This is a genomic window from Streptomyces sp. NPDC045022, assembly GCF_056432605.1.
Map to the genome: position 1 here is coordinate 1 of NZ_JBWKIR010000041.1, position 43969 is coordinate 43969.

Annotated in this window: 42 protein-coding genes and 1 pseudogene; 16 read left to right on the forward strand and 27 right to left on the reverse strand. The window is 71.1% G+C overall.

Annotated elements, in window-relative coordinates:
- Window positions 1–146: 146 nt before the first annotated feature.
- Window positions 147–707: a GNAT family N-acetyltransferase gene (locus tag AC07C1_RS37685; RefSeq protein ID WP_478946651.1), complete on the forward strand. Its 561-nt coding sequence runs from the start codon at window positions 147–149 to the stop codon at window positions 705–707.
- 44 nt (window positions 708–751) lie between these two features.
- Here AC07C1_RS37685 and AC07C1_RS37690 read toward each other — a convergent pair whose 3' ends face one another.
- The 7 genes from AC07C1_RS37690 to AC07C1_RS37720 form a co-directional block, all read right to left on the reverse strand.
- A complete protein-coding gene (locus AC07C1_RS37690) occupies window positions 752–2323 on the reverse strand; it encodes a P-loop NTPase family protein (protein WP_478946652.1) in 1572 nt (523 codons plus the stop codon).
- A 9-nt stretch (window positions 2324–2332) separates the two neighbouring features.
- A complete protein-coding gene (locus AC07C1_RS37695) occupies window positions 2333–3745 on the reverse strand; it encodes an ATP-binding protein (RefSeq protein ID WP_478946653.1) in 1413 nt (470 codons plus the stop codon).
- A 14-nt stretch (window positions 3746–3759) separates the two neighbouring features.
- Complete coding sequence (locus AC07C1_RS37700; RefSeq protein WP_478946654.1) at window positions 3760–5316, reverse strand: SCO6880 family protein; 1557 nt, start codon at window positions 5314–5316, stop codon at window positions 3760–3762.
- Window positions 5313–6638, reverse strand: coding sequence for a hypothetical protein (locus AC07C1_RS37705; RefSeq protein WP_478946655.1), 1326 nt, complete (start codon window positions 6636–6638; stop codon window positions 5313–5315). The genes AC07C1_RS37700 and AC07C1_RS37705 overlap by 4 nt, the downstream gene beginning before the upstream one ends.
- On the reverse strand, window positions 6628–7458 hold the full coding sequence (locus AC07C1_RS37710; RefSeq protein ID WP_478946656.1) for a DUF8175 domain-containg protein: 831 nt from the start codon (window positions 7456–7458) through the stop codon (window positions 6628–6630). Before AC07C1_RS37710 ends, AC07C1_RS37705 begins: the two co-directional genes overlap by 11 nt.
- Window positions 7459–7636: 178 nt before the next feature.
- A complete protein-coding gene (locus AC07C1_RS37715) occupies window positions 7637–7945 on the reverse strand; it encodes a hypothetical protein (RefSeq protein ID WP_018548503.1) in 309 nt (102 codons plus the stop codon).
- A 328-nt stretch (window positions 7946–8273) separates the two neighbouring features.
- Window positions 8274–8876: a TetR/AcrR family transcriptional regulator gene (locus tag AC07C1_RS37720; RefSeq protein ID WP_478946657.1), complete on the reverse strand. Its 603-nt coding sequence runs from the start codon at window positions 8874–8876 to the stop codon at window positions 8274–8276.
- A 90-nt stretch (window positions 8877–8966) separates the two neighbouring features.
- On the opposite strand from AC07C1_RS37720, the gene AC07C1_RS37725 reads away from it, so the two are divergent.
- The 5 genes from AC07C1_RS37725 to AC07C1_RS37745 all read left to right on the forward strand — a co-directional run bounded on the left by AC07C1_RS37725 (window position 8967) and on the right by AC07C1_RS37745 (window position 13663).
- A complete protein-coding gene (locus tag AC07C1_RS37725; protein WP_478946658.1) occupies window positions 8967–9890 on the forward strand; it encodes an oxidoreductase in 924 nt (307 codons plus the stop codon).
- Between the two features lie 201 nt (window positions 9891–10091).
- Complete coding sequence (locus AC07C1_RS37730) at window positions 10092–10880, forward strand: trypsin-like serine peptidase (protein ID WP_478946659.1); 789 nt, start codon at window positions 10092–10094, stop codon at window positions 10878–10880.
- A gap of 137 nt (window positions 10881–11017) precedes the next feature.
- Entirely contained in the window at window positions 11018–11974 is a 957-nt protein-coding gene (locus tag AC07C1_RS37735) for a C40 family peptidase (protein WP_478946690.1), read from the forward strand.
- Between the two features lie 230 nt (window positions 11975–12204).
- Entirely contained in the window at window positions 12205–12906 is a 702-nt protein-coding gene (locus AC07C1_RS37740; protein WP_478946660.1) for a phosphatase PAP2 family protein, read from the forward strand.
- Window positions 12907–12922: 16 nt separating this feature from the next.
- A complete protein-coding gene (locus AC07C1_RS37745) occupies window positions 12923–13663 on the forward strand; it encodes a hypothetical protein (RefSeq protein ID WP_478946661.1) in 741 nt (246 codons plus the stop codon).
- 28 nt (window positions 13664–13691) lie between these two features.
- Here the strand turns inward: AC07C1_RS37745 and AC07C1_RS37750 are convergent, their stop codons facing one another.
- On the reverse strand, window positions 13692–15263 hold the full coding sequence (locus tag AC07C1_RS37750; protein ID WP_478946662.1) for an FAD-binding oxidoreductase: 1572 nt from the start codon (window positions 15261–15263) through the stop codon (window positions 13692–13694).
- A 320-nt stretch (window positions 15264–15583) separates the two neighbouring features.
- Here AC07C1_RS37750 and pstS point away from each other — a divergent pair, with 320 nt between their 5' ends.
- From pstS to pstB, 4 genes are all read left to right on the forward strand, one after another.
- On the forward strand, window positions 15584–16711 hold the full coding sequence (pstS, locus tag AC07C1_RS37755; RefSeq protein WP_478946663.1) for a phosphate ABC transporter substrate-binding protein PstS: 1128 nt from the start codon (window positions 15584–15586) through the stop codon (window positions 16709–16711).
- A gap of 116 nt (window positions 16712–16827) precedes the next feature.
- Window positions 16828–17835, forward strand: coding sequence for a phosphate ABC transporter permease subunit PstC (gene pstC, locus AC07C1_RS37760; RefSeq protein ID WP_478946664.1), 1008 nt, complete (start codon window positions 16828–16830; stop codon window positions 17833–17835).
- Window positions 17832–18893, forward strand: coding sequence for a phosphate ABC transporter permease PstA (pstA, locus tag AC07C1_RS37765; RefSeq protein ID WP_478946665.1), 1062 nt, complete (start codon window positions 17832–17834; stop codon window positions 18891–18893). The genes pstC and pstA overlap by 4 nt, the downstream gene beginning before the upstream one ends.
- A gap of 48 nt (window positions 18894–18941) precedes the next feature.
- Entirely contained in the window at window positions 18942–19718 is a 777-nt protein-coding gene (gene pstB / locus AC07C1_RS37770; RefSeq protein ID WP_478946666.1) for a phosphate ABC transporter ATP-binding protein PstB, read from the forward strand.
- Window positions 19719–19923: 205 nt separating this feature from the next.
- On the opposite strand, the gene AC07C1_RS37775 is transcribed toward pstB, so the two are convergent.
- Both AC07C1_RS37775 and AC07C1_RS37780 read right to left on the reverse strand, forming a co-directional pair.
- Entirely contained in the window at window positions 19924–20922 is a 999-nt protein-coding gene (locus AC07C1_RS37775) for an inorganic phosphate transporter (protein WP_478946667.1), read from the reverse strand.
- 7 nt (window positions 20923–20929) lie between these two features.
- Window positions 20930–21550: a DUF47 domain-containing protein gene (locus AC07C1_RS37780; protein ID WP_478946668.1), complete on the reverse strand. Its 621-nt coding sequence runs from the start codon at window positions 21548–21550 to the stop codon at window positions 20930–20932.
- Between the two features lie 207 nt (window positions 21551–21757).
- Here AC07C1_RS37780 and AC07C1_RS37785 point away from each other — a divergent pair, with 207 nt between their 5' ends.
- Window positions 21758–22063, forward strand: coding sequence for a metal-sensitive transcriptional regulator (locus tag AC07C1_RS37785; RefSeq protein ID WP_478946669.1), 306 nt, complete (start codon window positions 21758–21760; stop codon window positions 22061–22063).
- Window positions 22064–22121: 58 nt separating this feature from the next.
- Here the strand turns inward: AC07C1_RS37785 and AC07C1_RS37790 are convergent, their stop codons facing one another.
- The 7 genes from AC07C1_RS37790 to mshD all read right to left on the reverse strand — a co-directional run bounded on the left by AC07C1_RS37790 (window position 22122) and on the right by mshD (window position 29438).
- A complete protein-coding gene (locus AC07C1_RS37790; protein WP_478946691.1) occupies window positions 22122–22289 on the reverse strand; it encodes a hypothetical protein in 168 nt (55 codons plus the stop codon).
- A 101-nt stretch (window positions 22290–22390) separates the two neighbouring features.
- Window positions 22391–23245 carry an SCO4651 family lipoprotein gene (locus AC07C1_RS37795; RefSeq protein WP_478946670.1) on the reverse strand — a complete coding sequence of 285 codons (855 nt, stop codon included), beginning with the start codon at window positions 23243–23245 and terminating at the stop codon, window positions 22391–22393.
- A 356-nt stretch (window positions 23246–23601) separates the two neighbouring features.
- Window positions 23602–24027, reverse strand: a complete 426-nt coding sequence (locus AC07C1_RS37800; RefSeq protein WP_478946671.1) for an NUDIX hydrolase — start codon at window positions 24025–24027, stop codon at window positions 23602–23604.
- Window positions 24028–24045: 18 nt separating this feature from the next.
- Window positions 24046–25248 (reverse strand): CHAD domain-containing protein, encoded by a 1203-nt coding sequence (locus AC07C1_RS37805; protein WP_478946672.1) that lies wholly within the window; start codon window positions 25246–25248, stop codon window positions 24046–24048.
- Window positions 25229–27583, reverse strand: coding sequence for an RNA degradosome polyphosphate kinase (locus AC07C1_RS37810; RefSeq protein ID WP_478946673.1), 2355 nt, complete (start codon window positions 27581–27583; stop codon window positions 25229–25231). The genes AC07C1_RS37805 and AC07C1_RS37810 overlap by 20 nt, the downstream gene beginning before the upstream one ends.
- Window positions 27584–27842: 259 nt before the next feature.
- Window positions 27843–28004, reverse strand: a complete 162-nt coding sequence (locus tag AC07C1_RS37815) for a hypothetical protein (RefSeq protein ID WP_478946674.1) — start codon at window positions 28002–28004, stop codon at window positions 27843–27845.
- 507 nt (window positions 28005–28511) lie between these two features.
- Window positions 28512–29438: a mycothiol synthase gene (gene mshD, locus AC07C1_RS37820; RefSeq protein WP_478946675.1), complete on the reverse strand. Its 927-nt coding sequence runs from the start codon at window positions 29436–29438 to the stop codon at window positions 28512–28514.
- Between the two features lie 167 nt (window positions 29439–29605).
- Here mshD and AC07C1_RS37825 point away from each other — a divergent pair, with 167 nt between their 5' ends.
- On the forward strand, window positions 29606–31405 hold the full coding sequence (locus AC07C1_RS37825; protein WP_478946676.1) for a bifunctional metallophosphatase/5'-nucleotidase: 1800 nt from the start codon (window positions 29606–29608) through the stop codon (window positions 31403–31405).
- A gap of 51 nt (window positions 31406–31456) precedes the next feature.
- On the opposite strand, the gene AC07C1_RS37830 is transcribed toward AC07C1_RS37825, so the two are convergent.
- From AC07C1_RS37830 to AC07C1_RS37845, 4 genes and pseudogenes are all read right to left on the reverse strand, one after another.
- Window positions 31457–32581: a tetratricopeptide repeat protein gene (locus AC07C1_RS37830; protein ID WP_478946677.1), complete on the reverse strand. Its 1125-nt coding sequence runs from the start codon at window positions 32579–32581 to the stop codon at window positions 31457–31459.
- On the reverse strand, window positions 32578–33882 hold the full coding sequence (locus AC07C1_RS37835; protein WP_478946678.1) for an ATP-binding protein: 1305 nt from the start codon (window positions 33880–33882) through the stop codon (window positions 32578–32580). Before AC07C1_RS37835 ends, AC07C1_RS37830 begins: the two co-directional genes overlap by 4 nt.
- A 28-nt stretch (window positions 33883–33910) precedes the next feature.
- Window positions 33911–34096: pseudogene (locus AC07C1_RS37840) on the reverse strand (pectinesterase family protein); the annotation flags it as partial.
- A gap of 47 nt (window positions 34097–34143) precedes the next feature.
- The gene (locus AC07C1_RS37845; RefSeq protein ID WP_478946679.1) at window positions 34144–35010 is read right to left on the reverse strand and encodes an NmrA/HSCARG family protein; all 867 of its coding nucleotides are present in this window, start codon (window positions 35008–35010) and stop codon (window positions 34144–34146) included.
- Window positions 35011–35112: 102 nt separating this feature from the next.
- Here AC07C1_RS37845 and AC07C1_RS37850 point away from each other — a divergent pair, with 102 nt between their 5' ends.
- The gene (locus tag AC07C1_RS37850; RefSeq protein ID WP_478946680.1) at window positions 35113–35592 is read left to right on the forward strand and encodes a MarR family winged helix-turn-helix transcriptional regulator; all 480 of its coding nucleotides are present in this window, start codon (window positions 35113–35115) and stop codon (window positions 35590–35592) included.
- A 104-nt stretch (window positions 35593–35696) separates the two neighbouring features.
- Here the strand turns inward: AC07C1_RS37850 and AC07C1_RS37855 are convergent, their stop codons facing one another.
- The 6 genes from AC07C1_RS37855 to AC07C1_RS37880 form a co-directional block, all read right to left on the reverse strand.
- A complete protein-coding gene (locus AC07C1_RS37855; protein WP_478946681.1) occupies window positions 35697–37178 on the reverse strand; it encodes a sensor histidine kinase in 1482 nt (493 codons plus the stop codon).
- Window positions 37175–37909 (reverse strand): response regulator transcription factor, encoded by a 735-nt coding sequence (locus tag AC07C1_RS37860; protein WP_478946682.1) that lies wholly within the window; start codon window positions 37907–37909, stop codon window positions 37175–37177. The genes AC07C1_RS37855 and AC07C1_RS37860 overlap by 4 nt, the downstream gene beginning before the upstream one ends.
- A 91-nt stretch (window positions 37910–38000) precedes the next feature.
- A complete protein-coding gene (locus AC07C1_RS37865; protein ID WP_478946683.1) occupies window positions 38001–38237 on the reverse strand; it encodes a hypothetical protein in 237 nt (78 codons plus the stop codon).
- 42 nt (window positions 38238–38279) lie between these two features.
- Complete coding sequence (locus AC07C1_RS37870) at window positions 38280–39266, reverse strand: S1C family serine protease (RefSeq protein ID WP_478946684.1); 987 nt, start codon at window positions 39264–39266, stop codon at window positions 38280–38282.
- Between the two features lie 128 nt (window positions 39267–39394).
- The gene (locus AC07C1_RS37875) at window positions 39395–40420 is read right to left on the reverse strand and encodes a LacI family DNA-binding transcriptional regulator (RefSeq protein WP_478946685.1); all 1026 of its coding nucleotides are present in this window, start codon (window positions 40418–40420) and stop codon (window positions 39395–39397) included.
- Window positions 40421–40526: 106 nt separating this feature from the next.
- The gene (locus tag AC07C1_RS37880; RefSeq protein ID WP_478946686.1) at window positions 40527–41306 is read right to left on the reverse strand and encodes a winged helix-turn-helix transcriptional regulator; all 780 of its coding nucleotides are present in this window, start codon (window positions 41304–41306) and stop codon (window positions 40527–40529) included.
- Between the two features lie 181 nt (window positions 41307–41487).
- Between AC07C1_RS37880 and AC07C1_RS37885 the strand changes: the two genes are divergently transcribed.
- Genes AC07C1_RS37885 through AC07C1_RS37895 form a run of 3 tightly spaced genes read left to right on the forward strand, consistent with a single transcriptional unit; the run spans window position 41488 to window position 43871 of the window.
- The gene (locus tag AC07C1_RS37885; protein WP_478946687.1) at window positions 41488–42339 is read left to right on the forward strand and encodes an alpha/beta hydrolase family protein; all 852 of its coding nucleotides are present in this window, start codon (window positions 41488–41490) and stop codon (window positions 42337–42339) included.
- A 50-nt stretch (window positions 42340–42389) separates the two neighbouring features.
- The gene (locus AC07C1_RS37890; protein WP_478946688.1) at window positions 42390–42644 is read left to right on the forward strand and encodes a MoaD/ThiS family protein; all 255 of its coding nucleotides are present in this window, start codon (window positions 42390–42392) and stop codon (window positions 42642–42644) included.
- A 3-nt stretch (window positions 42645–42647) separates the two neighbouring features.
- Window positions 42648–43871 (forward strand): hypothetical protein, encoded by a 1224-nt coding sequence (locus AC07C1_RS37895; RefSeq protein ID WP_478946689.1) that lies wholly within the window; start codon window positions 42648–42650, stop codon window positions 43869–43871.
- The last annotated feature ends 98 nt before the right edge of the window (window positions 43872–43969 follow it).

Consider the following 43969-nt stretch of genomic DNA (forward strand, 5'->3'; position numbering starts at 1 on the left):
GGTACTGCAGGGGGGACCCTGTGGGAGAGTAGGACACCGCCGAACAAATTTTAGGGAAACCCCCGCATCGAAAGATGCGGGGGTTTTCTGCGTTCAGCCTCGAATATTCGGGTGAGCGGGCCCGGGGTGCGGGCTACGGTGGCCGCATGAGCACCTCGAACAGCGATGACTACCTTGTCCGCGCGATACGTCCCGACGAGTGGACCGCCGTGAAGCGGCTGCGCCTGGACGCCCTACGGGACCCGGTCGCGCATCTCGCCTTCCTTGAGACGTACGAGGAGGCCTCGGCCAAGTCGGACGCGTTCTGGCAGGAGCGGGCGATCGGTTCCGGAGAGAGGTCGGAGTCGGCACGGCAGGTCATCGCCGAGGCACCGGACGGGACCTGGGCCGGTACGGTCACCGTGCTCGTCGAAGAGGCCGGCACGACGGACTGGGCCGGGCACCCGGTCGAGCGCCGGCAGGGGCATGTGGTCGGCGTGTTCGTACGGCCCGAGCACCGCGGAAACGGGCTGATCAAGACACTCGTCGACGCCGGTGTGGCGTGGGCGTGGGAGCGCGGTGCCGAGCGGGTGCGGCTGTTCGTGCACGCGGACAACGCGCGGGCGCAGGGGGCGTACCGCAAGGTGGGGTTCGTGCCCAGCGGGCTGGTCGTGGCGTTCTCGAAGGACGAGGGCGAGAACGAGATGGAGTTCGTTCTGGAGCGGTAGTTCCGGGGCTCGTGTTCCGGGGCCGGGGTTTCGGGAAACCGGTCTTATACCGGTAGTTCCTGGTGCGGCCAGCGGGAGCGGGCCTGTTCGCGGGAGCGGAGGAGAGCGAGGGTCCGAAGGCCCTGGTCGGTTCCGGTGGCGACGAGGCCCGGCAGGTCCGGGAAGGGGGCGACGGCCGCGATGTCGTCCAGGACCAGGGTGAGTGGTGGGTCGAGCCGACCGGAGGATGACCGTTCGGCCATGCGCCGGCCGTGCTCGACCACGCTTGAGACGAGGGCCGTCAGGAGCGGCATCGCGCCGGGGTTGCTCCGGGGGTCCTCGATGGATTCACCGACCACATAAAGCGTGCCCCCTTCGTGGACGAAGGAATCCAAGGCGAGCGCATCAGTTCGGTTTGGAGTGCAGGCCTCGCGGATGTTGACCGTGGAAAGGGCGGACAGGGCTCGGCTCGTCAACTCGTGGGCCATGTCACGGCGTTCGGGGTGCGCGGTGAGGGCGGCCTCGAGCTCGCCCGCGGCGCCGGGGGCGGCCTTGGGGTGGGTACGGAGGGTTCGTACGGCGTCCTGGATCTGGTTGCCCTGGGACCAGCGGTGGACGTGGCGGATGGTGCGGGTTTCCAGGGCGGCGGCGTGGAGGTAGCTCCTCAGGAGCGTTATCGCCGTATCGGCCACCGCCTGGTCGATCTTCGCTGTGGGCTGGACCGGGCTCAGGAGGGCGGTGGCTCTCCGCAGGGCGGTCTGTCTGTCTTCGCAACCTGTGGTGGGGGACCAGTGGAGGCGGGCGGGGGTGTCGCAGAGGTGGGTGGGGTCGTAGAGCAGGGTGGGGCCCAGCTTGGCCCGGGCGTCCTTGCTGTCCTGCCAGAGGGCGGGGTTCGAGGTGACCACCAGGGTGGGGCCCTGTGCGTCCTGGATGGCCTGGGCCGCGGATGAGTGGCGGACCGCGGGTGGTCCGTAGCGCACCGTGCCTTCGGTGCGGTGCGCTTCCCACCCGACCGTCCGCTCACCGTCGCCCGGGGCGGCGCCCAAGGGGGCCGGCGACGCAGCCGCCTCCTGAACCGGCTCCGCAGGCCGCGCTGCCAGGGCCTGCTCCGCCGGTTGCGCTGCCAGGGCCGGCTCGGTCGGCCGGGGCTCCGGCTCCGTGCGGGGGACGGGAACCTCGTATCGTTGCCGGTGTTGCCCGGGTTGGCTCGGCGCCCGTGTTTCCGGTTCCCGGTCCGGCGCCGCGGCCTGCTCCGCTCGCCGTCCGGCCTTACCCGCTCGCCGGCGTGCCACCGCTCCCATCACGAACATGGCGAGGACGAACAGGGTCATCAGCTGGCCGATGAACAGGCCCCAGAACAGGCCCCAGCCGGACAGCTGGGCCGCGGGGGTGTCCGGCCAGGCGCCGGCGAGGTCGTGCGGTCGGCCGATGAGGTGGCGCATGGCCAGGGGGGTGCGGGTGAACGTGACGCCGTCGGGCCAGGCGCCCTGGGCGACGAGGGCGGCCAGGCCCGTGGCCGTCCACACCAGCACGGTCATGCCGAGGAGGAACGCGAGTAGGCCGATCAGGAGGCCGTCGGGGATGCCGCCCTGGCCCTCCCGCCGGTCGTCACTGCGGTCGCGAGCGTCCGGTCTCACGCCGTCCCCCTACGCCACCGTCGTTTCGGAGTCGCCCAGGTGCTGCTCCACGAAGGCCGCCGCCCGCTGCTCGGCCTCCAGTTCGGCGGCGCGCAGGGCGTCGTCGGCCATGAGGTCGGCGGAGGACTCGGTCATCGCGCGGTCGGTGAAGACCAGTGGGCGTTCCGTCTCCGTGATCAGGTGCTTGACCACCTGGACATTGCCGTTGACATCCCAGACGGCGATGCCGGGCGTCAAGGTCGGGATGATCTCCACCGCCCATCTGGGCAGACCCAGCACCCGGCCCGTGGCCCGCGCCTCGTCCGCCTTCTGGGCGTAGATCGTCCTGGTCGACGCCATCTTCAGGATGGCCGCCGCCTCCTTCGCCGCGGCCCCGTCGACCACGTCGGACAGGTGGTGGACGACCGCCACGAAGGACAGGCCGAGCCGTCGCCCGAACTTCAGCAGCCGCTGGAACAGCTGGGCCACGAAGGGGCTGTTGATGATGTGCCAGGCCTCCTCGACCAGGAAAATGCGCTTCTTGCGGTCGGGGCGGATCCAGGTGTGCTCCAGCCACACGCCGACGATCGCCATGAGGATGGGCATGGCGATGGAGTTACGGTCGATGTGGGACAGGTCGAACACGATCAGCGGGGCGTCCAGGTCGATGCCGACCGTGGTCGGGCCGTCGAACATGCCGCGCAGGTCACCGTCGACCAGCCGGTCCAGCACCAGGGCGACATCGAGTCCCCAGGCCCGTACGTCGTCTATGGCGACGTTCATCGCCTCGGCGGACTCCGGTTCGGGGTGCCGTAGCTGTTCGACGATGTCGGTCAGGACGGGCTGGCGGTCGACGATGGTCTCGTTGACGTAGGAGTGGGCGACCTTGAGGGCGAAGCCGGAGCGTTCGTCCAGGCCATGGCCCATCGCCACCTCGATGATCGTCCGGAGCAGCGCGAGCTGGCCGGTGGTGGTGATCGCCGGGTCCAGTGGATTGAGCCGGATGCCCATGTCCAGGGCGGCCGTCGGGTCCAGCCGGATGGGGGTTATCCCCAGCTCCTGCGCGATCAGGTTCCACTCGCCGACGCCGTCCTCGCCCTGGGCGTCCAGGACGACGACCTGGCGGTCCTTGAACCGCAGCTGGCGCAGGACGTACGTCTTCTCCAGCGCCGACTTGCCGTTGCCGGACTCGCCGAGGACGAGCCAGTGGGGGGCCGGGAGCTGTTGGCCGTAGAGCTGGAAGGGGTCGTAGATGTAGCCCTTTCCGGAGTACACCTCGCGGCCGATGATGACGCCGGAGTCGCCGAGGCCGGGCGCGGCGGTGGGCAGATACACCGCCTGGGCCTGGCCCGTGGAGGTGCGCACCGGCAGCCGGGTCGTCTCCACCTTCCCGAAGAGGAAGGCGGTGAAGGCGTCGGTGAGGACGGACAGCGGATCCCGCATCGGCGAATCAGCCCCTACCTTCGGATGCCGGTGGCGAAGGGAAGTGTGTTCACGAAGGCGCGGTGGTGCTCACGGTCGCACCACTCCAGCTTGAGGTACGACTTGCCGGCGGAGGCCCTTATCGTGCGCTTGTCGCGGGCGAGGGCCTCCGGGGTGCGGGAGGAGACGGTGATGTAGCCGACGAGGTTGACGCCTGCCGCGCCGCTGGCGAGGTCTTCGCCCCGCTGGTCGAGGCGGTTGTGCGCGGCGATGTCGCGGGGGTCCACCGTGCGGTTCATCTTGGCGGCGCGGGAGGCCTCGGCCTCGTCGTTGGTCTTCTCGGTCAGCATGCGTTCGATGGCTACCTCGGTGGGCTCGAGATCCATCGTCACGGCGACCGTTCGGATGACGTCCGGGGTGTGGACGAGGAGGGGGGCGAGGAAGTTGACACCGACGGGGGTCATGGGCCACTCCTTCACCCACGCCGTCGCGTGGCACCAGGGGGCGCGGGTGCTGGACTCCCGGGTCTTGGCCTGGAGGTAGGTGGGCTCCATGGCGTCCAGCTCGGCCGGCCAGGCGTTGCGCTTGGTCATCGCCTGGATGTGGTCGATGGGATGGTCCGGGTCGTACATGGAGTGGATCAGCGAGGCCAGCCGCCCCTGACCGAGCGGCTGCCGTACGCGGATGTCGGCCTCCTGGAGCCGCGAGCAGATGTCGGTCAGCTCGCGGGCCATGACGACGGCGAGCCCGGCGTCCCGGTCGACCTTGCCGCCGTGGGCGCGGACGGCCCGTGCCATGGCGTGGGCCTCGGCGGCCAGTTCGCGGTTGTAGTGCATGCAGGCGACGAGGTAGGCGCGGTGCTGCTCGCTGCTGGTGGACACCATGGACGCCAGTTGGTCGTACGACCGCTGCAGCCAGTCGGGGGAGCGGTTGTCGCCGCGCAGGGCGACGTCCTTGGCGTGCGCGTCCGGGTCGGCGGGGAGCGTGCGGGCGAGCATCTGCAGCCGGGTGACGAAGCCGTCTCCGTTGGCGACGTGCTTGAGGAGCGTGCCGAAGCGGTCGACCAGGGCTTCCTGGTCCTCGGAGTCGCGTAGGCCGACGCCGGGGCCTTCGATTTCGATGGCGGCTGTGACCGTCTTCCGGTCGGCGTGCAGCAGTACCGCGATCTCGTCGGGCCCGAAGGGAGCGGCGAGCCAGGAGATGCGCCCGATGCCCGGGGGCGGGCCGATCTCCACCTCCCGTCCGTCGAGGCGTGTCCCGGCCTCCATGACGTTCGACCGGTAGGCGGTTCCGCGCTTGACGGTGCGCTTGTAGCTGCGGTTGATCTCGAACCACTTGTAGAAGGTGCGGCGTTTGTACGGCACGTAGACCGCGGCGAGGGCGAGCAGCGGGAAGCCCATCAGCAGGACGATGCGCAGGGACAGGACCGGGACGAGGAGTCCGCACATCATGCCGAGGAACGCGCCGGCGATGATCAGTGCGATCTCGCCGGATTCGCGGTTCCGGCCGACGATCGCGTTCGGCCGGGCGCGGCCGATGAGATACGTACGGCGGGGCGTGACCGGATGGGACAGGTGGGACTCGGTCGTCAACGCCCTTCACCTCCCGAGCGGTTGTTGCGGGTGTTGCTGGCGTGCGGGGTGTTGACCGGGCTGGGCGCGCGGGGCGCGGGCGTGGCGGAGGGGACGGCTCCGCCGCCCCCGGTGGGGGTACGGCTGCTGTGGGCGGCGACACCGCCGGCGGCTGGGTTGGCCGGGCGGGGGCTGCTGGACTGTCCTTGTGCTCCGCCGCTGTCGGCGCGGGTGCTGTGGGTCTTGATGCCCTGGGCGACGAGGGTGGCGGGGGAGCTGATGACGGCGGCGGCCTTGCCCTCGGCGCCCTGCATGATGCGGTTGCTGCGGGAGCCGGCGATCTCGTCGCCGAAGCCGGGGACGAAGCGGTAGATCATCGCGCTGGCGAAGATGGCGAGCAGGATGATGGCGAGGCCGGAGACGACGGCGGAGAAGGCGTCGGGGCCGCTGTCGCCGGACAGCGCCCCGGCGAGGCCGAGCACGATCACGATGACCGGTTTGACGAGGATGACGGCGATCATGACGCCGGCCCAGCGGCGGACGTGTCCCCACAGGTTCTTGTCGACGAGTCCCGCGTAGACGACGGTGCCGAGGAGGGCGCCGACGTAGAGCAGGGCGGCGCGGATGACGAGCTCCAGCCAGAGGATGCCGGCGGCGAGGATGCTGACCAGGGAGACGACGATCAGCATGATCGGTCCGCCGCCGATGTCGGTGCCCTTGCCGAGGGCGCCGGAGAAGGTGCCGAAGAAGGTGTCGGTCTGGTCGCCGGTGGCCTTCGCGAGGACGTCCGTGACGCCGTCCGTCGCCGATACGACGGTGTAGAGGATCAGCGGGGTGAAGGCGGAGGCGAGCACGGTGAGCCACAGGAAGCCGACGGCTTCGGAGATGGCGGTGGTGAGGGGCACGCCGCGCACGGCTCGCTTGGCCACGGCCAGCAGCCACAGCACGAGGGTCAGGATCGTCGACGCGGCGAACACGACGGCGTACTGCTGCAGGAACTTGGCGTTGGTGAAATCTACGGTGGCGGTTTCGGTCACGGCCTTGCTGAGCTTCCCGATGGTCCAGGAGGCAGCGTCAGCACACCCCTTCGCCAGGGAGGAGAGGGGGTCGAGGGTGTCGGTGAGGGGATTGCTGGGGGTGCCGGTGAGGCCTTTGTTGGAGGCGCCGCTGCCGTTCTCGCAGTACTTCTTGGCAGGCCCTGCGATCAGCGAGCACGGGTCGTCGCTCTTGGAGGGAGTCGGCTTGGGGGCTGCGACCGCACTCGTGGCCAAGAGCACGACGGTTGTCTGGACGGCGGCCACCAGGCCGGTGAGCTTGAGCGCGCGGTGCTGGCTACCGGGCATATGTGAAGCCTCCGAACTGCTGGACCGCCTTGCTGATCTCGTCGGCCCCGGACACAGGGGTGTCACCGGTGACGGGAGTGGGACCGGTCCTCTGGCTGGATTCCCGGACCTTCCAATCACCGCTGTTCCAGCTCAGCTTCGTGGTCACGGTGAACCAACTGCTGGTCACCGGGTTGGTCGAACTGTCGCCGGCGAGCCCGAAGAGGCCGTTGCACCAGACCGAGACCGTGGCCGCACTGTCGCTGAATGACGTGACCTTGGTGCCGATCGGCATCGTGCGGTTCACGAAAGTGCTGCCCTTGGGCGCGCTGCCGTCGGCGTTGAGACCGATCTTCTGCAGAAACGCGGCCGAGTAGTCGGCGTCGAATCCTGACTGCATGCTGCTCGCGGTGCTGGGGTCAGCGATGGTCTGCACGATCTGGTGGCGTAGAGCAGTGTTGAACATGCCGTCAGATCCCAGAGCCGAGGCGTAGTTCGCCGCGGCGCTCTGCGCCCCCTGCTCCGTGTGGGCGAAGCCCGAGGGGATGTTGCCGGTCTTCGTCTCCACCGGTTTGGTTCCGCTGGCTGCCGTCGATGCGGCTCTCGGCTGGTCGTCCTTCGCCGTCGCGCCGTCGGCAGTTGAATCGTCCCCCCGGTTCGCGAAGGCGATTGCTGCGATGAGGAGGACTACCACGCCGACGACGGTCACCAGGCTGCGGGAGGAGGAGCGGCGGGCGCCCCGGCGTGGGGCGCCGCCGTAGGGGTCGCCCTCGGGCAGGCGGGTGCGGGTGTGGCCCGTGTCGCCGTAGTCGGTGTAACCCTGCTCGTCTCCCGGACTCATGCCGCGTGCGCCCCCTCCACCTCGTGGACATACGACGGTAGCCGTGCTGGTTCCCGCGCGGGCGCGGTGTGGTGACTCGACATCAGGGAGACGCAACCTCAGCCGGTGGGCACGACGGGTGGGTGGGGTGGAGGGGGCACCCGGGCGTGCCCGGGAGGGAAGGCGAGCGGAAAGGGCGTCAGACCGCCATGCCGTACACGATGGTGAACAGTGTGCCTAGGGAGCCGATGATGAAGACGCCGGTGAGGCCGGCGATGATGAGCCCCTTGCCCTGTTCCGCGCTGAACGTGTCGCGCAGGGCCGTCGCGCCGATCCGCTGCTTGGCCGCGCCCCATACCGCGATGCCGAGGCAGAGGAGGATGGCTACGGCCATGACCACCTCGATCATCACCTTGGCCTCGTTGCCCAGGGTGCCGAAGGGGCCCCAGTCCGGAGCGATCCCGCCGATGATGGTGTTGATGTCTCCCTTGTCGGCCGCGAAGAGCATGTAAATCACCGCCCCTGGTGGGTAGTTCCGCGAGCGCCCCTGCGGTGTGCAGAGGTCAGGACTCATTGTCGCCGACAACGTCGCCAACGTATGTCGACTTGACGTCATTGACTGGCGGGTTTCGTACGAATGGCACGTACGGTCACTCTGTGTATCACGGCAGGTCACGCCGGGCAACGAGGTCAGACCGGAACCTGTCGTGTGGTTCCGTCGTTGACCCTCTTTACGGCCTGGCACGTTTCTGACGGCTGGTCGGGTGAGGCGTCGGGACGATGTTCTCACGGGTGGTGACGGATGATGCCGTGCTCCGTGACGTGCCCGGTGGCGGTCAGCGGGGCTTGAGGCCGTTCAGCAGGTGGTGTACGTGCTCGTCGAGGCCGGTCAGGACCTGCTCCGGCGGGATCGAGCCGTTGGCGGCGAAGGCGGCGAGCCCGTGCAGGCTCGAGGCGGCGACGAGGGTGATGCGTTCCGGGTCGCCGGCGACGATCTCGTTGCGTGCCTGGGCGTCCGCGACCAGCCGCATGAAGGAGCCGACGGATCGGTCCACGGCGTCGGCGAGGTGCGCCGAGGCGTCGGGGTCGTGCTTGCGCGTGAACATCAGCTCCAGCAGCGTGGCGTTCTCGACGGCGAACCCGACGTAGGCCTTCGCCAGCCCGGCCAGTCGCGGCTCCAGGGGCAGCCTCGCGTCGTCCACGGCCTCCAGGGCGCCGGCGAGCCGTTCGTACCCGGCCAGGGCCAGGGCGTCGAGCAGGGCCTGCTTGTCCTTGAAGTGCCGGCCGGGGGCGGCGTGGCTCACCCCGATCTCGCGGGCCAGCTCACGCAGGGAGAGGGCGCCGGCGCCGCGCTCGCGCAGGGTCCGCTCGGCGGCCGTCAGGAGGGCGGCGCGCAGGTCTCCGTGGTGGTAGCGGCGGTTCTCGGGCATGTGGGCCATCGTATCGGAATGTAGTCAGCGTCAGCTTTGTAGGCGGCGTCACCATTGTTGTCATTGACAGCATTGTTGGCGCCGTCTACATTCAGGGGCATGGCTGACAAGACCGCCGCGCGCACCGCGCGCTCATGGAACGCGACCCGCCTCCCCGACCTCTCCGGCCGCACGGCCGTGGTCACCGGCGCCAACAGCGGCATCGGTTTCGCCGCCGCCGACGCGCTGGCCCGCGCGGGAGCGCACGTGGTGTTCGCCGTACGGGATCCCGAGCGTGGCCGGGCCGCCGCCGCGCGCGTGACCGGCAGCACGGAGGTGCGCCGGCTCGACCTCGCCGACCTGGCCTCCGTCCGCGAGTTCGCCGCCTCCTGGGACCGCCCGCTGGACCTGCTGATCAACAACGCCGGCGTGATGCTGGTTTCGGAGCAGCGGACCGTCGACGGCTTCGAGATGCAGTTCGGGACGAACCACCTCGGTCACTTCGCCCTGACCAACCTGCTGCTGCCGTATGTCGGCGACCGGGTGGTGACGGTCTCCTCCGCCGCACACCGGATGGGCGACCGCAGGATCCACTTCGACAACCCGAACCTCACCGGCCGCTACACCCCGCAGCGCGCCTACTCCCAGTCCAAGCTGGCGAACCTCCTGTTCACCCTGGAACTCCAGCGCCGCCTGACCGAGTCCGGTTCCTCCGTCCGCGCCCTCGCGGCCCACCCCGGCTGGGCGGCCACGAACCTCCAGAGCCACGCCGCCAACCCCGTCGCCCGTATCGCCATGCAGATCGGCAACCGTTTCCTGGCCCAGGACGACAAGGCCGGCGCCCTGCCCACCCTCTACGCGGCCACCCAGGACCTCCCCGGCGCGTCGTACGTCGGCCCCGGCGGCCCCGGTGAGATGCGCGGTGCTCCCACCCTGGTCGGCCGCAGCACCGCGGCGAGCGACCCGGAGGCTGCCCGGCGGCTGTGGACGCTGTCGGAGGAGCTGACGGGCGTGGAGTGGGGGCTCGCGGCGGCGGAGCGGTGACGCGGTGACGGGTCTGTTCCGCGGCCCGAGACCACACCGGCGGAAACGGTGGAGGGCGGGACGACGGCCACGTTGTGATCCGCGCCGCCCGGTTCTGCCAGGGCTTTTCAAGGCTGCGGTGGCGGGGCACCAGGGGTTCACAGCAAAATCTCAGTGACGTCGGAGCGGATTTCTCACCTCCGTGGGACAGAGTGGGGCCCGATGAAGCGCATCTCACGCATCTCACGCGTCTCGCCGACCTCGCGTCCCGCGTTGCTGGGCGCCGTGGTGCTGCTCGCCCTGACCTCGGCGTCCGTGGCCGCCGCCGACGACGGTCGCGGACCCTTGGGGGTCACCGCCGATGCCGTCGCGTCCCGGCACAGCGTGCGGATAGGTGCGCTCTTCGGCGTGCACCGGGCGGATCGGGCGCCCCGGCTGCCCGGGGGCCACTTCTGCACCGCCTCGGTGGTGCACAGCCCGCGGGGCGATCTCATCGTCACCGCCGCGCACTGCGTGACCGGCGTCGCCGGCGACCTGGTGTTCGCGCCGGGCTACCGGAACGGGCGGGCGCCCTACGGGGTGTGGAAGGTGACGCGGCGCTTCGTGCCCGACGGGTGGGTCAAGGGCCAGGACGAGGACAGTGACCTCGCGTTCGCCACCGTCGCCGAACTGGACGGCAGGCACATCGAGGACGTCGTGGGGGCCAACCGGCTCACGGCCGGGGTGGCCACCGGTGCCACCGCCGTGACCGTCACCGGCTACCCGGACTCCCGAGAGGCGCCCATCAGCTGCACCAACAGGCCGGCCCCGCACAGCGGCACCCAGCAGCGCATCGCCTGCCCCGACTTCACGGGCGGCACCAGCGGCAGCCCCTGGATCAACGGCGACAGCCAGGTCGTGGGCATCCTCGGCGGCCACGAACAGGGCGGCGCCACCGCCGACATCTCCTTCAGCGTGGTGCTGGGGAGAGAGGCGGCGGAGCTGTACGAGGACGCCACCGACGGCTCCTGAGAAAGGGTCACCTCCGCGCCGCCGCTTGTGAAATGACGCCACTTCACGTCCAAATGGCCTTGACCGGCGCCCGCATGGGGGAAAGTTGAACCGTGCGGAAGGTATGGGTGATCGGTGGGGTGGCCGTCGGGCTCGGCATGGGCTTCGTCATGCTGCTCGTCGTCGGGGTGTACGTCATCGCCGGCAATCTCGTCAACGGAGTGACCTCGGGGAGCCGGGGGCTCGCCAAGGGAGCCGTGCCGGCCGCCTACAAGCAGCTCGTGCAGCAGTGGGGCAACCTGTGCCCGGCGCTCAGCCCGGCGCTGCTCGCCGCCCAGCTGTACCAGGAGAGCGGCTGGAACCCGACCGTCGTCAGCCCGGCCGACGCGCGCGGCATCGCGCAGTTCATCCCGAGCACCTGGGAGACGCACGGCATCGACGGCAACGGCGACGGCAAGCGCGACATCTGGGACCCGAATGACGCGATTCCGTCGGCCGCATCCTACGACTGCGAGCTGGCGAAGTACGTGAAGGACGTGCCCGGGAACACCTCCGACAACATGCTCGCCGCCTACAACGCGGGTGCCTACCGCGTCATAAGGGCGCGCGGGGTTCCGTCCATCAGCGAGACGCGGAACTACGTCCAGCGGATCCGCAGCCTGGAGAAGAGCTTCGCCGCTCCGGTGACCCGGATCGATCCCACGCGGCAGGCCGCCGGCGCCATCGCCTTCGCGCAGGGCAAGCTCGGCACGCCCTATCTGTGGGGTGGCGACGGCACCGCCGACCAGGGCGGACGCTTCGACTGCTCGGGTCTGACCAAGGCCGCGTACGAGAAGGTCGGCATCACCCTGCCCCGGGTCGCCAACGACCAGTACAACGCGGGGCCGCACCCGTCGCGGGACCAGTTGCTCCCCGGCGATCTGGTCTTCTTCTCCGACGACCTCACCGACTCCCGGGCCATCCGGCACGTGGGTGTCTACGTCGGCGGCGGGTACATGATCGACGCTCCGCGGTCGGGTGCCGTGATCCGGTTCGACCCGGTCGACACCCCCGACTACTTCGGTGCCACACGGGTCACCGAAGATGGCGCAAAAGCACTCCCCACGACAGTGTGAACCGAGCGTGAACCCACCCCCTGAGCTGCGGTGATGAGTCTCTCTTCGATAACGTCTGCGTGATCATTCGGTGGAGAGTGGAACGTATCAATGGTGGCTGTGCGTTCCTGTTGACGTAGCCGAGCGGACGTCAGTGCGGCAGTGCAGCGGAAGCGGATCTACGACCCACGGGGGGCAGGAGCGACGCACACCCGGTGCGTCCGGAACAACGACGAAGGGGCCGCAGCACCATGGCTGTACTCGCCGAATCCGGATCGAACCCCGACGTCGACCTGCTCTACGACATCAATGGCCTGGCCAAGGACGCCCCGCACTGGTTCGACCGGGCCATGGAGTTCGTGGGCGAGTACGGTCTGCTGCTCGCGATGGTGGCGCTGATCCTGTGGTGCTGGTGGTCCGTGCGGCGCCGGGCCGGCGAGGACGCCGCGCCCTCGGTGGCCGCGCTGCTCTGGGCCCCGCTCGCGGCCGGCCTCGCGGTCCTGGTGAACGTACCGATCCGGGGCTTCGTCGAACGCCCCCGCCCCTTCGTCGACCACCGGGGCCTGGACGTCCTGGTCTCCGGCAAGAACGACTTCTCCTTCGTCAGCGACCACGCGACGATCACGATGGCGCTCGGGGTGGGACTCTTCGTCGCCAACCGCCGCTTCGGCCTCGCGGGCATCGTCCTGGCCCTGCTGGAGGGCTTCTGCCGGGTCTACATGGGCGTGCACTACCCGACGGACGTCATCGGCGGATTCGCGCTGGGCACGGCCGTCGTCCTGCTGCTGTCCCCGCCGGCCACGGCGCTGCTCACCCCGCTGATGCGGGCCGTGGAGCGTTCGCCGCGCGCCGGGTGGATCGTGCGGCGCCGGCCGGCGGCGGACCGCCGGGACGCCCTGCTGTCCGGCGCCCGCAAGCGCCTGGAAACCGAGGAGCGCGACCTCGCGGCATAGCCGTACGCTCCCGCGCATGACCAAGTTTTTCGCCACGGTGTGCCTGCCGCCGACCGCGCCCCGCAAGGTGCCGGCGGCGATAGCCGTGGCCATGGCGCCGTACGACATGAACGCCGGCGACGACTGGAACCCGGTCGGCGAATGGGACGCCTGGTACATCCACGTGCACCCCGAGACGCCCTACCTGGTCCGGCCCGAGCACGACGGTGACCGCAGGCTCCTCACGGCCGCCACCGTCCCCCGCCGCAAGGCCGGTCTCGAGCCGCTCGGCCCGCTGGAGTGCTACGGCGGTCCCCGGGGGCTGCTCGACCTGGACGCCATGCGGCGGCGGGCGGTCGGGGAGCACGACGCCCTGCGCGCCGCGTGGGAGGCACTGGCCGCGGCGCATCCGCCGGCCCGCCCGCTGTCGGAGTTCGTCGCCCGCCACGAGTCCGACCCGGACGGCTACCCCCTCGCGCAGGCGAAGGAGGACCATCTGCTGCAGCCCCTGGTGCAGGAGGTGGCCCAGCGGGCGGTCGCGGGCGACCCGCACTTCGGCATGTCGTTCCTCACCACCGACCCGGTCGCCTACTTCGCGGTGGACCACGAGCGGGTGCGCGAGGGGGCACTGCGCAGCGCCGTCGCCGGGTACGCGCTGCTCACCCTCGACGGCCGGTGGAAGGACGGCGGCGGCGAGGGCTACTGGGAGTGGGCCGACGACCAGCTGGAGAACCTCGACCCGGACGCCGTGGTCGTCGACGTGCTCTGCCACTGCTGAGCCACGCGCTCGCGCGGGAGCGCCCGGCCTACAGCCCCTGCGCGTAGGAGAAGAAGCGCTGTGGGTCGTAACTCTTCTTCACCTTCCCCAGCCGCGTCGCCGCGTCCCCGTAGTACGCCGTGCGCCAGTTCTTCAGCGTCGGGTCGGCGTAGTTCTGGTACGCGGCACCCGAGGCGTACGGCTTCATCGCGTCATGGGCCGACGTCAGCCAGGACTGCGCGGTGCTGCCGGACGCCCCCGCGCCCCACGAGGCGATGTACTGGGCCAGCATCCGGGAGCGGCGGTGGACGAACGCCGTCGCGGTGGGGGAGACCCGGTTGACCGCGCCGCCGAGGGCCGTGAACGCGATGCTGCCCGCGCCGCCCCGCACGGAGCTGATCTGCCGCAGCACGGTCTGGATGCCCGCGGCGGACAGCGAGCGGTCGAAGAAGTCGGAGCGGGCCGCGTACGTCTCACGGCCGAGCCTGCCCTGCGGCGAGCGGCCCGGGGTGGACCCGGGCAGATGGCACTGGGAGTCGGCGGAGAAGGAGGAGCAGCCGGCGTAGATCTCCATCGCCTCCTCGTAGCCCCGGCGGCGCAGGGTGACGGAGGAGGCGTTCGCGCCGGCCTGGTGGGCCAGGCGGTCCACGGCGTTCTGCAGTTCGCCGTAGGTGCCCAGAGAGAAGCAGGCCACCGAGATGGTCGGGGTCCGGCCCGGCGAGCACGCCAGGTGCAGGGAGGACCAGATCTCGTCGGGCTGGCTCGGGCCCCAGGCCTGCCAGGCCTTGAGCACCGCGGCCGCCTTCGACCAGGGCCAGGTCATGTACGCGGTGACCGCCTGCGGTGCCGGGTGGGTCTTGAAGTGCAGCTCGGTGACGACGCCGAAGTTGCCGTTGCCGGCGCCGCGCAGCGCCCAGAACAGGTCGGAGTGGTGGCTCGCGTCGGCGGTGACCTGGGTGCCGTCGGCCGTGATCAGGGTGGCCTGGGTGAGGCTGTCGCAGGTCAGGCCGTAGGCGCGGGAGGCGACCCCGTGGCCGCCGCCGAGCACCAGACCCGAGACGCCGACGGTGGGGCAGGAGCCGGCCGGTATGGTCACGCCCTTCGCGGCCAGCGCCCGGTATACGTCGATCAGTTTTGAGCCGGCGCCCACGACCGCCTGTCCGCCGCTCACCCGGACCCGGTTCAGCTTGGACACGTCGAGGATCAGGCGGTTGTCGCCGGAGGAGTAGCCGGCGTAGGAGTGGCCGCCGTTGCGAATCGACACCCGTACGTTGTGGGCGTGGGCGTACGCCAGCGTTGTCCGGATGTCGGCGGTGTGCGCGACGTAGGCCACCGCGGCCGGTTTCAGGCCGTCGAAGCGGGTGTTGTACAGCTGGTGGGCCGTCTTCCAGGACGTGTCACCGGGCTGCACCAGGGCGCCGTCCAGGTCACGGGCGAGGGCCGTCCAGTTCGCGGCGGCGTTCGCGCTGGTGGACTTCAGGGTCGTGAGGGAGGATGAGCCGGACGGCTTGCCGGTGTGCGCCGCGGCCGGGGCGGGGTGGCTTCCGCCCGCACCGCACCCGGTCAGTGCGGTCGTCGCCAGGGCGGCCGCCCCGCCCGAGATGAACGTACGCCGTTCCATGTCCGTCGCCTTTCCTCGGCTCTCCTGAACGAGACGACGTCATGCGTCGCGGGGTTCCCCGGATCGGGTGGAGAACATCGCATACATGTCCGCGTAACCCGGCCGCCGGGACCTCCACGTGCTCTCCCCGTAAGCATTCCGTGACCTCACCGGGCTGACGGCAGGGGTTCACCTCTCGTTCACTTCCGGCCATCGGCGGCTTCACCTGTTCTGCCTAGTTTCGGCCGTGCACGGTGCGGAGTGCGGCCATACATGCGCTCACGCATCTCACGACTTCGCACGCCGCCGACAGCGGCGGCTCCTGGAAGGAACTCCCGAAAGTGAAGCTTCAGCGCAAGAACCGGCTGCGCGCCGTCTCCCTCGGTGCGATCGCCGTCTCCGGCGCCCTGGCGCTGACGGCGTGCGGCTCCGACGACAACGGCAACAACAACTCGGGCGGCAAGTCGTCGGCCTCGGCCAGCGCGGGCTCCATCAAGTGCGACAACGCCAAGGGTCAGCTGCTCGCGGACGGCTCCTCCGCGCAGAAGAACGCGATCGACGCCTGGGTCAAGCAGTTCTCCCAGGCCTGTGGCGTGCAGATCAACTACAAGGGCGCCGGCTCCGGTGCCGGTGTCACCTCCTTCAACCAGGGCCAGATCGCGTTCGCCGGTTCGGACTCCGCGCTGAAGCCCGAAGAGGTCACCGCCTCCAAGAAGGTCTGCTCCGGCGGCCAGGGCATCGACCTGCCGATGGTCGGCGGCCCGATCGCCCTCGGCTACAACGTCCCGGGTGTCGACAACCTGGTCCTGGACGCCCCGACGATCGCCAAGATCTTCGACAGCAAGATCAAGAACTGGAACGACCCGGCGATCAAGAAGCTGAACCCGTCGGCGAAGCTCCCCGACCTGAAGATCCAGGCGTTCCACCGCTCCGAGGACTCCGGCACCACCGACAACTTCACCAAGTACCTGATCGCCACCACCCCGGACAACTGGAAGTACTCCGGCGGCAAGGCCTGGCAGGCGCAGGGCGGCCAGGCGGCCTCCGGCTCCGCCGGTGTGGCCCAGGGCGTCAAGCAGAACTCCGGCGCGATCGGCTACTTCGAGCTGTCCTACGCCAAGGACATCACCACCGTCGCCATCGACACCGGTGCCAAGGCCCCGGTCAAGCCGTCCACCGACTCCGCCACCGCCGACATCGCGGCCGCCAAGGTCGTCGGCACCGGCAAGGACCTGACGCTGCAGCTCGACTACAAGACCAAGGCCGAGGGCGCCTACCCGATCACCCTGGTCACCTACGAGATCATCTGCGACAAGGGCAACAAGGCGGACACCCTGGCCGCCACCAAGGCCTTCCTGCGCTACATCGCCGGTGAGGACGGCCAGAAGGTCCTGACGCAGAACGACTACGCCCCGATCCCCGACGAGATCATCGCGAAGGTCCGCACCACCATCGACGGCCTGAGCTGACCTGATTCCGAGAGTGCGGCCCCGGTCCCCACAGGGCCGGGCCGCACCGTCCGGTGCACCGCCGCCACGAGCCGCGGCCCCACAGGGGTGGTTGGCTCCGCAGACCGGAGAACCCGATGGACATATCGACCAAGACAACCGACGCACCTCCCCCGGCGCCCCAGCCCACGGTCACCGAGCAGAAGCGCAACGCCCGCGGCGCGAACCGCCCCGGCGACCGCATCTTCCTCGGCCTGTCACGTGGCTCCGGCATCCTGCTGCTCGTGATCATGGCCGCGATCGCGGTCTTCCTCGCCTACCGCGCGTCCCTCGCGATCAGCAAGGACCACGGGAACTTCCTGACCACGTTCGAGTGGAACACCAACCTCAACCCGCCGGTCTTCGGTATCGCGGTGCTGGCCTTCGGCACGGTCGTCTCGTCGGTCATCGCCATGGCCATCGCCGTGCCGATCGCCGTCGCGATCGCGCTGTTCCTCACGCACTACGCCCCGCGCAAGCTGAGCGGTGCCATCGCCTACGTGATCGACCTGCTCGCCGCCGTGCCGTCCATCGTCTACGGCCTCTGGGGCGCCCTCATCCTCGTCCCGCACATGCAGGGCCTGTACGGCTGGCTGGACCACTACCTCGGCTGGACCGGCATCTTCTCCTGGGAGGGCGGCGCCCCCCGCGCCATGCTCACCGTCGGCGTCCTGCTGGCGATCATGATCCTGCCGATCATCACCAACGTCAGCCGCGAGGTCTTCCGCCAGGTCCCGCGGATGCACGAGGAGGCCGCGCTCGCCCTCGGTGCCACCCGCTGGGAGGTCGTCCGCATGTCGGTCCTGCCCTTCGGCCGCTCCGGCGTGATCTCCGCCTCGATGCTCGGCCTCGGCCGCGCCCTCGGCGAGACGATGGCCGTGGCCACCGTGCTCTCCCCGAGCTACGACATCCAGGCCAGCCTGCTCGACCCGGGCGGCGGCACCTTCGCCCAGAACATCGCCAGCAAGTTCGGTGAGGCCACCGAGCAGGGCCGGGACGCGCTGATCGCCTCCGGTCTCGTCCTCTTCGTCATCACGCTGCTGGTCAACGGCGCGGCCCGTGCGATCATCGCCCGCCGCAAGGAGTACTCGGGGGCCAACGCATGAGCACCGCAGCCGTCACGGACAAGCGCCCCAGCACGCTGCGTGGCGCGAGCCTGCCGAAGTGGTCCCCGTGGGCCATCGCCGCCGGCTCCGTCGCCGTCGCGATCGGCATCGCCCTCGCCGCGGGCCTGCACAACAAGGTCCAGTGGGGTCTGATCGCCGCGATCCTCTTCATCCTGGGCACCTACGGCATCGCCACCGCGGTCGAGGGCCGCCGGCAGGCCAAGGACCGGGTCGCCACCTCCCTCGTCTGGGTCGCCTTCCTGCTCGCCGTCATCCCGCTGGTCTCCCTGGTCTGGACGACCGTCTCGCGCGGCGTGAAGGTCCTCGACGTCTACTTCCTCACCCACTCCATGGGTGTCGTCGCCGACTCCGAGCCGGGCGGCGGCATCTACCACGCCATCATCGGCAGCCTGGAGCAGGTCGGCCTGGCCACCCTCATCGGTGCCCCGATCGGCGTGCTCACCGCGATCTACCTGGTCGAGTACGGGCGGGGTCGCCTCGCCCAGGCGGTCACCTTCTTCGTCGACGTCATGACGGGCATCCCGTCGATCGTCGCGGGTCTGTTCATCCTCAGCCTGATGCTCATCTTCAAGATGCAGCCGTTCGGCTTCGCCGGTTCGCTGGCCCTGGCCATCCTGATGATGCCGGTCGTCGTCCGCTCCACCGAGGAGATGCTCAAGCTCGTCCCGAACGAACTGCGCGAGGCCTCCCTGGCGCTCGGCGTGCCGAAGTGGCGGACAATCCTGAAGGTGGTCCTGCCGACCTCCATCGGCGGCATCACCACCGGCATCATGCTCGCCATCGCCCGCATCGCGGGCGAGACCGCGCCGGTGCTGCTGCTGGTGTTCGGCAACCCGTTCATCAACAACAACCCGTTCGAGGGCGCGCAGGCGTCGCTGCCGCTGTACATCTATCAGCAGTACGCGCAGAGCGCGGGCGCCAACGCGGCGTACGACCGCGCGTGGGCGGCGTCGCTCACACTGATCGCCTTCGTGATGATCCTCAACCTGGTGGCCCGCGGGATCGCCCGCTGGAAGGCCCCGAAGACCGGTCGCTGAGCGCGGCCATACAGCGACCGAGCCTGAATTCCTGGAAGTGAAGTAGACATGGCCAAGCGAATCGACGTAAGCGGACTCACCGCCTACTACGGCTCCCACAAGGCGATCGAGGACATCTCGATGACGGTCGAGCCGCGCTCGGTGACGGCGTTCATCGGGCCGTCCGGCTGCGGCAAGTCGACGTTCCTGCGGACCCTCAACCGCATGCACGAGGTCACCCCGGGTGGCCGCGTCGAGGGCAAGGTGCTGCTCGACGACGAGGACCTGTACGGCGCCGGCATCGACCCGGTGTCGGTCCGGCGCGAGGTGGGCATGGTCTTCCAGCGCCCGAACCCGTTCCCCACGATGTCGATCTTCGAGAACGTGGCGGCGGGCCTGCGTCTGAACGGCAGCTACAAGAAGAGCGAGCTGAACGACATAGTCGAGAAGTCGCTCAAGGGCGCGAACCTCTGGAACGAGGTGAAGGACCGCCTGAACAAGCCGGGCTCCGGCCTGTCGGGCGGCCAGCAGCAGCGTCTGTGCATCGCCCGGGCGATCGCGGTCGAGCCCAACGTCCTCCTCATGGACGAGCCCTGCTCCGCCCTGGACCCGATCTCCACCCTCGCCATCGAGGACCTGATCGGTGAGCTGAAGGAGCGCTTCACGATCGTCATCGTGACGCACAACATGCAGCAGGCGGCGCGTGTCTCCGACCGCACGGCGTTCTTCAACCTGGCGGCCGTCGGCCAGCCCGGGCGCCTGATCGAGATCGACGACACCGAGCGGATCTTCTCCAACCCGTCCGTCCAGGCCACGGAGGACTACATCTCGGGCCGCTTCGGCTAGGCCGACGCCGGTCACGGACCCCTCGCGGTGCTGCATGGCGGTGCCACCGCGAGGACGCAAAAGGGCCCGCCCCCGGCTCCCGGGGGCGGGCCCACGCATTGCTCCCCCCACCGGCTCGGCCGGCTGCCCACTCCGCCCACCCTTCCTGGGCGGCTTTTCAGCCGGTGGGAAGGGTGGGCGGGTGGGGAAGAGGCAGGGGTGCCGGTTACAGCACCGTCAGGTTCACCAGGCCGAAGGCCAGCGCAGCGACCAGTGCCGCCGCCGGCATCGTGATGAACCAGCCGAGGACGATGTTCTTGGCCACGCCCCAGCGGACGGCGTTCACGCGCTTGGTCGCGCCGACGCCCATGATCGCCGAGGTGATCACATGGGTCGTGGAGATCGGCGCCTTGAAGAGGAACGCCGTGGTGAACATGATCGACGCACCGGTCGTCTCGGCCGCGAACCCCTGCGGCGGGTCCAACTCGATGATCTTGCGGCCCAGCGTGCGCATGATGCGCCAGCCACCCGCGTACGTGCCCAGCGACAGCATCATCGCGCAGACGATCTTCACCCACACCGGGATCGGATCGCCGTACGTCTGGTGGCCGGAAATCACCAGTGCCATCACCACGACACCCATGGTCTTCTGGGCGTCCTGGAGGCCGTGGCCGAGGGCCATGCCGGCCGCCGACACGGTCTGCGCGATGCGGAAGCCCCGCTTGGCCTTGTGCGGGTTGGACCGGCGGAACAACCACAGGATCGCCGTCATCATCAGGTAACCGACGATCAGGCCCACGAACGGCGACACGAACATCGGGATGACGACCTTGTCGAGGACGCCGCCCCAGAGCACGGTCGTGCCACCTGCCAGCGCCGCGCCCACCAAGCCGCCGAACAGCGCGTGCGAGGACGACGAGGGCAGGCCGAAGTACCAGGTGGCGAGGTTCCAGACGATCGCGCCGAGCAGCGCCGCGAAGAGGATGCCCAGCCCCTTCGATCCCTGGGGTGTCTCGATCAGGCCCTCGCTGACCGTCTTGGCGACCCCGGAGCCCAGGAAGGCACCGGCGAGGTTCATCACGGCCGCCATGGCGAGGGCCGCCCGCGGGGTCAGCGCCCGCGTCGACACCGACGTCGCGATCGCGTTCGCGGAGTCGTGAAAACCGTTCGTGTACGTGAAGAAGAGCGCGACCGCGATGGTCACGACCAGAGCGAAGGTGTCCATCGACGCCTCAGGACTCCTTGACGGCGATGGTCTCCACCGTGTTCGCCACGTGTTCGAACGCGTCCGCGGCCTCTTCCAGGACGTCCACGATCTGCTTGAGCTTGAGCACCTCGATCGCGTCGTACTTGCCGTTGAAGAGGTGGGCGAGCAGCTTGCGGTGGATCTGGTCCGCCTGGTTCTCCAGCCGGTTGATCTCGATCCAGTACTCGGTGAGGTTGGCCATCGTGCGGAGGTTCGGCATCGCCTCCGCCGTCAGCTCGGCCGCCCGCGCCAGCACCTCGATCTGCTGCTCGACGCCCTTGGGCAGTTCCTCGACGTTGTAGAGGACGACCAGGTCGACGGCCTCCTCCATGAAGTCCATGATGTCGTCCAGGGACCCGGCGAGGGTATAGATGTCCTCACGGTCGAACGGCGTGATGAACGAGGAGTTCAGCTGGTGGAAGATCGCGTGCGTGGCGTCGTCACCTGCGTGTTCCGCGGCCCGCATACGCTCTGCGATCTCGGCCCGGGCGGAGGAGTCCGCCCCGAGCAGTTCCATCAGGAGCTTCGAGCCGGTGACGATGTTGTCCGCGGAGGCGGCGAACATGTCGTAGAAGCTCGTCTCCCTGGGGGTCAGACGAAAGCGCACGTGTGGTCCTCGGGGTGCTTCGGTTTCGGTCAGGCTGATGCTAGGCGCATCATCCGGCCACGGCTATCGGGCCGTCCCCCAGTGTCGCCCATCGGACACAGTGATCAGCACGGGGGCGTACCAAGGGGCTCCTACCCGGCAAAGTTCGTTACCATATACCCGGCAGGGGTATGTATCCGCAGCTTGTCCCCGAGATGGAGGCCCGCGATGACGACGACCGAGGCCGGCGCCACGCACGGCTACCACAAGCAGAAGGACGAGCACCTCAAGCGGCTGCGCCGGATCGAGGGCCAGATCCGCGGTCTGCAGCGGATGGTAGACGAGGATACGTACTGCATCGACATACTCACGCAGGTCTCCGCCTCCACCAAGGCTCTGCAGTCCTTCGCGCTGCAGTTGCTGGAGGAGCACCTGCGGCACTGCGTCGCGGACGCGGCCGTCGAGGGCGGTGACGAGATCGACGCGAAGGTGGAGGAGGCGACGAAGGCGATCGGCCGCCTGCTGCGCACCTGAGCCTCGAGCACCGGCGGAGCCGGCCGGAAAGGAGCCCCCGGCACCGGCACCGCCCCTCTCACACTTCGGCCGATTCCCGCTCCTCGGCCACCCGCAGCACCTCGTCGATGCTCTCCAGGCTGAGCCGGTCCTCGGCGGCCGAGGCGGCGATGATCAACTCTCCGCACAGCTCGATCTCGGCGAGGGCCACGTGGTCCTGAACCGCCGTACCGCCCACCGGAGCCACCCGCCTCACCTCTCCTGTGCCGTCACCGGTTTCCTAGGGTAGGCAGGGCTCCACACACCGCGCATGGCACGGACGGGCTAGTTCGAGGGTGGCGCACCGGACTAGTGCGGTGGCTCGTTCTCGGCGATCCGGCCCGCGTAGATGTCCGCCGGGCGCGGCAGCCGTACGTCCGCGGGTACGCCGAAGCCGTACAGCAGCGTGGTCGAGGCGACCGCCACGGACGTCTTCTGGCGGCCGTTGACGAAGCTGAAGCGCTGCCTGAGCTTGCGAATGCGGCCCTGGTCGTCCAGGTAGACGTCGAACGGCACCTCGGCCGTGGCGAACCCTTTCGCCGCCGCCGTGAGGGACGCCCTGCCGTCGGCGGAGGCGTACCGCGCCGCACGGCTCAGGTCCGCCGTCCCCCGGTAGTGCCGCACCTCGGTACCGGCGACCTCGGTCCTGCCGACGTAGGTCGCCGTACGCGTCCCGCGCAGCACCTCGGCCGCCGTGTACGGGTCGGTCGCGCCGCCGGTGACCAGATTGCCGTCGGACAGCGACGCGGTCTCCACCCGTACCCACTTGTCGGCGGGCACCCCGGCGCCCCGGTTCTTCATGAACAGGGCGCCCGGCGCGAGGAGTTCGGTGATGGGCCGGTGTTCGGAGGCGCCCGTGGGGTCCGCGGGCAGGATCACGGCGAGCCGGCCGAGCCGGTGCCGGTAGTCGTAGACGCCCCTGCCGCGGATGGTGACCCGGGTGCCGCCCGCGGCCATCTCCATCGACGTGCTGGCCTTGGAGCTGCCCGCGCCGCGCAGCGTGTCGGCGGCCCGGTGCAGGGCGGCGACCGGGTCGCCCGCTCCCTTCACGTCCTCGGCGGCGGCTCCGCTGCCGGAACAGCCCGTGGCACCCGCACCGAGGCCGAGCATGATGACCACCGCCAGGACCGTCCTGTCCGCGCGCCTGTGCTGCCGCCGATCCATCGCCTGCCTACCCCCAGCCGGTACGTCCGTCACGGGCCCCACCTCGTTCGGTTAACGACGGGTACGGGGCGCCGTCACGCGCCGCCGGAAGGCGGAAAGGACGGTGGGGGAAGGCGGGGCCGGACCATGGGAACCCTTGCCGGAGGCTGGGTAACGTTGTCACCGTGGCAGTCACCGCGGCGTATCAGGACGGGCCGGAGCCCGCCCGGTCCGGGCAGGAACACCTCACGACGACGACCGAACAGGGTCGCTTCTGCGTGGCCAGATGCAGTTGTGGCTGGCGCGGCCCTGCCCGCCGGGCCCGCAGCCAGGCCCGCTCGGACGCGGAGGGGCACACGGCGGCCCCGTGACGGGGCTCAGCCCCGCCCCCGCCGATGCGCGGCCGGCCGGAGGAAGGCGTCCACCAGGTCCCGGTCGCGGGGCTGGGTGAGCCGGCCGCGGGCCGCGGCGGGCGAGAGCCACAGGATGCGGTCCACCTCGTCGGTCGGCGTGAAGTGGCCGGAAACCGCCTCGGCGCCCCAGTAACGCACCACCTTGGGGCGGTCGTTGGCCAGATACCGCAGCGTCGGCAGCTCGCTGCCGGGCCGGGCCGTGTACCCGGTCTCCTCCGCCACCTCGCGCAGCGCGCCCGCGAGCGGGTCCTCGCCCCGCTTGAGTTTGCCTTTCGGGTGGGACCAGTCGTCGTACTTCGGCCGGTGGACCAAACAGAGTTCCAGGTCGCCGGTGACCGGTGAGCGGCGCCAGAGCACGCAGCCCGCCGCCTGGACGGGAGTGTCGTTCACACCGCCTCCTCGTGGGGTTCAGGGGGCGTTGACGGTCTGCTTCTGCCAGGCCCGCTGGAACGCGAACCTGGCCGCTTCCACCTCGTGCCGCTGGTCGGCGTGGAGCACCCCGAGGGTGTACGCCGTCGCGGGCGTGATGCGAGGGGTGCGGGCCGCCTGCGCGGCCGCCGCGGCGGCCTCCGAGGCGTCCCGGTGCCGGTTCAGGGCCTGCCCCGCCGCCGGCAGCCGTACGTCCACGGGTGCTCCTCCCGGCTCGCGGCCCGGCTCGAGCGGGGAGGCACCCCCGTCCGCGTTCAGCACCTCACCCGCGTACCGGTGCAGGCGCAGCAGCAGGCGGACCTGGTGCCAGGGGCCGTCCTGGGGGTGGGGGGACGGGTCCGGGGACAGGCCGTGGACCAGGGCCTCCGCGTTGTAGGGGTGGCCCGCGGTGACCAGGGGAAGGGCGGCGACGGCGTCCGTGAGGCGTTCTTCCGCCGCGGCGGCGAGGGGGCGCAGGTCGGTGGTGGGGGCGGTGGGGGCGAGGGGGACCTCGCTGGCGAGTAAGGCGATCTTGTCCGCGACGGCGTGGAAGCGGCTGGATCCGAGGGCCTGGAGGGCGGTGGAGTGGGCTCGGGTCCGGGCCAGGGTCAGCTGGCGTTCGAGCAGGGCGCCCGCCTTCGCCGCGCCCACGGTGAGGTGGCCGCGTTCGGGAGCCGGTGCCGGCCCGGCCGGGCCACCGGTGTTGTCGAGTGCCGCTCCGGCGGGGACGGGAGCCGTCCTGAGGGCACGACTGCCCACGGCCACGGCGGCTACCGTGTCGCCCGTTGCCGCCGGTGTGCCCGCGCCCGCGCCTGCGGCGGTCGCCTGGCCGGGGAAGACCGCGGCCCCCGACAACCGGTGCAGTGCCGACAGCAGCCGTTCCAGACGGGACTCGTACGCGTGCTCGAGTCCCAGCGTGCCCGAGAGCCAGGCCAGTTCCGGGCGCATCTCCTCCGACCAGTCGGGGTCGAGGAGGGGGCGGAAGGTGTGCAGGCTGCCGCTGATACGGCGGGCCGAGCGGCGCAGGGCGTGCGCCGCGTCGACGGACTCCTGCGCGCCGCCCACGGAGCTGCCGCCGGTCTCCCGGTGCAGACGCAGGGCGCGGAGGAACTCCGTGGCCCGGGCGCGCAGGTAGGCCGCGAGGGCCTCCCCGGTCACCGCTGCGGCCGTGGGGTCCGTCGGGTCAAGGTGTCGCTGTGCCACGCCGGCGCCTCCGGGCGTCTATGAGCATCTCCTGGACGTTGCGCAGGGGTTGGCCGTCCCCGTCGGCCGCGTGTCGCGTCCACTCGCCGTCCGGGCCGAGGTGCCAGGAGGCGGTGGTGTCGGACATGCCGGTGTCCAGCAGCCGGTCGAGGGCTGCGCGATGACCGGGGTCGACGACCCTGACCAGGGCCTCTATCCGGCGGTCGAGGTTGCGGTGCATCATGTCGGCGCTGCCGATCCACACCTCGGGTTCGCCGCCGTTGCCGAAGGCGAAGACCCGCGAGTGTTCGAGGAAGCGGCCGAGGATGGAGCGGACCCGTATGTTCTCCGACAGGCCCGTGACGCCCGGGCGGACGGCGCAGATGCCGCGCACCCAGATGTCGACCGGCACGCCCGCCTGGGAGGCCCGGTAGAGCGCGTCGATGACCGCCTCGTCGACCATCGAGTTGACCTTGATACGGACGAAGGCCGGACGGCCCGCACGGTGGTGCTGGGCCTCCTTGTCGATCCGCGCGACGAGGCCGTCCCGCAGGGACTTGGGGGCGACGAGGAGCCGGCGGTAGGTCTCGCGGCGGGAGTAGCCGGACAGGCGGTTGAAGAGGTCGGAGAGGTCCGCGCCGACCTGGGGGTCGGCGGTGAGCAGGCCCAGGTCCTCGTAGAGGCGGGCCGTCTTCGGGTGGTAGTTGCCCGTGCCGACGTGGCTGTAGCGGCGCAGGGTCTCGCCCTCCTGGCGGACCACGAGGGACAGCTTGCAGTGCGTCTTCAGGCCGACCAGGCCGTAGACCACGTGACAGCCGGCCTCCTCCAGTTTGCGCGCCCACTTGATGTTGGCGTGCTCGTCGAAGCGGGCCTTGATCTCGACCAGGACGAGGACCTGCTTGCCGGACTCGGCGGCGTCGATGAGCGCGTCCACTATCGGGGAGTCGCCGGAGGTGCGGTACAGGGTCTGCTTGATGGCGAGGACGTCCGGGTCGGCCGCCGCCTGCTCCAGGAAGGCCTGCACGGAGGTGGAGAAGGAGTCGTACGGGTGGTGCAGCAGGACGTCCCGGGCGCGCAGGGCCGCGAAGATGTCCGGTGCGGACGCCGACTCGACCTCGGCGAGGTCACGGTTGGTGCCGGCGACGAACTTGGGGTACTTCAGCTCCGGCCGGTCGAGGCCGTGGATGCGGAAGAGCCCGGTGAGGTCGAGGGGGCCGGGGAGCGGGTAGACCTCGGCCTCGGAGATCTTCAGCTCGCGGACCAGCAGGTCCAGCACCTCGCGATCGATGGACTCCTCGACCTCCAGGCGCACCGGCGGGCCGAAGCGGCGCCGCATGAGTTCCTTCTCCAGGGCCTGGAGCAGGTTCTCGGCGTCGTCCTCCTCGACCTCCAGGTCCTCGTTGCGGGTGAGCCGGAAGGCGTGGTGCTCCAGTACCTCCATGCCCGGGAACAGCTCTTCCAGGTGCGCGGCGATGACGTCCTCGAGGGGGACGAAGCGGCCGGGCGTGGCCTCCAGGAAGCGGGACAGCAGCGGCGGCACCTTCACGCGCGCGAAGTGCTTGTGGCCGCTGACCGGGTTGCGTACGACGACGGCCAGGTTCAGGGAGAGGCCGGAGATGTACGGGAACGGGTGCGCGGGGTCCACGGCCAGCGGGGTGAGGACCGGGAAGATCTGGTGCCGGAAGAGCGTGAAGAGCCGTGCCTGTTCCTTTTCGGTCAGCTCGCTCCAGCGGACCAGGTGGATGCCCTCCTCCGCGAGCGCGGGGGCGACGTCCTCGTGGTAGCAGGCGGCGTGCCGGGCCATCAGCTCGCGGGAGCGGGCCCAGATCATCTCCAGTACCTCGCGCGGCTGGAGGCCGGAGGCGGAGCGGGTGGCGACACCGGTGGCGATACGGCGCTTCAGGCCGGCCACCCGGACCATGAAGAACTCGTCCAGGTTGCTGGCGAAGATCGCCAGGAAGTTCGCGCGCTCCAGCAGGGGCGTGTTCGGGTCCTCGGCCAGTTCCAGGACCCGCTCGTTGAACGCGAGCCAGCTGCGCTCCCGGTCGAGGAAGCGTCCCTGCGGCAGCGGAGCCCCGTCACCCGGCGACTCCTCGTACCCGTCGAGGTCGGCATCGAGGTCGGGTTCCAGGTCGGAGACCACGGCGGCCACGGTGTGCTGGCGGTGCGCGGCGATGGAGCCCACGGAGGGCTGGGGGTGCTGGGCCGGTGCCTGGGCGTTTGGCTGACTCATGACCCTATTCTTCCGCGCCACGGACGTGACAGGCGCGTCGGAACGTGCGGGCGGGAGCGTCACGGCCCCGTTCTGCGCCGGCCCCTCGTGGGGCGGCGACGGCTCTGGCACGGCGGGCTTCATTGGCCGAGCGTCGCAAGCCCGTCTGAATCGATGGTTACGGAGACATGACGTGCGGGATAGCGCGGGGCGGCTCCCGGGAGTCCTCGGCGCGAAGGCCGGCGGATTCCTGCCGGGGAGGCACGCGCCGGATTCCGTGGCGCAGACGGCGGTCCCGCACGTCGCTCCCCCCACGGAGAGACGCACGGGACCCGGGCCGGTGCCGGTCCCAGCCGGTACGGCGGCGCGGCACCGCGTACGGGGGCGACGGCGGCGAGCGGGGTCAGGAGGACCGGGACCGAAATCCGGACAGCGTGCGGCGCGGCGGCTGCCACAGCTCGCGCAGGCACGTCCGCAGGGCCAGGGTGACGGCGAGGGCCGCGCCCAGCCGGGTGCGGCGCGGGGCCGGCCCGGTCAGAACACCGGCGGCGGGGGCGACCAGCACCAGCGCGGACGGGCGCGGCCCCGGGTCCAGTGGGTGACCAGGGCGTGTCCCGGTCGCCGGACCGGGCCCGGCCGAAGGCCACGGCGGGGACCGCGCTGCCGGTCACCGGCGGTACGGCGGCCGGGGTGAGCCGGTGCGGCCGTGGCAGGGCACGGCCGGGGTGGTCATGCGGCGGCTCCCGGGCCGGCGGCTGCCCCGATGGCTGTCTCGGTCACACGCCGGTTCCCGCGAGGGCCGTGGCCGAAGGGGTGCCGGTGGCTGCCCCGGCCGTCCGGAGCGCCCCGGTCATCCGGCGCAGGGCCAGGAAGGAGCCGAGCACCAGCAGCGCGGCGACGCCCAGGATGAGCGCGCTGGTGACCGGTGCGGGACACCAGGCCCTGCTCGACGACGATGCCGTCCGAGCCCATGTAGCCCTGCTTGCGGGTGCCGATCTCGGTGACCGCCGGCCACAGGAGAGGGGCGGTCGTCAAGGCGACCGCCCCTCAGGTGCCCGTCAAGCGGTGTATGTCAGCTTTCGGCGCGGTACATCAGGTCGGTCTCGTGGACCGTGAACCCCAGCCGCTCGTACACCGACACCGCGGCCTTGTTGTCGGCGTCGACGTAGAGCATCGCGGTCGGCAGGCCCTGCCGGGCCAGGTGGCGCAGGCCGGTCGTGGTGAGGGCCTTGCCGAGTCCGCCGCCCTGTTCGCCGGGCCGTACCCCGAGGACGTAGACCTCGCCCAGCCCCTCCTCGGCGTGCATCTTGGTCCAGTGGAAGCCGACCAGTTCCCCGCGTCGTTCGGCGAGGAAGAACCCGGCCGGGTCGAACCACGGCTCGGCCTTGCGGGCGTCGAGGTCCCGCTGGGTCAGCGAGCCCTGCTCGGGGTGGTGGGCGAAGGCGGCCGCGTTGACCGCGAGCCAGGCCGCGTCGTCCTTGCCGGGTACGAAGGCGCGCACGGTCACGCCTTCGGGCAGGTCCGGGTCGGGCAGCTCCAGATCGCTCAACGACCGCCGCATCTGCCGCAGTTCACGGAAGAGGGTGAGACCGAGCACCTGGGCGAGGTGCCGGGCGGCGGGGTGCCCGCCGTGCGCCCACACCCGCAGTCGCTTGCCGGAGGCGGCGAGCAGCGCCGCGCCGAGTGCCCGCCCGTGCCCGTGCCCGCGGTGCGCGGGGTGGACGACCAGTTCGGCGGCCGGCGCCTCCACCGGATCGGTGTCCTCCAGCTGGGCGTAACCGACGAGTTCGCCGTCGATGTTCAGCAGCAGATGCGAGACGCCCTCGCGGGCGCCCCCGCGCAGCTGCAGCCGGCCCTGCTCGGAGACCGGCTGCTGGCCGTCGACCCGGGCGGCCTCGGCGAGCAGGGCGAGCACGGCCTCGGTCTGGTCGGGGGTGAGCGCGGAGTAGGTCTCGATGGAGCGGGGGGGAAAGGCCCGTACGGTGTCGTCGCTGCTCATGCGTATGAGGGTACGGGGCGGCCGGGGGGAAGTCCCGGCATCCCAGCCGGTAAAGGAACCGGCAAGGGAAACCAGGATGTAACCATGAACCCCCTGTCGCGCTACGCGCGTTGACCCTAGGCTGCGCTGCCGGTCCACTCACCGCAGCCGACCCACAGGGGGGTTTCATGCCAGCCGTACCCCGGCGCACCGGACGCCGTACCTCCGCGTTCCTCGCGACGACCGCCGCTCTCGCCACGGCCGCCGCACTGGCCGCCGCGCTGCCCGCACAGGCGCACGCCGGCCAGGGGGGCCACGGGCATGCCCGTCCCGGCCGCTACCAGGACGTCCAGCTGCTGTCCTTCAACGATCTGCACGGCAACCTCGAGCCCCCGTCGGGCTCCTCCGGCCGGGTCACCGAACTCCAGCCGGACGGGACGACGAGGACGGTCGACGCGGGGGGTGTCGAGTACCTCGCGACCCACCTCCGCACGGCCCGTGCGGGCCACCCGTACTCGATCACCGCGGCCGGCGGCGACCTGGTCGGCGCCTCCCCGCTGCTGTCGGGCCTGTTCCACGACGAGCCCACCGTCGAGGCGCTGAACAAGCTGGACCTGGACGTCACCTCGGTCGGCAACCACGAGTTCGACGAGGGTGCGAAGGAACTGGCCCGCCTGCAGAACGGCGGCTGCCACCCGAAGGACGGCTGCTACACGGATCAGGAATTCCAGGGCGCGGACTACCCGTACCTGGCCGCGAACGTCCTGGACGACAGGACCGGCAAGCCGATCCTGAAGCCGTACTGGATCTGGAAGAAGAAGGACGTCCGGATCGGCTTCATCGGCGTCACGCTGGAGGGCACCCCGGGCATCGTCTCGGCGGACGGTGTGAAGGGCCTGACCTTCAAGGACGAGGCCGAGACGATCAACAAGTACGCCAAGGTGCTCCAGCGCCAGGGCGTGCAGTCGATCGTGGCCCTGATCCACGAGGGCGGCTACCCGGCCTCCGGTTCCTACAACTACGACTGCGACTCGCCGGGCGCGGGTGACGGCATCTCCGGCCCGATCGTCGACATCGCCAAGAGCGTGACCCCGGCGGTGGACGCCCTGGTCACCGGCCACACCCACCAGGCGTACGTCTGCACCGTCCCCGACCCGTCCGGCCGGCCCCGCATGGTCACCTCGGCGGCCTCCTTCGGCCGCCTCTACACGGACACCACGCTGACCTACGACCGCCGCACCGGCGACATCGCGCGTACGGCGGTGAGGTCCGCGAACCACGTGGTCACCCGGGACGTGCCCAAGGCGCAGGACATGACGGACCTGATCGGCCGGTGGAACACCCTGGCCGCGCCGATAGGCAACCGCCCCATCGGCTACATCTCCGCCGACATCGGCAGCAATGGCACCGAGTCCCCGATGGGTGACCTGATCGCCGACGCGCAGCTCGCCCACGGCAAGGAGCTGGACCCGGGGACCAGCCTCGCGCTGATGAACCCGGGCGGGGTGCGGGCCGGGCTGACCTACGCGGCCAAGGGCGCCGAGGGCGACGGAGTGGTCACCTACGCCGAGGGGTTCACGGTGCAGCCCTTCGCCAACACCGTGAACCTGCAGGACTTCACCGGCGCGCAGCTGATCCAGGTGCTCAAGGAGCAGGTGAGCGGGGTCAACGCGGCGGCGCCCAAGATCCTCCAGCCGTCCGCCGGGCTCACCTACACCCTGGACATGACCAGGTCCGGCGCCGACCGCGTGGACACCGGCTCCATCCGGCTGAACGGCGCCCCGATCGACCCGGCGGCGACCTACCGCGTCGCCACCAACAGCTTCCTCGCGGGCGGCGGCGACGGCTTCCCGACGCTGGGCCAGGGCACGAACGACCTGGTCGGCTCCGACGACCTGGCAGCCCTGGAGAAGTACCTGACGGCGCACTCGGCGCCGGCTTCCCCGATCGCGCCTCCGAAGGCCGACCGGATCACCGTCGTGCAGTAGAACCGTCCCGCCCGGGGCGGGGGCGTACGCCGTGCCCCGGGCGATCGGTCCTCAGGTGGTCTTCCTCCGGTCGAACCAGATCGTGGCGGCCGTCGGTACCAGGGCCGCCCAGAAGAGGAACTGCGGCACCGTCCGCTCGGTCCACGGCACCTGGGTGAGGAGCAGGGCGCAGAGCATGGCCCAGGCGGCCTGGCCCAGGACGATACGCGGCCAGCGGCCGCGGCGGATCACGGACCGGAGGGTGTACCGGACCCCGCTGCGCAGCCGGCGGTAGCGCAGCAGGGCGCCCAGGGCCCAGAGGACCGCCATGGGGACGAGGTCCCACAGCCGCTGGCCCGCGGAGAGCGGCAGGGCGCGCCGGCTGTGGCCCTCGGTCGCGAAGAGGTCCAGCCCGACGCCGGCGAGGAGCACGCACAGCACGGCGAGCCAGCGCACTCCGCGCAGCAGCCGGTAGGAGGCGTGGTCCAGGCCCTCCCGCATACTCGCCGAGTCCGGTGCGGCGGCGAGGGCGTCGGCGTAGAGGGTGGCGGCCTGCGTGGCCTTGACGCCCGGTGCGGCCGCGGCCTTCCGCGTCTGCCGGGCCAGGGCCTTCGGGTGGTTCGGGTCGAGCCGGAGGATGGCCCGGTCCATCTCGTCGGCGACGGTCCGGTTGCCCGCCATGTCGGCGATCGTCCAGGCCACCTCGTAGGGGAACACCTCCTCGGGCGCCAGGCGGATGGCCTCCTGGGCCAGCTCGTCCGACTCCCGCAGGAAGCCTTCCATGGCCTCCCGGGTGACCTCTCCGCCGTTGGCCTGCCCGAACCGGACGGCCTTGATGCGATACAGCCAGTTGGCGAGCATCGCGTACCCGACCCAGTAGTCGGGGGCGAGGCGGATGACCTCGCGCAGGACGCCCTCGGTCTCGGCGAAACGGCCGCCCACGGCCTGCAGGGCGTAGCAACGCTGGATGAGGGCGCCGACGTCCTCCGGATCGAGCGCGAGCGCCCGTTCGGCCGCTTCCAGCGCCTGGTCCGCCTCCTGCTCGCAGCGGAGGTGGCACCGGGCGAGCCTGACCCAGGCACTGACGTCCTCCGGGTCCTCCACGAGCCGCTGCCCGAGCAGCGCCTTGGCCTCGTCGTAGCGCCCCAGCTCGAAGAGCGCGTCGGCCCGCTCCAGGGCCGGGTGCACGGTGGTCACAGCTTGCGCCTCTTCTTCAGATAGGCGATCAGGTCGTCGTACATCCCGCCCTCGTTGGCGAACATCGCCACGTTCCGGGCGGAAGCGAACCACGGCTCGGCCGACGGCACGGTCTCCTTCGCCGCGGCCAGCAGATCCTTCATCCCGATCAGGCGTACGGTGCCGGTGCGCGCCGACTCGAGCAGCGCGCGCTCGGCGGCCGCCTCGCACAGATGGGCCAGGTCGGCACCGGAGAGGCCGTCGGTGACCTTGGCGAGTCGGGCCAGGTCGACGTTCTCGATGGGGCGGTCGCGCAGGTGGTAGCGGAGAATCGCCTCACGGGCCGGGGCGTCCGGCGGCAGCACGAGCAGGGTGCGGTCCAGCCGCCCGGGGCGGCGCAGGGCATTGTCCACGTCCCAGGGGACGTTGGTGGCGGCGAGTACGAACACGCCCTCGTTGGCGGCGGAGTCGATGCCGTCCAGCTCGGTGAGCAGCTGGTTGACGGTGTTGCGCATCCCGCTGTGCGCGGTACGGCTGCGCTTGGCGCCGAGCGCGTCCAGCTCGTCGAGGAAGACCACGCAGGGGGCCTGGCGGCGGGCGGTCTGGAACAGCTCGTGCATGTTGCGTTCGGAGTTGCCCATCCACATGTCGAGGATGTCGTTGACCGACACCGACAGGAAGCCCGCGCCGAGTTCACCGGCGACCGCCCGCGCGATGAACGTCTTCCCGCAGCCGGGCGGCCCGTACAGCAGCAGCCCGCCCCGCAGGCTCTTGCCGTACAGCTTGCGCAGCTCGGGGTTGCGCAGCGGCGCGAGGAAGGCGGCCTCCAGCCGCTCCTTCACCTCCCGCATCCCGCCGACGTCGGCGAGCCGCACGGCACCGGGCCGCTCCACGTCCCACGCCTCGGCGTCCCCGGGATCGTCGTCGCCGTCGGCCCGGGCCGGCGCCTCGACGAAGCGGGGCGGTACGACGTCCCCGACCTGCTCTTCGGCGGCCGTCCAGTCGAATCCGCCGCGGGACCCGGCGGAGGGCGGCGCCCCGCCCGCCGGCCCCGGTTCCGCGGGCGGGGCCGGCGGCGAGGGCGGAGCGGCCTGCGCGGGCCGGCTCCCCTGCTCCGGTACTCCCATGGCACGGGCCATGAGCTGCCGCGCGTGCGCGTCTCCCGGAGCGTGCTGCAACGCGACCGCCACCTCGGCGACGGCGGCGTCGGTCCGGCCGTCGGTCAGCAGCAGCTCCGCCAGGTGCAGCCGCAGGGGTACGTCGGCAGGCGCGGCCGCAACTGCCGTGCGCAGGCTGTGTATCAGTGGGGAGTCTTCCGGCATGGGCCCTACCCTACGGACCCGTTCCTGGTCAGGAAGCGGCAGGCGGCCAGTCGACCAGCCAGTCCGCGATCTCCTGGCCGGTCGCCTGGGCGTCGGTCAGTCGGGGACGGTCCGCGCCGGCCGGTCCCGCACCCGCGCCGCTGTTCCTGAATTCGGCGAACCGGTCGTCCTTCCACGAGAAGCCGCTCATGTCGGTCGAGGGAGTGGACTTGATCGGTCGTCACCCGCCGCCGGAAAGGCTGCCGCGCCCGGCCGGGCGGGTCAGCGGGCCAGCAGCGCGGGCCAGCCCTGTGCGGCGGCCCAGTCGGTGAAGGTGTGCCAGCCGACCTCGGGGAACGCCCGGCGCAGCCCCGCCACGTCGACGTCGAGGCCGGACGTCGTGAAGTAGGCGAACATCGACGCCAGGTCCTCGGACCTGGTCCGCACCTGGTCGAGTGGCACCTCCTGGTGGGTGATCGGGCTGCCGGTGGCGCCGGCCAGGACTGCGGCGATCCGCTCGGGGGTGCACTCGTCGGAGGCGATGTCGATCCGGCGGCCGGTGAACTCCGCGCGGCGTCGCAGGGCGAGCGCGGCGAACGCGCCGATGTCGGTGGCCGGAATGAGGGTGAGGGGCCGGCCGGCCGGCATGGGCCAGGCGAAGGCGCCCTCGCGCAGCCCGTCGAGGGTCCAGCCGCTGGTGTAGTTGTCCATGAACGCGGCCGGGGCGATCACCGTCCAGGGCACGCCGGACGCGCGCAGGTACCGCTCGACCTCGTGCTTGCTCTCGTAGTGCGGGACGCCGGTGGCGCGGTCGGCGTGGGCGGCGGAGGTGTACACGACGTGGCCGAGGCGGGCGCCCGAGGCGGCGTCCACGAGTGCCTTGCCGTGCCGGATCTCGGTGTCGGTGCCGGTGCCGAACGGGGTGGTGACCGCGAAGAGCGCCTCGGCGCCGGCGAGGGCCGCGTCGAGGGAGGCGCGGTCGTCGAAGTCGGCGTGGCGGACCTCGGCGCCCAGGCCGCGCAGGGCGTCGGCGGACGCCGAGTCCGGGCGGCGGGTGAGGGCGCGGACGTGGTGGCCGGCGGCCAGCAGGGCGCGGGCGGTGGCTCCGCCCTGGGCGCCGGTGGCTCCGGTGACGGCGATGGTGAACATGGTTGTCCCCCGTAGGTAGAATTCCTGCGCGACACATTGACTGCGTCACGCAGGAGATTATCAGGGATCGCTGCGCCGCGCAGTGATATGAAAGGGGACCCCATGACAGACCCGCGCCGGGCCCGGCTGTACGAGGAGTTGTCGCTGGAGTCCCGCCGCTATCTGGCGGCGTACGTGCTGTTCAACCAGGCCGTCGCCGACCACCTCGGGCTGCACCCGACCGATGTGCAGTGCCTGAGCCTGCTGACGGCCGAGGCCGAGCCGCTCACGGTCCGGCAGATCGCCGACCGGACGGGCCTCACCACGGGCTCGGCCACCCGCCTGGTGGACCGGCTCGAACGCGGGGGTTACGTCGCCCGTACCCCCGACCGGCAGGATCGCCGCCGGGTGCTGGTCACCCCGGTTCCGGAGCGCGTCGCCCGCGTCACGGCGCTGTGGGACGACCTCGGACAGACCTGGCAGACGATCCTCGACGACCACAGCGAGGACGAGCTGAAGGCGATCACCCGGCACATGCGCCGCGCGAACGACCTCAGCCACACCCAGATCGAGCGTCTGCGCGCCATGCCCAAGCCGGACTGATCCCGCCGGCCGGACTGATTCCGTCAGCCGGCCCGATACCGCCGGCCGGACCGATCCCACCGGGCCCCGGGCCGGAGGGGCCGGGTCACCCGGCATGCTCCCGCTCAGGCGCCCGGCGTCCGAGGCGGAGGCGTCGGCGCGCCCGGCAGCCGTACCGTCGCCACCGTGCCGCCGCCCTCCGCGCGGGCCAGGGCGACCGCACCGCCCGCCTGCTGGATGGTACGGGCCACGATGGACAGACCGAGACCCGAGCCCGGCAGCGCACGCGCGCTGGGGGAGCGCCAGAACCGGTCGAAGACATGCGGGAGTTCGTTCTCGAGGATGCCGGGCCCGTGGTCGCGCACCGTCAGCACGCCCCCGCTCAGCCGGACGTCGACCACGCCGCCGCCGGGGCTGAACTTCACCGCGTTGTCGAGGATGTTGACGACCGCCCGCTCCAGCGCGGAGGGCTCCGCCCGGACGAACCAGGGCTCCAGGTCCGCCGTGATCGTGAGGTCCGGCCCGCGCAGGCGCGCCCGGCGCAGGGCCGTCTCGACGGTGTCCTGGAACGCCACCACCTGCAGCCGCTCGCCCCGCTGCCCCTCCGAGCGGGACAGCTCCTGCAGATCGCCGATCAGCGAGGCCAGTTCGGTCATCTGCGCCTTCACCGAGGCGAGCAGCGCCTTGCGGTCCTGCGGGGGCAGCGGCCGGCCCGTCTCCTCACTGCGGGTGAGCAGTTCGATGTTGGTACGGAGCGAGGTGAGGGGGGTGCGCAGTTCATGGCCGGCGTCGGCGATCAGCTGCTGCTGGAGGTCGCGGGAACCGGCGAGCGCGGTGGTCATCGAGTTGAACGACCGGGAGAGGCGGGCCACCTCGTCCTCGCTGTCCTCGTCGACCGGGATGCGGATGCCCAGATCCTCGGTCCGCGCCACGTGTTCGACGGCCTCCGTGAGCTTGTCGACCGGACGCAGTCCCGCCCGGGCCACCGCCAGCCCTGCCGCGCCGGCACCGAGCACCCCGATGCCGGAGACGAGCAGGAGGATCAGGGCCAGGTCGTTGAGCGTGTTCCGGGTGTTCCGCAGCGGTATGGCGACCTGCAGGGCCGTGTCCGGATAGAGCTGGGGCGGCCCGGCCAGCTGGCTCACGGTCAGCGGCTGGGTCAGCACGCGGACGGCGTTGCCCTGGGAGTCGGTGCCGTCACGCAGGACGAAGTTCGCGCGCAGCAGGCCGTCGTGGACGGTCACGTCGTTGATGACGCTGGTGTCGGAGGCGACGGTCTTCACCCGCCCCGACGAGTTCGAGAACACACAGCTGGTGCCGTTCTGCCGCACGAGCTGGACGTAGTAGTAGCCGACGCGCGAACCGCCGAGGTTGGACGCGAGCGGCTGTTGCGGGCAGGTCGCCAGCGTGGTCGACACATCCCGCTGCCGCTGCGGTGCCGCCGCCTTCTGCAGATCGTTGTCGACCTGGTCGTACAGCTTGCGCTCCACGATGAACCAGCAGGTGACCGAGACCGCGGCCACCGCGAACGCCACCGCCGCCGCCACCAGCATCGCCAGCCGCGCCCGGATCGGCAGCGCCCGGTAGCGGCGCGCCAGCTTCCTCACTCGGCGCCGCCCTGGCGCAGGACGTACCCCACGCCCCGCACCGTGTGCACCAGGCGCGGCTCGCCGCCGGCCTCGGTCTTGCGGCGCAGGTACATGACGTAGACGTCGAGGGAGTTGGACGAGGGCTCGAAGTCGAAGCCCCACACGGCCTTCAGGATCTGCTCACGGGTGAGCACCTGGCGCGGGTGGGCCATGAACATCTCCAGGAGCGTGAACTCGGTCCGGGTCAGCTCCACCTGCCGCCCGCCGCGCGTGACCTCGCGGGTCGCGAGGTCCATGCGCAGGTCGGCGAAGGTGAGGGCCTCGTCCTCCTGGGCCTCGGCCGACACGGCGACCGCGTACGAGCTGCGGCGCAGCAACGCGCGGATACGGGCGAAGAGTTCATCCAGTTCGAAGGGCTTGACGAGGTAGTCGTCGGCGCCGGCGTCCAGCCCCGTCACCCGGTCGCCGACCGTGTCGCGGGCCGTGAGCATGAGGATCGGGATGGTGTCGCCCGCGCCCCGGATGCGGCGGGCCGCCGTCAGGCCGTCCATGCGTGGCATCTGGATGTCCAGGACGACCAGGTCCGGCTGGTAGGCCGTGGCCTTGTCCAGGGCGTCGGCGCCGTCCACGGCCACCTCCGTGTCGTACCCCTCGAAGGCGAGGCTGCGCTGGAGTGCCTCGCGGACGGCTGGCTCGTCGTCGACGATCAGGATGCGCTGGGGGTCACGGTCGCCTTCGGCGGGGCTCATCGCTCGCGGATTCCTCGGGGTGCGGTGGGTCGGGGGGCGGGGCGTCTCTCAGCCTCGCACGTTCCCGGGCCCGGGAGCGGGCAGGCGGGGCTCAGACCGTCAGCGTGCTCAGGCTGCGCATCGTGTTCAGGCGCCTGAGCGGCACCTTGCGGCGGTGCGGGCGGGCGGCGGAGGTGCGCAGCCCCATCAGCTCGGGGACGGGGGTCGTGGCCACCTCGGGGGCGCGGGGTGCCGGGATGCGCGCGTGCAGCGTGGAGGCGACCGAGAGGGCCAGGGCGAAGTCGGCCGGACCGTGGTCGGGGACCTGGTGCGAAACCTTCTTGATCATGACTTGCTCCCTGTTAGCTGGTGGAGCCTGACTTGCTCCCTGTTAGCTGGTGGAGCCCGCCCGCAGCTTGGCGAGGTCGGACTTGACCGTGTTGATGGGGATGGCGAAGCCGAGGCCGATACTGCCCGCGTCCGAGGCCGAGGAGGCCTGCGAACCCGACGAGTACATCGCGGAGTTGATGCCGACGATGTGGCCGCTCGCGTCGATCAGCGCGCCGCCGGAGTTGCCGGGGTTCAGGGACGCGTCCGTCTGGATCGCCTTGTACGTCGTGGTGGACGAACCGGTGTCGCCGTTGAACTCACGGCCGCCGAACTGGAACGGCCACTGTCCGTCGCCGCCCTGGTTCTGGCCGTGGCCCTCGTCGGTGGGGACGGTGACGTCCCGGTCCAGGGCGGAGACGATGCCGCTGGTGACGGTGCCGGTCAGGCCCTCGGGGGAGCCGATCGCGACGACCGAGTCACCGACCTGGACGCCGGCGGAGTCGCCGAGGCTCGCCGCCTTCAGGCCCGAGGCGCCCTTGACCTTGATCAGCGCGAGATCCTTGGAGCTGTCGGTGCCGACGACCTCGGCGGGGTAGCTCGTGCCGTCGCTGGTGCGCACCTTGATCGAGGTGGCGCCGGAGACGACGTGGTTGTTGGTGACGATCTCCCCGCCGGACGTGATGATCACGCCGGAACCGGTGGAGGAGCCGCCCGCCAGGGTCGCGTTGACCTCGACCACGCTCGGGCTGACCGCGGCGGCGATCGTGGCGACGTCGCCCTTCTTCCCGGCGGGCACCACGTTGGTGGTGGTGCCGGCGGAGGCGACCGTGTCCCCGCCGGCCAGCTCCTGGAAGGCGTACGCCGTGCCGCCGCCGACCGCCGCCGCGACGATCGCGACCGCCGCGAGCAGGGCGGCCGGGCCCCGCTTCTTCTTCGGCCCGGCCTCGGGGGCCGCCACCGGCCGGTACGGCGGTGGGGGCGGCCACTCAGGGTTCACAGGAGCGGAGTAGGGGTGCTGCTGCGCGTATGCGCCCTGGCTCTCGGTCATGACACAAGAGTCCCCCGCGACCATGAGAGCTTCCTGAGTGCTCCCTGAGAAGCCCGGCAGAACCTTGTTTGCCCGATATAAAGGCGGACCGCCGCAGTCACGGACTGCGCAGTCTCAGACCCGCGGTCTCAGACCCCGCAGCCGCAGCTGGTGCGCACCACCAGCCGGGACGGGAACGTCTTCAGCCGTTCGCGCCGCGACCCGGCGATCCGCAGCCCGTCGTCCAGGACGAGGTCGACCGCGGCCCGTGCCATCGCCGAGCGGTCCGAGGCGACCGTGGTCAGCGGCGGGTCGGCGAGCGCGGCCTCCTTGATGTCGTCGAAGCCCGCCACCGCCAGCTTCCCGGGCACGTCGATGCGCAGCTCGCGCGCGGCCCGCAGCACGCCGATCGCCTGGTCGTCGGTGGAGCAGAAGACCGCCGGCGGCCGGTCCGGCCCGGACAGGAGGTCCAGGGCCACGCGGTAGGCGTCGTAGCGGTTGTACGGCGCCTCGAACAGCCGGCCCTCGGTGGACAGGCCCGCCTCGGCCATGGCCCGCTTCCAGCCCTCGACGTGGTCGGAGACCGGGTCGCCCACGGCCGGTGTCTCGGCCGTACCGCCCATACAGGCGACGTACTCGTAGCCGTGCTCCAGCAGGTGGCGTACGGCGAGCTGGGCGCCGCCGAGGTCGTCCGTGACCACCGCCACGTCGTCGATGGCCTCCGGACGCTCGTGCAGCAGCACCACCCGGGCGTCCCAGGCGTCGATCTCGGCCGCGGCGAGGTCGTTCAGGGCGTGGCTGACCAGGATCAGGCCGGAGACCCGCATGCCCAGGAAGGCACGCAGATAGTGGACCTCGCGTTCGCCGATGTAATCGGTGTTGCCGACGAGGACCATCTTTCCGCGCTCGGAGGCGGCCTGCTCGACCGCGTGCGCCATCTCGCCGAAGAAGGGCTGGCGGGCGTCCGGGATGATCAGGCCTATGAGGTCCGTGCGCCGCGACGCCATCGCCTGGGCGACCCGGTCCGGCCGGTACCCCAGTTCCTTGATCGCGGCGAGAACACGCTCGCGCGTGGCCGGGGCGACCGGCCGGGGTCCGTTGTTGATGACATAACTGACGACGGCGGTGGAGGTCCCAGCCAGCCGTGCCACGTCATCCCGAGTCACCTTGGCCACGCGCGGAGTCTACGCGGATTGACCCGCCCCGGGCAGGGCGTATCACTGCTTGGATGTGCGCAAGCAACGCCCCGCCCGAACGCTTTCCGCGCCTGCCCAGGGAGATCTACGCGTCCGCGTGGAGCTCGGCGCCGTCCAGGACGGCGGATGCGTCCGCATCCTCCGCCTTTGCCCGGTCCGCCTTGGCCTTGGCCTCCTCGGCGGCCCGGTCGCCCTTCTCGGGCGTAACGAATCGATAACCGACGTTCCGGACAGTGCCGATCAGCGACTCGTGCTCGGGGCCGAGCTTGGCGCGCAGCCGTCGTACGTGCACGTCGACCGTACGGGTGCCACCGAAGTAGTCGTAGCCCCACACCTCCTGCAGCAGCTGGGCGCGGGTGAAGACCCGGCCCGGGTGCTGAGCGAGGTATTTGAGCAGCTCGAACTCCTTGAAGGTGAGATCGAGGACCCGTCCCTTGAGCTTCGCGGAGTAGGTCGCCTCGTCCACCGAGAGGTCGCCGTTGCGGATCTCCATGGGGGAGTCGTCGTTGACGATCTGCTGTCGGCCCATGGCTAGGCGCAGCCGCGCCTCCACCTCCGCGGGACCGGCGGTGTCGAGGAGTACGTCGTCCACGCCCCAGTCGGCCGTGACGGCGGCGAGACCGCCCTCGGTGACGACGAGGAGCAGCGGACAGCCGGGACCGGTGGAACGCAGCAGCTGGCAGAGGCTGCGCACCTGCGGCAGGTCGCGGCGGCCGTCGACGAGGATGACATCGGCGCCGGGGGTGTCGACGAGAGCGGGTCCCTCGGCGGGGGCCACCCGCACGTTGTGCAGCAGCAGGCCGAGAGCGGGGAGCACCTCCGTCGACGGCTGGAGGGCGTTGGTCAGGAGCAGCAGAGAACTCATACGTCTGGTTCCTCCTCGGTCCCTGCGAGGACGTGTGCGGTGCGGCACTGCTCTGCGATCCCGAAAGCCCCGTACACCCGCGGTCACCTCACGTTTCCCGCTTCGTATACAACGCGTCCGAAAGCACAAAAGGACCCGGGGGCTACGCTGCCCGAGTCCTCTGCACAGCAGAATAGCCCACATGAGCAATCGTCCGGCGGGTCATGTGGCATGTTCCACCGTTCGTCCGAATTCCGAGACAGGCAGACGCGCCCCTATCCGGACGTTCCTGCACACCACAGACGGAATTGCGATCGATTCCGTATACGATCCCGGCGCCGTCGTATACGAAACACCGCCGGACACCTTCCGGCCGGCCTCCCGTGACCTGGTGTTCGTGATCGCCCACGGTTTCACCGGCGACGTGGACCGCCCGCATGTACGACGGGTGGCGGGCGTCCTGCGCGGTTACGGCGCCGTCGTCACCTTCTCCTTCCGCGGCCACGGACGCTCCGGCGGCCGTTCCACGGTCGGCGACAAGGAGGTGCTGGACCTCGCCGCCGCCGTGGAGTGGGCCCACGGCTTCGGGCACGCGCGCGTGGTGAGCGTCGGCTTCTCGATGGGCGGCTCGGTGGTGCTGCGGCACGCGGCCCTGAGCCCCGGCACGGTGGACGCGGTGGTCTCGGTCAGCGCCCCCGCCCGCTGGTACTACCGGGGCACCGCCCCCATGCGCCGCCTGCACTGGCTGGTCACCCGCCCCGAGGGCCGCCTCGTCGGACGCTACGGACTGCGCACGCGCATCCACCACCGCGAGTGGGACCCGGTCCCGCTCTCCCCGGCCGAGGCGGTGCCGGGGATCGCCCCCACCCCGCTGCTGATCGTGCATGGCGACCGCGACGGCTACTTCCCCCTCGACCACCCCCGGATGCTCGCCGAAGCGGCCGGTGACCACGGCGAACTCTGGGTGGAGCCGGGCATGGGGCATGCCGAGAACGCGGTGGCCGATGCCCTGCTGGCACGCATCGGGGACTGGGCCGCGGCCGCGGCGGGCTAGCCTGACACCATCTGTCTTTGTCTTTTTCCTGCCGTCGATTGAGGAACCAGATGCCCAAGGTCACGGTGCGCTACTGGGCCGCCGCCAAGGCCGCGGCCCAGGTCGCCGAGGAGCCGTACGACGCGGCCACGCTCGCCGAAGCGCTGGCCGCCGTGCGCGCGCGACACCCCGGTGAACTCACACGTGTGCTGCAGCGATGCTCGTTCCTCATCGACGGTGACCCCGTCGGGACCCGCGCGCATGAGACGGTACGGCTGGCCGACGGCGGCACGGTCGAGGTGCTCCCGCCGTTCGCAGGAGGGTGAGGGATGAGCGACCAGCCGTACCAGGGCGGCGCCCACGAGGGCTACGACCCGTATCAGCAGCAGGCTGCTCCGCAGGACTGGCCGGGCTACGACCAGTACGCACAGCCCGGCTACGACCCCCAGCTCACCCAGCAGTGGCAGGGCCAGACCTGGGAGACGCAGCGGCACGCGTCGGTGCCGGCGGCGGAGACGGCGTATCCGCCGCCGCAGCAGCAGCACCAGCAGGGGTATCCGCAGCAGTCCGAGCGCCAGGATTACCAGCAGCAGCATCAGGACCAGGGGTATCAGCAGCAGGCGTATCAGCAGTACCAGCAGTACCAGCAGCCCGGGCAGCACCAGCCGGCTCACCGGTTCGAGGAGACGTACGCCCCCCAGACGCCGCAGCCGGAACCGGCGGCGGCACCGGCACCGGCGCCCGGACCGGTGTCCGAGCCGGCCTACGGCCCCGCCACGATCGCCGGCAACGCCCGGATCACCGACGCCCAGCGGGCCCGCCTGGAGGGCCGGTCCCCCGTCATAGAGCCCGGTGGGCAGCCGGCGGCGCTCACCGCGCTGCTGAGCCTGCTGCTGGCCGCCGCGGCCCCCGTCGGGTCCTACGCCCTCCTCCCTCCGCTGGTGCTGCTCCAGGCGGTGACGGCGGCGGGCTGGTTCCGGCTGAACGGCATGTGGCCGGCCCGGCAGGGCATCGCGCTGGCCTTCGCCGGCGGCCTGGCGGCCGACGTGGCGGTGCTCACCGCGGGTCGCGACCACGCCCCGGCGGCGATCCTCGGCCCGCTCGGCGTCTGGGTCCTGCTCTCCCTGGTCCTGCAGCTGCGCTCGCACGCCTCACCGGACGAGCGGATGTACGGCCTCATGGCCACGGTCGTCTCCGCGTCGCTCACGGTCCTCGCGACGGGGTACCTCGGCGCCGACCCGCACGCGGTGTCCGTGGGCGCGGCGGCGGTGGCGGTGGCCGTCCTGGCTAAGTCCCTGCCCCTGCCGACCCCGGCGTCGGTCGTGGTCTCGCTGCTGGCCGCCGCCGGCGCGGGGATCGCCGTAGGGGGCATGACCGGTCTCGGCGCGAAGGGGGCGCTGCTGGGCGGGGCCGCCGGAGCGTGCGCGCTGATCGGTCACCGGGTGGCCAGCTACGACTACCCGTCCCGCTTCGTGCACTTCACGGCGGGCGTGGCGCTGCCCCTGTCGGCGGCCGCGCCGGTGGTGTGGGTACTGGGGCGGGCGCTGGGCTAGTCGCAATGCCGGTGACTTAGGTTGTGCCTTGTCGGGTGATGGTCACGGTGTTCCGTGCGGGTGGTGTCCGGTTGCGGTGCTCGGCCCGTTTGAGCGGC

Coding starts and splice junctions, on each gene's coding strand:
- AC07C1_RS37685 (WP_478946651.1), top strand. CDS start 147: ATGAGCACCTCGAACAGCGATGACTACCTTGTCCGCGCGATACGTCCC.
- AC07C1_RS37695 (WP_478946653.1), bottom strand. CDS start 3,745: ATGCGGGATCCGCTGTCCGTCCTCACCGACGCCTTCACCGCCTTCCTC.
- AC07C1_RS37705 (WP_478946655.1), bottom strand. CDS start 6,638: ATGCCCGGTAGCCAGCACCGCGCGCTCAAGCTCACCGGCCTGGTGGCC.
- AC07C1_RS37710 (WP_478946656.1), bottom strand. CDS start 7,458: ATGAGTCCGGGAGACGAGCAGGGTTACACCGACTACGGCGACACGGGC.
- AC07C1_RS37715 (WP_018548503.1), bottom strand. CDS start 7,945: ATGCTCTTCGCGGCCGACAAGGGAGACATCAACACCATCATCGGCGGG.
- AC07C1_RS37720 (WP_478946657.1), bottom strand. CDS start 8,876: ATGGCCCACATGCCCGAGAACCGCCGCTACCACCACGGAGACCTGCGC.
- AC07C1_RS37725 (WP_478946658.1), top strand. CDS start 8,967: ATGGCTGACAAGACCGCCGCGCGCACCGCGCGCTCATGGAACGCGACC.
- AC07C1_RS37730 (WP_478946659.1), top strand. CDS start 10,092: ATGAAGCGCATCTCACGCATCTCACGCGTCTCGCCGACCTCGCGTCCC.
- AC07C1_RS37735 (WP_478946690.1), top strand. CDS start 11,018: ATGGGCTTCGTCATGCTGCTCGTCGTCGGGGTGTACGTCATCGCCGGC.
- AC07C1_RS37740 (WP_478946660.1), top strand. CDS start 12,205: ATGGCTGTACTCGCCGAATCCGGATCGAACCCCGACGTCGACCTGCTC.
- AC07C1_RS37745 (WP_478946661.1), top strand. CDS start 12,923: ATGACCAAGTTTTTCGCCACGGTGTGCCTGCCGCCGACCGCGCCCCGC.
- AC07C1_RS37750 (WP_478946662.1), bottom strand. CDS start 15,263: ATGGAACGGCGTACGTTCATCTCGGGCGGGGCGGCCGCCCTGGCGACG.
- pstC (WP_478946664.1), top strand. CDS start 16,828: ATGGACATATCGACCAAGACAACCGACGCACCTCCCCCGGCGCCCCAG.
- pstA (WP_478946665.1), top strand. CDS start 17,832: ATGAGCACCGCAGCCGTCACGGACAAGCGCCCCAGCACGCTGCGTGGC.
- pstB (WP_478946666.1), top strand. CDS start 18,942: ATGGCCAAGCGAATCGACGTAAGCGGACTCACCGCCTACTACGGCTCC.
- AC07C1_RS37775 (WP_478946667.1), bottom strand. CDS start 20,922: ATGGACACCTTCGCTCTGGTCGTGACCATCGCGGTCGCGCTCTTCTTC.
- AC07C1_RS37785 (WP_478946669.1), top strand. CDS start 21,758: ATGACGACGACCGAGGCCGGCGCCACGCACGGCTACCACAAGCAGAAG.
- AC07C1_RS37795 (WP_478946670.1), bottom strand. CDS start 23,245: ATGGATCGGCGGCAGCACAGGCGCGCGGACAGGACGGTCCTGGCGGTG.
- AC07C1_RS37810 (WP_478946673.1), bottom strand. CDS start 27,583: ATGAAGCCCGCCGTGCCAGAGCCGTCGCCGCCCCACGAGGGGCCGGCG.
- mshD (WP_478946675.1), bottom strand. CDS start 29,438: ATGAGCAGCGACGACACCGTACGGGCCTTTCCCCCCCGCTCCATCGAG.
- AC07C1_RS37825 (WP_478946676.1), top strand. CDS start 29,606: ATGCCAGCCGTACCCCGGCGCACCGGACGCCGTACCTCCGCGTTCCTC.
- AC07C1_RS37835 (WP_478946678.1), bottom strand. CDS start 33,882: ATGCCGGAAGACTCCCCACTGATACACAGCCTGCGCACGGCAGTTGCG.
- AC07C1_RS37845 (WP_478946679.1), bottom strand. CDS start 35,010: ATGTTCACCATCGCCGTCACCGGAGCCACCGGCGCCCAGGGCGGAGCC.
- AC07C1_RS37850 (WP_478946680.1), top strand. CDS start 35,113: ATGACAGACCCGCGCCGGGCCCGGCTGTACGAGGAGTTGTCGCTGGAG.
- AC07C1_RS37860 (WP_478946682.1), bottom strand. CDS start 37,909: ATGAGCCCCGCCGAAGGCGACCGTGACCCCCAGCGCATCCTGATCGTC.
- AC07C1_RS37865 (WP_478946683.1), bottom strand. CDS start 38,237: ATGATCAAGAAGGTTTCGCACCAGGTCCCCGACCACGGTCCGGCCGAC.
- AC07C1_RS37870 (WP_478946684.1), bottom strand. CDS start 39,266: ATGACCGAGAGCCAGGGCGCATACGCGCAGCAGCACCCCTACTCCGCT.
- AC07C1_RS37880 (WP_478946686.1), bottom strand. CDS start 41,306: ATGAGTTCTCTGCTGCTCCTGACCAACGCCCTCCAGCCGTCGACGGAG.
- AC07C1_RS37885 (WP_478946687.1), top strand. CDS start 41,488: ATGAGCAATCGTCCGGCGGGTCATGTGGCATGTTCCACCGTTCGTCCG.
- AC07C1_RS37890 (WP_478946688.1), top strand. CDS start 42,390: ATGCCCAAGGTCACGGTGCGCTACTGGGCCGCCGCCAAGGCCGCGGCC.
- AC07C1_RS37895 (WP_478946689.1), top strand. CDS start 42,648: ATGAGCGACCAGCCGTACCAGGGCGGCGCCCACGAGGGCTACGACCCG.